This is a genomic window from Acetobacter fabarum (assembly GCF_011516925.1).
In the GTDB taxonomy this organism is placed as follows: Bacteria; Pseudomonadota; Alphaproteobacteria; order Acetobacterales; family Acetobacteraceae; genus Acetobacter; species Acetobacter fabarum.
In genome coordinates this window covers 509570-564736 of record NZ_WOTG01000001.1, presented here as the reverse complement: position 1 = coordinate 564736, position 55167 = coordinate 509570, and the positions used below count along the sequence as shown (strand labels likewise).

The following is a 55167-nucleotide window of genomic DNA, read 5'->3' as shown; positions in this document are numbered from 1 at the left end:
GCAGCCTGAATGCCCGTATTGTGGTCGAGGGCACGCAGGGGCATGTGGCCTACCCGCACCGGGCGGACAATCCCGTGCATCGCCTGCTTGCAGTGCTGGCGGTCCTGCGCGCTGCACCGCTGGACCATGGTTCGGAGTATTTTGAGCCTTCAAGCCTTCAGGTCACCAGTCTGGATGTGGGGAATACGGCCACCAACCTTATTCCTGCACGGGCGGAAGCACGGCTGAACATCCGGTTCAATGACCTGCACACCGGTGCTGCCCTGGCTGGGTGGATCAAAACCGTATGCGCCCAGCATGCACCGCGCGCACAAGTAGAGATCAGTATTAGCGGCGAATCCTTTTTTGCTCCCCCGGGGGCGGAAATGGCCGTGCTGCAAGAGGCCATTACAAGCGTGACCGGGCTTTCTCCCAAACTGGACACGGGCGGAGGCACGTCAGATGCGCGCTTTATTGCCCGTTATTGCCCGGTTGCGGAGTTTGGTCTGGTCGGGGCCAGTATCCACAAGGTGGATGAACATGCCGCTGTTGCTGACATGGAAAAACTGACCCGGATTTATGAAGCCTTTTTAAAAGGGGTAGGGGTGTGATCCCAGATACAGGCAAGCTGGGCGCGGCTAGGCGCATAGTGCAGGGCATGTTGCAGTTGGCCGCTGGCAAGCGGGAAGGGCTGGCCTGCTTTGAAGGCACGCCAGACGCCTTTGGTGCAGCCCTTGCGCCACAGATGGCCTGCATACTGGTAGGGGGGATTCAGATCTTCCTACTGCCTGATAAGGTCATGTCCGCGACCAAACTGCTCCTTTCCTTTTGCGTGCTGTTGCTCCCTGCGGTTATTTCCCAATTTTATGCCCAGCGCTGGGGGCGTGGCGCACTCTGGCTGCGCTACATAACGGCTGCAACATGGTGTGGTTGGGTTGTGGTGCTGATCTCGCTGGCCTGTGCGGTTATTGCGGCGGTTATCACGCCGGATATCGCGCGCCAGCAGGTTTTTATCGGGGCGCTGGCATTGTGTGCCGCAGCGTACGAGCTCTGGCTGCAATGGTTTGTGGCCAAGGTGGGGCTGGGTATTTCCGGTGGCCGGGCTGCGTTGCTGTATGTGTCCATTCTGGTGGCATCAGCCACGCTTTATGGGCTGGCTGCGCTGCTGCCCCCGCATTACATGGTTATTCACGACCTGCTCCAGCCTATGGTGAACGTTAAGGCAAAGTAAGGGGGGATCCCCTTTTTTGCTTTAAGGCTGGATGTAAGCCGCCAGTAAGGTGGCTTATGTGCGGTTTTGTGGGGTCGGGCTGGCAAACGGGTCTGGCTCATAGCCAACACCATTTAAATATAAGCCGTCTGGCGGGGCTGTGGGGCCAGCGGCACTCCGGTCGCGCGCCGCCAGAGCCTGAGCCACCCGTTCGGGCTCCCATGCGCCGGTTCCCACCTTTTTGAGTGTCCCCACCATGTTGCGGACCTGATGGTGCAAAAATGAGCGGGCCTTGGCAAACACCACCACTTCATCCCCCTCACGCGTAATGTCCAGCTGGTCCAGTGTGCGGACAGGGCTGTTGGCCTGACAGGCCACGGCGCGGAAGGATGTAAAATCGTGCAGGCCTAGCAGCATGTTGGCGGCCTGCTGCATGCGTTGCACATCCAGCGGGGATTTAACGTGCCAGACATGGCCTTCGGCCAGTGCAGGGCGTGTGCGCCGGTTGAGAATGCGGTAGCGGTAAGAGCGCCATGTGGCAGAAAACCGGGCGCTCCAGTCCAGGCTGACCGGGGCCGCATCCAGCACAACCACGGCATGGGGTTTAAGGTGGTAGCTCAACCCCTCTCGCACGGAATAGCTGGAAAAACTGGCATCTGCCGGGAAGTCCAAATGCGCGACCTGCGCAAGCGCATGCACACCAGAATCCGTGCGCCCCGCTGTAATGCTGGGTACAGGCCTGCCACCGGCAAGGCGAAAAGCGGCTTCTTCCAGCAAGGCCTGAACAGACAGGCCCGAAGCCTGCCTTTGCCAGCCGACAAGCCCACGCCCGTCATATTCCAGTTGAACAGCCCAGCGCTGGATGGCGGGGGTGGTCATGGGGGGCTGTCAGGCGCAGGGGTGCCAAGGCGGGTGCCCGCAGGCAGGGGTTGCCCGCGCAGGAACGCATCGGCTTCCATCATGCCGCGACCGGGGCGTTGCAGGCGGGTCAGGCGGATGCAGCCTGTGGCACAGGCCACGGTTAGCTGGTCGTCCACAACCGTACCGGGCTGCTGCGCAACCGGGTTGCCGGGCAGCGGTATGCCCCCCCCGATTTTGATAACAGTGCCATCTTCCAGTGTGGTGAACGTGCCGGGCCAAGGTGTGAGGGCACGAATCTGGCGGTCGATGGTTGTGGCGTCCTGCGTCCAGTCAATACGGCCGTCTTCGCGCGTCAGGCGGGGGGCGTAGGTTACGCCTGTATCTGGCTGTACCTGCCGTGCCGGGCGGTTTGCGGCTATGCGGGCCTGTGTATCTGCCGTGTTGGCGCTGGCCGGGGGGAAGTCCTGCAACACCCGCAGCGCCATTTCGCCCCCCAGAGCACTCAGGGCGTCGTGCAGGGTGAAAGCGGTTGTTTTGTCTGTAATGGGTACGGCCTCACGCAGTAGCATGGGACCTGTGTCCAGCCCGGCTTCCATCTGCATGATGGTCACACCACTTTGGGTATCTCCGGCCAGAATGGAACTCTGGATCGGGGATGCTCCCCGCCAGCGGGGGAGCAGGCTGGCATGGATGTTCAGGCAGCCCAGCCGGGGAGCGTCCAGCATGGTCTGGGGCAGGATCAGCCCATACGCTGCAACAATGGCGGCATCGGCCCCTAGTGCTGCAAACTCTTCCCATTCCTGCGGATTATTGCGCAGCGAGAGCGGGTGACGCACTGGTAGACCAAGCTCCTGTGCGGCCTGCTGCACGGGGGATGCACGCAGTGCCTTGCCCCGCCCGGCCGGGCGGGGGGGCTGGGAATAGACGGCAGCAATGTCGTGCCCGGCGGCATGGAGTGCCTTTAGGGCGGGTACGGCAAAATCTGGCGTACCCATAAAAACAAGACGCATCGGGCGGGATTTTTCCACTTAGTTGCGCTTCAGGTCCTTGGCCAGACGGCGCAGGATCATGTTGCGGCGCAGGGCGGACAGGTGGTCCACAAACAGAACACCATCAAGGTGGTCAAGTTCGTGCTGGATGCAGGTGGCCAGCAGCCCGTCCACATCACGCTCCTGTTTGTCGCCATTAATGGTCTGCCAGCGCACACGCACTTTTTCGGGGCGGACCACTTCGGCGTACTGGCTGGGGAGGGAAAGGCAACCTTCCTCCCGCGTGGCCATTTCTTCCGTTTCGGCCACAATTTCCGGGTTGATCAGGATCATGGGCTCGCGGTTTTCTTTTTCGCCCAGATCAATCAGAACAAACCGCTGGCTCAGGCCAACCTGCGGGGCGGCCAGCCCAATGCCGGGGGCTTGGTACATGGCGGCAAACATGCCGGGGAGAATCTTCTGGATTTCCGCCATGTCTTCGGGTTTGACCAGTCTGGCTTTCTGGCGCAGCACGGGGTGGGGCGGCGTCAGGATGGTCATGGGGGCCGCTTTATCCGAGGCAGCGGAAAATGCGGCGTCTGTCAGGGCTGCGTTTGTCATACAGCCCGATTTAGCGTTCCGTTGTGGTGGATGCCAGCACAAAACGGCAAGAAAAGCTTTTCATGCACAAAAAACCTGTAACTTTGCCGCCACAATATGGCGTGCAGACCACAGTGTGTGCCCATCAGGCCATAATGAAGCGGGACACAGGGTTGCGTGTGCCCGCTTCTATCCCATATCGTGAAGAGATCGGATGCCGTGGCGGGTCCGGTTTTATACGTCTCGCTCAGAAAGGAGGAGGCTTGTACGATGTCAGGCAGGCTTTTTGGCTCGCCCATGTTTTTGGGTTTTGATCATCTGGAACAGATGCTGGAGCGCGCCAGCAAGGGTTCGGGTGACGGGTATCCACCTTACAACATAGAGCAGATAGCCCCCAACGGCCTGCGTATTACCCTTGCGGTTGCCGGTTTTCGGATGGAAGATCTCCAGATCACGCAAGAGGACAACCAGCTTGTTATCCGTGGGCGTCAGGCGGAAGAGGGGGAGGAGCGTGTTTACCTGCATCGTGGTATTGCCTCCCGCCAGTTCCAGAAGGCGTTTGTGCTGGCCGAGGGCATAGAAATCGGCGGTGCATGGCTGGATAACGGGCTGTTGCACATTGACCTGTTCCGCCCTCAGCCCGAGGTCAGGGTCAAGCAGATCGAAATTATGCAGGGTGGGCAAAAAGGGCAGGTTGGTGCGAGCACCGGCGTTAAGCCCCGGCCCACGCCGCGTATGCTGCATCCGGTTATGGATGTGGATGGTAGTTGAAACCCGGAAGGAGGACGCAATGAAAAGCAGCATGCAGGGTGGTTACATGCCAGCTGGTCTGCCGCAGGCCGAACGTGTGGCGGATGTGCGGCAACTTTCGGATATGCAGTTCCGCTCCCTTGGGTTGAGCAAGGTCGCCTATACGCGCCCGGCTACTCTGGAGGACGGAGAGGAAGGCTGCGCCATTTACGCAGCCGACGGGTCGCTGCTGGCCGTGGTGGATGACATGGAAACAGCATGGGGCGCCATTGTGCAGAATGACATGGTGCCAGCTTCTCTCCAGTAACCCGTGTTGATGGGATTATAAAAAAAGGACCGGTTTGCGCCGGTCCTTTTTTGTTAGGGGCATGGCCTGCCAGATCAGGCTGGGGGGGGATCCAGCGGGGCTGTGTCCAGCCAGCCGATGTTGCCATCGTCTCGGCGGTAAACAAGGCTGATATGGCGGCTGGCCGAATTGCGGAAAAGCAGGAAGTTCTGGCCCGACAGGTCCAGCCGCATCACGGCCTCACCGACCGAGAGCACGGGAATATCCGCAGGCTGTTCGGCAATAATGGTGGCAAAGGTCTCCTCCTCCGTTGTCAGGGGGGCGGAGGGGGCTGCGTCTGTCTCGTGTTCTTCTATGGGTTGCAGAACGTAGGAGCGTGCGCGTTCGGGCAGTTCCTGCCGGGTGGTGGAACGGGCATGGGAGGTGACGCGCTTGTGGTAACGGCGCAGGCGCTTGGCAATGTGCTCGGCGGCATCATCAAAAGCGGCATTGGCATCCGCGGCCTCGCCTTCTCCGCGCAGGACCAGACCCCGGCCGGCTTTTACGTTGATGTCGCATGTAAAAAAGGAGCGGGCCTTACCAAAGGTGACCTGCGCCTGTAGCCCTGTATCAAAATATCGCTCCGCAAGATTACCCAGATGGGTGTTAACCCGATGTTTCAAGGCGTCGGAAAGATCAATCTGTTTACCGGAAACCTGAATATGCATAGGACATCGTTCCTTGCGACTGGCAGGACGGTCCACCCTCCAAACAGCTCAGTACCCGTTCAGGCGGCACTGCGGAGCAATGGACTGGCCTGTGTTGCATTGCAGGCAGGGTCTGCAATGTTTCATCCTGTATTTGGGCATGGGTAAGGTGTTTATGTCCATGCCTTTGTTACAGATATAATGCAAAGCTTTGCCCGCTGGTTGCATGGCCGATGTGTTGGATAAAAATATAAAGGCGCATGGCAGGCTTGTCGCCAGCCCCACCCTGTGCCTACACAGGATGTGCAGGCCTTACATGTTGTTATCCGGATATTTGCCCACCATGCTTTTACGTTCCGCTCCACCTGAGCATATGCCCAAAATGCCGCGTGGCTGGGGGTGGCAGATCAAGCTGGGGTGCCTTGCGGCCCTTGTGGCGTTGTATGGCGGCTTTATGTGGCATGTGACACACCAGAAAATTCGCCCGGTCATGGAGCGGGTGGATATTCCGGTAACCGTTGTGGCCCCGCCCAGGCTAGCTGCGCCACCGGCACCCCCCATAACCATGCTTCCGCCGCCACCGCTGGCTGTGGCGGCTCCCCCGGTTTTGCCGGGAGCTGCGGCGCAGCAGCCCTGATTACCTGAACTGGAGATAGGGTGTGAGCGAACTATGCGTGGCCAGCGTGCATATCTACCCGGTCAAGGGGTTGCATGGGCTTTCTCCTCCCGCCGCCATGCTCAGCCCGTGGGGGCTGGAGGGTGACCGCCGGTGGATGGTGGTGGCCCCCGATGGCCGGTTTATAACCCAGCGCACCTGCCGCGCCATGGCGCTGGTAACGCCCATTCCCACAGCGGAAGGACTGACGCTTACCCGTGCTGGCATGCCGCCCTGCCCGGTGCGTTTTCCCGGCTCCGAGGCCCCCATGGCGGTGGTAACGGTCTGGAAGGATCAGGTACAGGCGCGTGATGCGGGCGATACGGCCGCAGCATGGCTGGAGCAGGCATTGGGGCAGCCGTGCCGGATGGTGTGGATGCATCGGCCAGAGCTGGCGCGTATCCGCCAGCTTGGCGCACAGCCACGCCCCGTTTCTTTTGCTGATGGCTACCCGCTTCTGCTGGCCAATACTGCCTCGCTGGATGACCTGAATACACGCCTGCCCGCAGGGCAGGGAGTGCCCATGACCCGCTTCAGGGCCAATATTGTGCTGAGTGGCGCACAACCCTGGGCGGAGGACGGGTGGCGGCGTTTATCCATTGGCGGGAGTGTTGTGGTGCGTGTGCTCGCCCCGTGCTCGCGCTGCGTGGTCACATCCATCGACCAGAATACGGCGCAGGTGCCTAACCCCAAGGAACCACTGGCCACACTGGCCAGCTTCCGGCGTGCGCAGGGTGGGGTTATGTTTGCGCAGAATGCAGTGGTGGAAAAAGGCGGGCTGATCAGCGTGGGGGATAAAGCCCAGGTGCTGGAGGAAGGCCCTTCCAACCTGCTGGATATGCAGGCCTGAGCAAAGCCGGGGAGGAGGGGGTAAGGCCTTATACCCCCCGGTTCAGCCATGCCTGCTCTGGATGCTGGACGCCGGGTTAGAGCGAGAAGCTATCGCCCAGATAAACGCGCCGGACGTCCTCATGCGCGACAATTTCTTCCGGCACGCCCTGCATCAGAACCTGCCCGCTATGCATGATGTAGGCGCGGTCGATCACTTCGAGTGTTTCACGCACGTTGTGGTCGGTGATCAGCACCCCGATCCCGCGGTCCTTGAGGTGAGAAACCAGATCACGGATTTCGCCCACGGCAATGGGGTCAATCCCGGCCAGAGGTTCATCCAGCAGAATGTAGTGCGGCTGGCTGGCGAGTGCGCGTGCAATTTCCAGCCGTCTGCGCTCTCCACCGGACAGGGCGAGGGAAGGGGAGTGGCGCAGGCGGGTAATGCCAAATTCGTTGAGCAGCCCATCCAGCATGACCTGCCGCTGGTCGGGGTCGGGTTCAACCACCTCCAGTGCTGCCATAATGTTCTGCTCCACATTCAGGCCCCGAAAAATGCTGGCTTCCTGCGGTAGGTAACCAATGCCAAGGCGCGCACGCCGGTACATGGGGAGCTGGGTAATGTCGGCCCCATCCAGCGTAATGGTGCCGGTATCGGGCTGGACCAGCCCCACAATCATGTAAAAACTGGTGGTTTTACCCGCGCCGTTAGGGCCAAGCAGGCCAACGGCCTCCCCCCTGTGTACTTCGAGCGAGACGTTTTTGACCACCTGACGCTTTTTGTAGCTTTTGCCAATGTTATGGGCGATCAGGCCATGCCCGGGCTTGTGGGGGGCGCTCAGGTCAATGGGTTCTGGGCCAATGCTTACAACTTCTTCACGCACCGTTTCCTCGGACGTCCAGCTTACTTCCCGGTTCATTGTTACTTCCTGTCCGATGAATCGCCATTATTGGGAACAATAAGCCCGCTTACCCGGTTGCCCGGCCGCTCTGTCATGGTGGCGATACCTGTGTGCATGTTAATAATGGCCGCAGCCCCCTGAATCTGGTTTGGCCCGCGTGTAATATGCACGTTGCCAACAATGCGGGCTATGCCCGAATCCGGCACATACACGCCGCGGTCACCGGTTACGATTTCGGTCTGGGTGCGGACCCACACATGGCCGAAGGCATTGACCTTTTCCAGCTTGTTGGAGCTGGAGGCAAGGGGGTCCCCCGAACTGCCGGTTTTGTTCTGGCTTGGGGTTGCCGTTTTGGGGGTATCAACCGGGGTGCTGTACCCCACAAGTACATCGGCCCGAATCTGCCTGTGATCATCCGTGGTTACGGTGGCATCGCCCCGGCCAATGGAAATATGCTGCTGTGAGTAATATTCCATGGAATCCCGCGCGGTCAGCACATCCTGCGGGGTTGTCAGCCGGAGGTTTTTGCCGGTCATGACCAGCACGGCCTTGTCCATGTCATAGACCGCCTTATCCCCCCATGCCTGATCGGTATCGGTAAAGATATGGACGTGGCCTATGGCTTCCAGCCGGTAGATTTCGTTCGAGCCGGAGTCCTGGCCATCGGCGGTCTTGTCGTCACCCGTCGTGGCGGTGGGGGGCGTGGTGCCCGGTGGCGTTGCTGTTGTGGTGGACGGGGCCGGGTCGGGGGTGGGGTGGTCCGGCTGGACGGCAGGCGGGGGGGCAGCCTGTTCGGTCTGTGTGGTGGCTGTGGTGCCGGTCGGCAGCTTTTTGCGGTAATAGGCGATCAGCTTGTCCGCCGTGACCGTGGCGTTGTTCCGCACGGCTTTGGCCTGATCATAGGCAATGACTTTTTTAAGGTTCTGGTCCCAGTCAAACCCGCCCAGAGCTGTTACCGCAATCTGCCCGCCATGAGACAGGTCAATCGCCTGCGCCTGTGCCGCACCATGCCAGAGCATGCCGCCTGCGGGCAGGCTGGCCAGCAGGCACCAGCAGCGCGCAAAGGAGCGTATGGCGGAGGAAGGGGAGGGCGAGACTTGTGTTGTCATGCTTCAGGATGCCTTTTTGCCAGTCTTGGCATCGTTCTGGCGGTCATCATTAAGGATCAGGAGGCCGGGGCCACGGAACTGGGCCAGACCATCATGCTGGCTGAGCAGGAAGCCACGCGCATCCAGCGAGCCAAACGGGCCTTCTGCCCGGACCCATGAATCAGAGGTGATAATGCCTGCCTTGATGTCAATATCGGCAAGGGGGGTGTGCATCATCAGGCCATCATCGCGGTACAGGGTGACTTCTCCGGTCAGGTCAAGAATCTGTGCGTGTTGCATGTAAACGCCTTTTTCCGATCGGACCATAAGCCAGTCCCCCCCCTGTGTCAGAATGTCGGCCATGGGGTTGTTCAGGTCCAGCCTGTTGCCGGGGGCCTGATGCACCGTATCCGCCGTGATCGTGAACGGGCGGTCGTGTTCATCCACGCCACGGTAGGTGGCTCCGACAAGGTTGCCGCTTTCTATCTTGACCTTGCTTAACTCGCGCATGGTGGTCTGGTTGGCGCTTATCAGGTGCTCCACTTCAGGCCAGACGGCAATGGCGGACAAAAGCAGCAGAGCCGTGGCGGGTAGCAGCCATTTGGCCCAGCGCAGCATGGTGCGCCTGCGCGCCAGTGTGGCGGCATCTGGCACCTTGCGCCGGATGGACGACGCCGCAAGGCGTTCGCGCTGCTGCTGTATATCCACGCCCGATCGGGCGTAGTCCTCACGCTCGGGGCGTTTGCCGGGGGTGTCTGTCATCCAACGCCTGCCCGGACCAGATCATGCAGGTGGACAACCCCAATGGGCTGGCCTGCGGGGTTAAGAACAAAAAGGGCAGTAACGGGCCGCTCACGCGCATTCATGACCTGCAACGCCTCGGAGGCAAGCACATCCGGGTTTATGGTGAGCGGGCGTGGGTTCATAATGTTTTGTGCCAGTGTGGTTGTAAGGTCATGGTCCAGCGCGCGACGCAGGTCACCATCCGTGATCAGCCCCGCCAGTTCCCCATTCTGCCCCACAATGCCAACGCAGCCTAGCGCCTTGTGTGTCATTTCCATAATGACATCCCGCATGGGCGTGTCAGGCGCGGTCAGGGGCATGGCGTTGCCTGTGTGCATGACCTCGCGCACCGTGCGCAGGCGTGCGCCCAGCCTGCCACCGGGGTGGAACGCTCCAAATTCTGTTGCGGTAAAGCCCCGCTGCCGCAGCAGGGCCACGGCCAGTGCATCACCAAAGGCAAGCTGCATGAGTGTGCTGGTGGTGGGGGCCAGCCCCATGGGGCAGGCTTCTGGCATGGCGGGCAGGGTCAGGGCCAGTGTGGCTGTTGTGGCCAGTGTGGAGGTAGCCTTGCTGGTTACGGCCAGCAGGGGTTGGCCGGTGCGCAGGGCATGGGCGGCAATGTCGGCCAGTTCCGTGGTTTCCCCCGAATTGGAAAAAGCCAGAATGGCATCTGCGGGCAACACCATGCCCAGATCCCCGTGCGAGGCTTCGGCAGGGTGTACATAAAACGAGGGCGTGCCCGTGGAGGCCAGCGTTGCCTGTATCTTGCGCGCAACATGGCCGGACTTGCCAATGCCCGTAACCGCCACCCGGCCGGTAATGCCCAGTAGAACAGCCACAGCCTGAGCAAATGCCCCCCCTAGGCCGGAGGGGTCTTCCAGCGCAAGAGCCAGTGCATTCAGCCCGGCCTGCTCCATGCGCACGGTCGCTGCGGCGTCCATATCGGGGGTGGGGGGCGTGGTGTGGGCTGGGGGTGTCATGGGTGTCAGGTCGGTCCGGTGGCAAAGGGGTGCCAGATACGCCGTTGCTCAGGCGCGGTGGGAGAAAATATCCGGGTCTTCGTAACCCATCATGTCCAGCCGTGCGCGCGTGGGCAGAAAATCATAGCATGCCTGCGCCAGATCGCGCCTGTTTTCACGCTCCAGCAGGGCGTCCAGCTTGTGCCACAGCGCGTGCAGGTACAGCACGTCCGAGGCGGCATAGGCCAGTTGCTCGGGTTTGAGTTCTGGCGCGCCCCAGTCTGAACTTTGCTGCTGTTTGCTCAGGTCCACGCCCAGCAGGTCCCGGCACAGGGCGGCCAGCCCGTGGCGGTCCGTAAAGGTGCGGACCAGCCGGGCCGCAATTTTGGTGCATACAACGGGGCTGACCGTAATACCCAGCGCATGTTGCAGAATGCGTACATCAAACCGTGCAAAATGCATGATTTTGGTCAGCGTGGGGTCTGCCAGAACGCGCTTGAGGTTGGGGCAGTCATACCCGGTTCCACCAAGGGAGGGCGGCATAAGCTGGACCAGATGGGCCGTGCCATCTCCGCTGGAAAGCTGGACAAGGCAGAGCCGGTCCCGGTACGGGTTCAGGCCCATTGTCTCCGTATCCACGGCAATGGAGCCGGTAAAGCGCAGGCCATCGGGCAGGTCATTTTTATACAGGGTAATGGCGCCCGCACATGGGCCCTGAGCTGCGGACATGGGGCGCTCCCGTTCTGCTGTTGTGTCTAGGCTGCTTTGCATCAGACGGATTACAGCCGCAGGGGGGGAATGTCCATTCCCTGCTACGCCCGGGCACGCGACAGACAAAGATAACCCCCGCGCCGTTGTAGGGATAGGCGGATACCCCGCTCATGCGCTAGGGGAGAGGCAGAGTGACTCCAACCTGGAACCGTATTGTCCATGCAGAACCCCCGCAAAGCCGCACGCCCCGCACGCCGCTCCCGTTCATCCGCCCATGGTGGCGGTGGGCGCGATGGTACGGCCCCGGCGGGCAAATGCTGGCTGTTTGGCACACATGCAGTGGCGGCGGCTCTGGCCAACCCGCGCAGGGTGTACGAGCGCCTGCTGGTGACCGAGGCCGAACACCCGGTGCTCGAAGAAGCCGCACGCACAGGTGGGCGGGGCTTGCAGGTCAACCCCGAACTGGTGCAGCGCGCACGGCTGGACGACCTGCTGGGGCCGGAGGCGGTGCATCAGGGCGTGGCCATGCTGGCGCAGATTCTGCCCTCGCTCTCGCTGGAGGAGGCGCTGGAACGCCCCGGCCCCGTGCTGGTGCTTGATCAGGTTACAGACCCGCGCAATGTTGGCGCCATACTGCGTTCTGCCGCAGCATTTGGGGCGGCCTGCATTGTGGTGCAGGACCGCAATGCTCCGGAGGAAACCGCCGTGCTGGCCAAGGCCGCATCCGGCGCGCTGGAAACCGTGCCTTTTGTGCGTGAGGTCAATCTCTCCCGCGCAATAGAAATGCTGCAAAAGGCGGGCTGCTGGACAGTGGGGCTGGATGCTGGCGGCACAATTCTGAACGGTGCCGGGTTTGACGGGCGGCGCGTAGCCCTTGTGCTGGGGGCGGAAGGGCGTGGCCTGCGCCGCCTGACGCGTGAAAGCTGTGATGAAATTGCCGGGCTGTACATGCCCGGTGAGATGGAAAGCCTGAATGTGTCCGTTGCGGCCGCACTCGGGCTTTACGAACTGGTCCGTCGCGGCATGCCTGCCGCGTAACAGCCAGCAGCAACAAAAAACCCGACATAGTACCCAATATCGGCCCCACCCAGCCAGCGGGCAATGGGGCCGGTGTACAGGCTGCTGGTGGAAAACAGACCAACGGTCAGGGCGGTGGTTATGGCAAATATGCTGGCACCCCGCGTCCATCCGCCTGACGTGGGCCGTGGGGCGTGGTCTGTGCAGTACCAGTCCGCCAGCACAATGCCGATCCACGGGGCAATCCAGTACATGGTGACCATCAGGTAGTCAGTGTAGAGCGTGGTGTACCGCCCTGCACCGGCTACGGCCAGCACGTAGCCCAGTGTGGCTGTCAGTATGGCTGCGGCAACACGGGGCACATGCACCCCGGCGGAAATAAGGCTGTAACTTGCCGTATTGTCATTGAACGAATTGCCGGTAATGGAAGACAGCGCAATGGCAGCCAGTGCAAACGTACCCAGTGGCCCCAAGGTATGCAGGAGCGATGCAATAACCGCTGTGGGTGAAGCATCCGCCACACTACCGGCTGAGATCAGGCCCAGAATCTGGAATGGAATGGCCGAAGCCAGCAACCCGGCCAACGCAAGCAGCACCACTTTTTTGGAGTTGGCGCCGGCAGGCAGATAGCGCGTATAATCCGAAGAATAAGACGCCCATGACAGGTTAAAGCTGACCAGAACCCCCACAGCGAGCAAAAACGTGCTCACGCTGACGGGGTGATGGCTGCCAAGTGGCGCCTGCCCGCGTAAGGCAAACACAATGCCAATAAACGCAAAGGCCACCAGCAGGAACGCGCCAAGATATTTCTGCAATGTCTGCACCACATGATGGCCGTAAATGGAGGCCAGCATCTGCACCCCGGCCAGCACGCCAAGAGCTGCCCAGAACGGGGCGTGTATGCCGCCTGCCAGAAGCAGTGCAATCAGGGCGGTTGCTGCGGGTACGTTGTTCACCGCGTCCCACCCCACGCAGTAAATCCAGTTCAGGAACGCAGGCAGGCGCAGGCCCATCTGCCCCAGCGCACGGCGTGAGGCCTCCATTTGCGTCAGCCCGGTTACAGGGCCAATGGCAGCCGCCAGTGCTACGGGCAGTGCGCCAATCAGGTTGCCCAGTATTACGGCGGCAACCCCTGTTTTAAAATCCAGCCCCATGCTTGCCAGCAGCGCCCCTGTAACCCAGCCGCCCAACCCTAGATTGGGGGCAAAATGGCTCCAGAACACGCGGTCCATTCGCATGGTTTTCAGGTGTTCGGGCACAGGTTCGCGCACGGCGGCGGCGGACATGTCCTCCATTACGGCATGTGCGCGCAGGGGGGTGTGCTGCGTCATGTCTGGGGTTTTTTCTGCATTGGTCTGGGGGGCGGGGTTTGGGGTCAACTCAGGTCGGGTTCGGGCATGCTGCCGGGCGCTCCGGCAGGCTGGTTGTTATAGTAGGCTTCTGCCAGTGTTATGGGCAACAGGTCCATAAGGCGTGAGCCCGCCGCCAGCCAGAGCGGAAAAGTAATGCGCCGCTCATTGCGGGCCAGCCCGCGCAGAATGCGGCGGCATGCGCTGTTAACATCGGTCAGGCCGGGCATGGGGAACGTGTTGCGCGCCACCATGGGCGTGTCCAGAAAACCACAGACAACGGAGCTGAGCAGAATACCCGCCTTTTTGGCGGTGCCCCCGGTTGCCACCATAAACCGGTCCACCGCCGCCTTGGCTGCACTGTAAGAGGGCGTACCGGGGAAGGAGACAAGCCCGGCTACGGAGGAAATGGCGCAGATACGCCCGCGCATGCCATCTGCGGCGCGGGGTTGGCCCTGCATCAGCTCCAGTGCGGGGAGCACGGTATTGAGCACGCCGGTCAGGTCGGTTGCAAAAATCCGGCGGATCTGGGCCTGTGGTTCGGTGGCAGCACTATCCATGCCTGTGGGCCTGCGCGTGCCGCCGGTAATGCCCGCACAGGCCAGAACCATGTCCACCCCACCTGTGCCATGCACCCATTGCGCCATGGCTGCGGTATCTGTGACATCGCATATGTTCAGGTGGACGGCAGCGCCACGGCTTATGCAGTGCCGCGCTGTTTCTTCCAGCCGTGCCGTGTTGCGCCCACCCAGCCAGAGCGTGCGGCCGGGCCGGGCCAGAGTCTGGGCCAGTGCGCGCCCCAGACCAGAGGATGCACCGGTTATGAGAACAGTGTTGTGTTGCATGGCAAGGTCCGCCTTCCTTGTGGCATAGAGCGCGGTGGCGCAGCATGGCCGCTTCTGGCATGAAGGGGCAAGAGCGTAAGTTTGAACAGACAGGGTGTGAAAAGAGCAGTATGGCGCACAATGGAACGGCTCATCCGGGTCATGCAACGCGGCGGGGCGTATGCCTTGTTATTTCTGCCCCTTCGGGTGCTGGCAAATCAACAATCGCCAATGCGCTGCGTGCGTCGGATACAAAACTCAAACATTCTGTGTCCGTGACCACGCGCCAGCCCCGACCGGGGGAAAAAGAGGGCGTGCACTACTATTTTCGGACCATGGAGCAGTTTGAGGCCATGGCGCAGGCGGGTGAACTGCTGGAATGGGCCATTGTGTTCGGCCGGGGCTACGGCACCCCCCGTGCGCCAGTGGAGCAGGCCCTTGCCGCAGGCCATGACATGGTGTTCGACATAGACTGGCAGGGACACCGGCAGATACGCGAGGCCTTGCCGGAGGATGTGATCAGCCTGTTTGTGCTCCCCCCCTCTCTGGAGGAACTGGAACGCCGCCTGCATGGCCGTGGTTCCGACCACCCGGACGAAATTGCCCGGCGTATGGCTGCCGCGCGGGATGAAATTTCGCACTGGCAGGAGTTTGATAGTGTTATCATCAACACAGAACTGGACCGGGCCGTGGCCGAGGCACGCTCCGTGCTGGTAGCGGGCCGCCTGCTGACACGCAGGCAAACCGGACTTGCCGATTTTGTGGCAACCTTTGGTGCCTGAAAGACCAACCTGCCCCGCGCCATATGCCAGACCCGCACCCGTAACAGGCCATTAATGTGAGCATGACAACACAGACCGACAAACCAAAGGAAGATGGCCTGCTGGGGCTGACCCTGCGCCAGCCCCCGGCCAATATTGAGGCCGAGCAGGCGCTGCTGGGCGCGTTGCTGACCAATAACCGGGCGTATGACCGGGTATCCGACTTTCTGGCCGGGGAGCATTTTGCCAACCGCGTGAACGGGCAGTTATATGCCGCCATTGCCCGCAGGATAGAAAACGGGCAACTGGCCGACCCCGTTACCATGCGCGCGGAGCTGGAAAACTCCGGCATGCTCGATAACGTGGGCGGCATGGCCTATCTGGCCAAACTGCTGACATCCATGGTCGGGATTATCAACGCCGGGGATTACGGGCGCGCCATCCATGATGCGTGGATCCGCCGCCAGTTGATTGAGATTGGCGAAAATGTTGTTAACAGCGCCTTTGGGACAACGGGGGACCTGTCCGGCCCTGACCAGATTGAGGCAGGGGAAGAAGCCCTGTTCAAGCTGGCGACCGAAAAAGGCAAGGAGGGCGATTTTGTCGCCTTCAACAAGGCGCTCACAGGCGCGATCAATGTAGCAGCCCTTGCCTTCCAGAGCGAAGGGCACGTTACGGGCCTGACATCCGGCCTGCGGGATCTGGATAAAAAGACCGGTGGGCTGCATCCGTCCGATCTGCTTATTCTGGCAGGGCGTCCGGCCATGGGTAAAACGGCGCTGGCGACCAAGATTGCCTTTTCCGCCGCGCGCTCCCTGATGGACGACGCGGAGGAAAAAGGGGGCAAACCCAATGGGTCTGTTGCCATTTTCTCGCTCGAAATGTCGGCCGAGCAGCTTGCCACACGTATTTTGTCCGAACAGGCCGAGGTATCGGGCGAGCGTATCCGCCGGGGTGATATCGGGCAAAAGGAGTTTGACCGGTTTGTGCGGGTCAGCCACGAGTTGTCCCGCCTGCCACTGCTGATTGATGATACGCCTGCCATTTCGCTTTCCGCCATGCGTACGCGCTGCCGCCGCCTTAAGCGCACGCAGGGGCTGAGCCTGATTGTGGTGGATTACCTCCAGCTTATGCGCCCCTCCGTTGGCACCCGCCCCGAAAGCCGCGTGCTCGAAATTTCCATGATCACTCAGGGCCTCAAGGCCATTGCCAAGGAACTGGAAGTGCCGGTTATTGCGCTGTCCCAGCTCTCCCGTCAGGTGGAAAGCCGTGAGGACAAGCGGCCAATGCTCTCTGACTTGCGTGAATCCGGCTCCATTGAGCAGGACGCCGATGCGGTGATGTTCGTCTATCGTGACGAATATTACCTGCAACAGCGTATGCCCAAGGAAACTGCCTATGATTCCATGGACAAATACGCAGTGGCCATGGATGAGTGGCAGCGCAAGATGGGGCTGGTCCATAACAAGGCCGAACTGATTCTGGAAAAACAGCGTCATGGGCCAACAGGCACTATTAACCTGTTCTTCGAAGGCGAATACACACGCTTTGCCGATCTGGATAATATTCACGAGCAGTAATGCCCAGCCCGTCTGGCTGGCGTGACCTGCGCGTAAAAAAGCCCGGCTCCCATAATGGGGCCGGGCTTTTTGCTGTTGTGGGCGGACGTTTAGGGCGCGCGCACGGTCTGGCGGAATGTGACGGGGATCTCGTTTTCCTGAAACGCCTGCCAGATTGCAAACAGCGCGCTGCTGCGGGCGGTTTTTATTTCCACCCCGTCGCGTGCTTTGGCTGAGCCGGTCAGCACGGCCGAGCCATCGGCAACCGATGTCATGCTTACGGTTGGGGGGCTGTCCGGATCGGTATCGGCACAAGCGCTCAGGGTGGCAATAACCACGCTGCTGGCCTTGTTCAGGTCCGAGGCAAAGGGCAGGTCCAGTTCCACGGTAAACACGCCGGGCTTTTGTGCCCGTGTGGCGTTTTTGACTGCTGATGTAATGAACTGTGAGTTCGGGACAATCATGGTGGATTTGTCGTCCAGCCTTATGTCCGTGGAGCGTACGCTAATGCGCTCCACCTTGCCGGTAACCCCTGCAATGGTCACCACATCCCCAACAGAGACAGGGCGTTCGGCCATAAGAATAATGCCCGATACAAAGTTCTGCACAATGGATTGCAGGCCAAAACCAATCCCCACCGACAGGGCGCTGACAACCCATGTCATGCTTTTGACCGTAACCCCAAGGGCTGCAAACATGGCCAGCCCGATCAGAATCCACGCTGCATACCCCAGTATGCTCAGGATGGAGGCCTGTGCGCCTATGTCCAGATTGGTGGCGGGGAAAAACCTTTGCTGGAACCACGATTTAACAATTTTGATGGCCTGATACCCCACCAGCGGCAAGGCAATGCACAGCAGAATGGCATCGAGCGAGACGGAGGATGTATTGCTGTCTTCCGTGCCGTGGAACAGGGAGTAAAGCTGCTGCCATATCTGGGGCGGGTCAAAATTGGCGCCCGATGTGGCCACGGCATAGGCTACAGCCAGCAGCAGCACGTTGATCAGGCCGGGGATAAGAATACTGGCCTGATTGATCAGGCGCGGTGGCAGCCCCAGTTCCACCAGATGGCGGCCCAGCGGCGCGCGGGAGGCAAATAGTGCGCCCCCAATGGCGGTTGTGAGCATGGACAGCAGCAAGAGCGTGGTCATGCTCAGCGCCATGACGCTCACCCACGAGATCAGGGTATAGGCGAGGGGAATATAGCCCGAAAGTACTGCAATCCAGCAGATGATGGAAATACCCATGGCCATGCTACGTAGGAACTGCGCGAGTGGCGGGGTCTGCTCCGTTACGCCCGGTTCGGCATCTTCCTCCTGATCCTGTGCGGCTGTCAGGCGCAGCTTGCGCGGAATGGCAAACAGGAGCGGGCTGACCGCAAGAGTATAAAGCCCATCCATAAGCTGCACACTCAGCAGGGAAAGCCCGCTCTGCGTATCCACATAACGCAGGATGCCCCGTACGATCATGGCAATGGCCAACCATGCGGGGAACAGGCGCAGGCTGCGGGCCAGATCGTCCGACATGTTGAAAACACGCCATTCTGCCTTGCTGCTTAAAAAGCAGAACCCAAGCTCAAGCACCAACCCGCACAAGGGGGCCTGAGTGGCAACCATGCTGGCAAGCTGGTCCAGATCATCCCCCACGGCGGGGTTGTCAAATGCCAGCGTGTTCCAGAAAACCTGAAAGGAGATAGCGCAGGCCAGCACGCTTATTGCCCCGCACAGAACCGTTGCGGCAATGGGGCGCACGCGGCCTGTGGGCAAAAAGCGGCTACACAGCAGGCGCACGGGTTTGCGTGCGTTCAGCCACCCGACCAGTAGCAGAATGGATGCACACAGGCCCGCCAATGTTATAAAAACCCGTTTGCCGGTCAGGGCTGTTGCCAGCATGGCAAGGGTTTCGGCCCCAAGTGCATTCAGCCTGCGGCCATCCTGTGGTGCGCTTTGTACAAACTGCGACCAGAAGTTGACCCCAAGGGGGGAGGGCATCTGCTGCCACAGCGTGGCCTGCTGGATGGCGCTGTCATGCTGGCGCAGTTCATTTACGAGCTGCTGCGCCTCGACCTGATAAAGCCTGAGCCGGGTCATGCGGGCGGAAATATCTTTTTGCCGCCGGTTCAGGCTTGCGCGCTGTTCGGTAATGGATGCGGCTTCGGGCGGGTCATCCTTGGCGGGGGGCTTGCCCAGAATATCCACAAAGTTCTGGTAGATGTCCTGATACGGCTTGATCCGCGCCATCAACCTGTCTGTGCGTGTGGAAACCGCCGTTGCACGCTGGAGCAGCGCGCTCAGGTCCAGCGCACTGTGCCCTGCCTGCTGTTCCGCTATGCCACTTGTGTAGATCGAGCGGATTTCCGCCCCGATTTCATCAAGCGTTTTGTCAGAAACAATATCCTGCGCGCTCATGATCAGGGGAGTAGGCGCACTGCCTGCCGTTACGGGCTGGTCGGTATTCTGCGCACCAGCCGGAGCGGACAGGCCAGGAAGGGAAAAGAGGAAGAGCGAAAGTAAAAAAACTACGCGGACAGGCATACGAAGCATCAGGCAACCTTGCGCCGTGGAGAAGAAACATTACGGCTTAAAACGATCAGGGCGGATAACAGGTTGCATGCCGCCATGGCGCAAAGCCGGGGAGCTTTATACCATGGCCGGATTAATGTGAGAAAAGTTTATCTTTTTTGAAAATGGTCTGGCGGCAAGGGCCATACTGTAGGGCATACTGCCATTACTGGCCTGCCATTGCGCGGCCTGCGCCCGGTGGCAGGATGTATTTTATACCCTGCTGCCAGTTGCCACGGGGTGCGTGGTGCTTATACCCGCCGGCACCCGGATAGGCCCGCCCGGGGCACCCTGTGTTGTGCCCCGTGGGTTGCCTTGTGCGGGTTAGTTGTCGCTGCTGCTCAGGTGGTCGTGGTAGCCCAAGGGCTCCCACTGTGCGGGTTTGGTCAGTTGGTGCGGAGGGTGGTGGAACATTCCACAGGCGGAAAGTCCAAGCGCGCATGCCAGCAACAGAACCGCACGTTTCATTATGTGTCTTTCTCCACAAATGGATATGAGTGTCTCTATCTCATTCCCGCCTGTCATGGGCAAGGTAATTAGAAGGCCGTTAAAATCGTTATCGTCTTAATTCCATGGTAATCGGGCCTTGGCGGCGGCCGTGGGTAAACTGGTCCACGTAATCGTTGCCGCTATCCATGAGCGATGCCGCAGCCCCCTGCCAGACAAGTTTGCCCTTGTAGAGCATGGCGGCTTCATCCCCGATCCGCTGGGCGGAGGCCATGTCATGCGTAATGGCAATGGCGGTGGAGCCGAGCTTTTTAACGCAATCCACAATCAGCCCGTCAATGACAGCACCCATAATCGGGTCCAGCCCGGTTGTGGGTTCATCAAAAAACAGAATGTTGGGCTGGGCAGCAATGGCGCGCGCCAGCCCGACACGTTTTTGCATGCCGCCAGACAGCTCGGAAGGGAACAGGTCCCCCACGGAAGGGGCCAGCCCCACCTGCTCCAGAATGGCCCCGGCCTTGTCGCGTGCATTGGCACGGGTCAGCTTGTTGAGGGCGAGCAGGCCAAAGGTCACGTTTTCCCATACGGGCAGGCTGTCAAACAGCGCGCCGTTCTGGAACAGCATGCCAATTTCGCTACGGAGCTGGTCGCGCCGCTTGGCGGAGGCTGCAAGTACGTCCTCGCCATCAATTTCAATACTGCCCGAATCCGGGGTCATCAGGCCCAGAATGCAGCGGAGCAGAACGGACTTGCCAGAGCCTGACCCGCCAATAATGACAAACGACGTTCCCTGCGGCACATCGAGCGAAATGCCATCGAGCACCTTTTTATCCCCGAAGGATTTGTGCAGGTCCCGAATACGGATTTTGGGGGGAGCACTGGTCATGCTCTGGTCCATGGCTGCGGCACTCATTGTGAGAAGAACAGGTCTGTAATCAGGTAGTCAAAGGCCAGCAGCAGAATGGAGGCCACCACAACGGCCGATGTGGTGGCAGAGCCTACGCCCTCGGCCCCGCCCTTACTGTTATAGCCATAATAGCAGCCCATGAGCGTGATCAGGAACCCGAACAGCCCGGCCTTAACCAGCCCCACCGTTACGTCCATGACCTTAACCGAGTTAAGCGTTGCCGTAATATAAGCGGTGGGAGAAAACCCGAGCTTGACCACGGCAACCGTAAAACCACCAGCCACCCCCAGTACGTCCGCCACCAGAACCAGCAGGGGCAGGGCGATCATGCCTGCCAGCAGGCGGGGGGCGACCAGATACTTCATGGGGTTGGTGGAGAGCGTGCTCAACGCATCAATCTGGTCGGTCACGCGCATGGTGCCAATCTGGGCGGCCATGGCGGCCCCCACACGGCCCGCCACCATAAGGCCAGCCAGCACGGGCCCAAGTTCGCGGGTTACAGCCAGCACCACAATCCCGGCTATGGCGCTCTGGGCGTGGTACTGTGCAAAACCCGTATAGGATTGCAGTGCAATAACCCCGCCCGAGAACAGGGCAGTCAGGGCCACAACCGGCAGGGAGAAAAACCCGGTTTCCAGAAACGTGCGTACAAACACACGCCCATAGAACGGTGGCCGCAGAATGTGGGACAACCCCGCCAGTGCAAAGAGCGCGAGAGCGCCCGCACTGCGGATAAGCGAGAGTGTGGCGCGGCCTGTGCGGGCCACAAGATCAAGCACCATATCCATGGGTTCGGGCTGTCTGTTCCTGTTGTGTGTGGTCTGGGTCTGCTGTGGTGTGAGCCGTAACCCGTTCGGGCCGGGTTCGTCAAAGCATGGTTTTGTTTTGTCGGCCCGGAGAGGAGGCCACGCACTGGTGTGGTGTGGGGCACTGCCTGTGCCGGGGCTTGAGTTTGTTCTCGTTTTATTCCATTTATAACGCTCCAGCAGGGCAGGAACAGGGGAGTCTTCGTGGCCAAAAAAACGTCCCGCCAGTATGTGTGCAAAGCGTGCGGCGCTGTTCATGCCAAGTGGGCAGGCCAGTGTGATGCCTGTCAGGAATGGAACACGCTGGAAGAAATGGCCGTGGAGCCTCTGGCGGCCTCCTCGGCATCCCCCCGCGCAGGCAAGGGGCGGCGTGTGCAACTGCACGGGCTGGGGGGCAAGGTTGAACTTCCCCCACGCACGGGCACGGGTATTGCGGAGCTGGACCGGGTGCTGGGCGGGGGGCTGGTTCCGGCCTCTGTGGTGCTGGTTGGGGGGGACCCGGGTATTGGCAAATCCACCCTGCTGTTGCAGGCAGCCAGCCGTCTGGCGGGCAAGGGGGAGCGGGTTCTCTATATCTCGGGGGAAGAGGCGGTGGACCAGATCCGCCTGCGCGCCATCCGTCTGGGGGTTGTGGAATCCAGTCTGGACCTGGCGGCCTCCATTAACGTTGCGGATATTGTGGCAACGCTTGAGGCCGAGCCGGACGTTAAGGTGGTGGTGATCGATTCCATCCAGACCATGTGGCTGGAAACGGTGGATAGCGCGCCCGGAACAGTCTCGCAGGTGCGGGCCTGCGCGTTTGAGCTGATCAGGGCCGCCAAACGCCGGGGCTTCAGCCTTATTCTGGTCGGGCATGTGACCAAGGAGGGCGCACTGGCTGGCCCGCGTGTGCTGGAGCACATGGTGGATGCGGTCATGTATTTTGAAGGCGACCGGGGGCACCAGTTCCGTATTCTGCGCGCTGCCAAAAACCGCTACGGCGCGACAGATGAGATTGGCGTATTCGCCATGACAGACCGTGGGTTGGAGGAAGTCAGCAACCCTTCTGCCCTGTTTTTGGCCGAGCGGCGGGGCAATATTGCCGGTTCCGCCGTGTTTGCAGGGCTGGAAGGGTCGCGCCCCGTGCTGCTGGAGGTGCAGGCTCTGCTCTCCCCCAAAGGGGGGGATGGTGCCCCCCGCCGGGCCGTGGTGGGGTGGGATAGCGGGCGTCTGGCCATGCTGCTGGCGGTGCTGGAAACACGCTGCGGGCTCAAGCTATCGGGCATGGATGTTTACCTTAATGTGGCCGGTGGGCTTAGGGTGGTTGAACCTGCGGCCGATCTGGCTGTGGCAGCGGCTCTGGTTTCTGCCGCAAGTGGTGTGCCCACAAGCCCCGGTGCCGTGTATTTTGGAGAGGTCGGGTTGTCGGGGGAGGTCAGGCAGGTGTCGCAGGCGGATGCACGGCTAAAAGAGGCCGCCAAGCTGGGCTTTACACAGGCCGTTCTGCCACGCCGCATAGCCCGGGGGAGCGCGCGCTCCCGCCCGCCTGAAGGCATGAGCCTGCTTGAGTTGGGCCATATTTCCGATCTGGTTGGCCCGGATGTGGAGGCGGAATAATATCCGTATGGCATTGCAAGTCGTGTTGGAGCGCGCTATAAGCCGCCCACGCGCTATGCGGATGTAGTTCAATGGTAGAACGGCAGCTTCCCAAGCTGCATACGGGGGTTCGATTCCCCTCATCCGCTCCATGCGTCCTTTCCCCTAAATAATTCTGGCAAAAAATATTTTCGGTCCACGCCAAACCTGCTTCTCGGCATGGTGGGGTGTAGGGGCTGTGTGCCTGCATTTTACCCGCAATAAGCGGGTGCGGCAGGCCATGCTTTATGTATCCATTAAAATATATTGGGCGGGCGCGGTTAACAGGGGCTGAATTGTTTACTGTGTATATTATTTCGGTATCGGTATATTAAGGTTATTTTTCAGGATGAACCGTAAAAGAAACGATATAAAATTACCCCATTACTTGTATCTGTAGTGGAGTGGTTTAAAGAATACATAAGTAAGGCTGTTACGTATTTTTTCTTATATCATCTTGAACATATTATAGGATAATGCGATGATTATATGTCATTGCTTGGCCCGGACTGTGGGTGCGCGGGTTCTATAGCTTATTTTCAAGGGGAGTGCTTCTGGGCGTGACTGGTCTGCTGCAAACACCCAAAAATCATGTTGGCCTGTTCTGTTACGCTCCCGCTCAGGCTGTGCAGCCATACCCTGCTGGCCGGGGGCGTGCATGTTCTGCCCGTGCGGCGGGGGCAGGGCTTTCCGGCGCGCTCAGGTTTGGTTTCTGTTCCCTGTTGCTCAGCATGCTGGGCGAGATCGTGCCCGCACAGGCAGAACAGACGCTTATCTCGATTAGTGGCGTCACTATCCAGAGCGGGCTGGATATTGGGGGGGCTGCGTTCCATCTGCCGCACACCAATTTTGGCGGTGGGTCCTACGCGCCCCGGACCTCGGGTGGTTACACACGCCATGCAAACACGACTTATGGCGAACTGTATGGCAAGCCCATGCTTAAGGGGGAATGGAAGACCGGCTGGGGGTTTGACGTCATTGGCAATGCCTCTGCCATTGGTGCAACCACCCTGGGGGATGGGGATGCCGAGCAGGTTTCGCAAACATCGGGTACCCCACGCTCGATCTATCTGGAAGAAGCCTATGCCGGGGTGCGTGTGCCGGTGCGTCTGGCGGGTGGGCATCAGGTTTTTACCGTTCAGGGCGGACGTCAGGCTTTTGCGGTGGATGACGGGTTTTTGATCGGCAAGGGCACCTATAGCTCGGGCGAGCGCGGGGCATGGTGGTATGCGCCCCGTTTTGCTTTTTCCGGCCCCGGGGTGATCAAGCTGGAAGGTGACCCCATCCGCGCCGATGTGTTCATGCTTGAAAGCAATTCGGATAACGATATCGACCGGGGCTTTGACCGGCCCAAAACCAGTTTTGTCGGGTTTGACGTGACATGGTTTGCCAACAAGGCTGGCGGGCATGGGGCATCGGTTTATGCCGACCGCGCCGCTTATGTAACGCTTACCTATTTTCATGTGCGGGATGCCGATACATCCGCCCATTATGATTATTCAACCCGTGCGGACCGGAATGGCATGAATGTGGCTGCCCTGAGCTGGGGTGGCACGGTGCTGCCGGTCAAGGCCATGGGTATTTCCAAGAACTTTACGTTCTATGGCAATTTTGTTTCGGAGCAGAACAGCCACCCGGGCAACGGGTATAAGGGGGTCTCGGCTTACGGAATGTATTTTGAGCCGGGCTATACGTTTTCCATGCTGCCATGGACCCCGCATGTTTTTTACCGTTACACCCGCTTTGGTGGCGGCAAAAATGCCAAGGGGGGCGTCAAGCACAACTACGATACGTTCTTTTTGTATGATGGTAAGCGCTACACTTATGGCGGCTACTGGCCGGGCGAAATTGTGGGCATGTATCTGGCCCCTCTGTCCGATCTGGAGGACCACCAGATTGACCTGACCGTGATCCCCCCCGTGCATCTGATTCGCCCGGGTGATCAGGTCAAGCTTGGTCTGCATTTTTATGACCTGTCGCTTATCCATGTTTCGGGCATGGGGCTCAAAAACACCGGCCGCCACGTGTCGGACGAGCTGGATGCCTCGGTTGAATACACGCTGGACGAAAACACCTCCGCCGCACTGGCTGGCGGGGCCGCCTTTGCCGGACCGGCCGGGCGGGCCCTGTCTAAAGCCGGGGTGCCGGGGAGCCAGCCCATGCCCAAAATTGGCCATCACGCCGGGGTGGTTGAGGCATATTTTTACAAGCACTTTTAAGGGGCATTTCCCAGTTTATTCCTCTTGAGTTATGAACGCACCAAGCCAACAAGAATAAAGGACCCCTCAATGGCTGAGCAGAACACCAAGCCCACCGTTAAACCTGCCACCGGGCTACGGAGCCGCCACATCGCCATGATCGCGCTGGGCGGGACCATTGGCGCGGGTCTGTTTGTGGGGAGCGGGGCTGCAATTCAGGCGACAGGTCCGGCGGTTCTGCTGGCTTTTGTCATGGTCGGGCTACTGGTTATTCTGGTCATGCGCATGCTGGGCGAGATGGTGGTGGCAGACCCCGGCCGTGGTTCGTTTGTAGAATATATCCGCGCCGCACACGGGGACAGGCTGGGTTTTACCTCGGGCTGGCTTTACTGGTTTTTCTGGGTTGTGGTGCTGGGGAGCGAGGCCATAGCCGGAGCAATCCTGATTCAGGACTGGATTCACCTGCCAATATGGGTGTTGTCCATTGGGCTGATCGTGCTGCTTAAACTGGTCAATTTTGCGGCTCCACGCGTGTTTGGGGAATGCGAGTTCTGGCTTTCCGCGGTCAAGGTGTTCAGCATTCTGGCTTTTGTGGCTGTTGGCGCGCTGTATGTGGTGCATGTTTTTGGCCCTGGCGTACCGGCATGGCATAACCTTGTGGGGCATGGTGGCCTTATGCCGCATGGTATTGTGGCGGTGCTGTCCATTATTCCCACCATTCTGTTCACCATGATGGGGTCGGAAATTGCAACGGTTGCGGCCGGCGAATCCCCCGAGCCGGACAAGAACGTGGCACGGGTTACCCGCAGCCTTGGTACACGCGTAACCCTATTCTATCTGGCCTCTGTTGCCATGATCCTGCTTGTTGTGCCCTGGAACAGCATTGTGGCCGGGCGCTCCCCCTTTGTAACCGCCATGGATACAATGGGCATTCCCGGTGCGGGCATGATGATGCGCATTGTGGTGCTGAGCGCCATTCTCTCCTGCCTTAACTCCGCCATGTATATTACCTCGCGCGTGTTGACCGAACTGGCCGCACAGGGCGATGCTCCGGCGTTCCTGACCCGCCGTTCCGCCAGTTCCGCGCCAAGGCTGGCCATTACGGTCAGCAGCATTGCAGGCACTCTGGTGGCGTTTTCCTCCATTCTGGCGCCGCAGACCATTTTTGCGTTTCTGCTGAGCTGTAGCGGTGGGGTTATCCTGCTGATTTACAGCCTGATTGTAACTGCTTACATCACCACCCGTTTTGCAGCCCGCCGGAATGGGACAGAAAAAGGGAATTACACGCTGTTCCTGTTCCCGCTGTGCAATTACGCAACTCTTGCCGGTGTGGTGCTGGTATTTGTTGCCATGCTGATCAACCCCGAGGAGCGTATGACCGCTCTGGCAACGCTGGGTACATCGGTGGTCTGCTACGCTCTGGCATCCTACTTTGCCATGCAGAACAAACAGACCGCCTGATTTTTGGCCCTACCCCGTAAACCAGAAAGGCCCGCCAGTTATGGCGGGCCTTTCTGGTTTTGGCTCCTTCGGGCTGCGCCCAAAGGCCATGACTGCGGCACAGGTTTTTACGGAATGCTCATCCGGTCCAGATGGAAGGCCAGCGGGTGTTTGCGCAGCAGAAGCAGGCAGCCCGCCACAACAATGGTGCCGCCAGCCAGCGCAATGCCCAAAGAGACACTTCTGCCAGAAACCAGCGTGCCAATGGCCGCCCCCACAAACAGGCTTAAAATAGCCGCAACACGGCGCAGGGTGCCAGAACTGCTCCCCCCGGCGGCGGAACTGTTATGGGCAAGCCCGTGCAGCACCATGGTGGCTGCGGGTAAAACCATGTCGGGCAGTTTGGCGTGCCGTGTGGCCGATGTCTGCAACCCCATGGCGCAGGAAAGCAGGGCCAGAGTGACGTAAATATCGCCCGGAATATTGGCCGACCAGATCCACGCGGCAAGGCCGACCATAGCCCCCACGCCCAGCAGAATATCCCCCACAATGGCCCGAATGCTGCGTTGGCGGCGTACAAGCCGCCCCCCGAGCATGGCCCCCAGAAAATAAAAGCCAATGGCCTCCAGCCCTGAGAGCACAATGGCCTGAGACGTTGCGATGTTGACGGCCATCAGAATAATGGTGGCGGTCATGTAGCCTGCAAAAATCTTGAGATGCAGCAGAGAAATGGCGTCCAGCATGCCCATGGCCATGGTAACAAGCAAAATGGCAACGACCAGTTTGGCATCATGCCCCGCGCGGGTTGTCATTGTATCTCCTGATGACATGAAAAAGGGAAAACGGTGGCACAGCGGTATAAGCCGCCGGTATGGGGCGTGTTGTAACACTTCGGGCGGTCACGGAAAAATGATCTTAGTTGGATGGTGCCATGCTCCGCAGCGCAGCATGGCCCGCATGGGTTGAACAAAAAAAGGCCCGGCACAGCAGCCGGGCCTAAAGCAGAATAAGGCTGATCCTGTTAGTTCAGGGTCATCAGGCTGGCGTTGCCCCCTGCTGCCGTGGTGTTGATGCTGCGCGACTGCTCCTCCAGCACGGCTTCGATCGAGGGCAGCCCGTTCTGGGTGATATAGGCCGACACAATAGGTCCGTTGCTGGTAGCCAGTTGGGCACGTGTGGCGTTGAATGCCGCGTTGTCCGCATCGCTTAGCAAAATGCTGCATGTGAGGGATTTGGCGGAGGAAACCGGCCGTACAAACTGCCCAATAGATGCTGGCAGGGTTGCAATGGCAGCCAGAACCGTGGCGTCCGCCAGAATGGCTGCGGTGTTCCCGCCCGCCAGAGTGAGGGAAATCTGGTCATAAAGCCTTGCTGTGGTCTGGGCCATGCACAGTACCGTGCCACGTGCGCCCAGCCTGTACAGGTTCAGTTCTCCCACAGGGCCGGGCAGGGTGATCTGGGCGTTGGTCAGCGGCTGGCTGGCAAGGGCATGGGCGCGCTGGGCGGCTTCGCTTTCGCCTTGCGTGCGGAGCCAGTCTACCCATTCGGTCATGGCCTGTGGGGTCGTGCCGCGTGCAATCTGTGGCAGGGGGGGCACCTGTGCCAGCAGGCGGCGCAGAATAAGCGGCCCCCCCGCTTTTGGCCCCGTGCCAGACAGGCCACGCCCGCCAAAAGGCTGCACGCCTACAACCGCACCAATGGTGTTGCGGTTGACGTAAAGATTACCTGCTTCCACCTGTTCCAGAACGCTCTGCACGGTGGAATCCAGCCGGGTATGCAGGCCAAAGGTCAGGCCGTAACCGGTGGCGTTAATGTCTGCCAGCACAGAGGCAAGCTGGGCGCGTGGGTAGCGCAGCACGTGCAGGACGGGGCCAAACACTTCCTGCCCGACGTCCCGAATGGACATGACCTCGATCAGTGTTGGCGGCACAAAGCTGCCATTGGCACAGTGGTCTGGTACGGGCAGGGCGTGAACCGGGGCGTTTTTGCTGCGGAAGGCTTCAATATGCGTGGTAATGCCGGCAGCAGCCTCGGGGGAAATGACCGGCCCCACATCGGTTGCCAGAATGCTGGGGTTGCCCAGCCGCAGTTCCTGCATGGCGCCGCGCAGCATGGCCAGAACGTGGTCCGCGCAGTCGTCCTGCACGCACAGGATACGCAGGGCGGAGCAGCGCTGGCCTGCACTGTCAAACGCCGAGGCCAGAACATCGGCCACAACCTGCTCTGCCAGTGCCGACGAATCCACGATCATGGCGTTCTGCCCGCCGGTTTCGGCCACAAATGGCACGGGCTGGCCGGTGGCTGTGCGCCGGTCCAGCAACTGGCGGTTGATCAACTGGGCCACAGCGGTGGAGCCGGTGAACATAACCCCCATAATCCGGGCATCGCCGACAAGGGCTGCCCCCACATCGCCCTCACCAGGCAGGAGTTGCAGGGCAGGGGCGGGTATGCCTGCTTCGTGCAGAAGGGCCACGGCCACGGCTGCAATCAGGGGTGTTTCTTCCGCCGGTTTGGCAATTACGGCGTTACCAGCGGCAAGGGCTGCGGCAATCTGGCCAATAAAAATGGCAAGCGGGAAGTTCCATGGGCTAATGCAGGCCACAACGCCAAGAGGAATATGGGTCGTGTTATTAAAATCACGCTGGATGGTGGTGGCGTAGTAACGCAGGAAGTCCACCGCCTCGCGGATTTCGGCCACAGCGTTGGGGAGTGATTTGCCGGCTTCTCGGCAGATCAGGGCCATAAGGGCTGGGTGGCGGTCTTCCAGCAGGTTGGCGGCTTTAAGCAGGCATTCTGCCCGTGCAGCGGGGGGCTGGGCTGCCCAGTCCGCAAAGCCTTTTTGTGCGGCGTCCACCGCCTGTTTTACGGTTTCCGGCGTGGCGTAGGTAACGTGGCCAACCAAATCCCGCCGGTCGGCTGGGTTGGTTACCGGGTGCTGGGTGCCTCCGGGTGTTGCGCCGGACACAATGGGGGCGGCCTGCCACTGCTGGGGGGCTGCTGCAATGCCTGCTGCCAGTGCCTCAAGTGCGCGGTCATCGGCCAGATCAATCCCTGCAGAGTTCTGGCGTTCTGGCGCAAACAGGTCGAGCGGTTTGCGGATTTCGGAATGAGGGGCCCCAAACGGCGTGTAGCGCTGGGCGGATGTGATGGGGTTTTCAATCAGGGAGGAAACGGCAATGGCGCTATCCCCGATCTGGTTGACAAAGGAGGAGTTTGCCCCGTTTTCCAGCAGGCGGCGGACCAGATAGGCCAGCAGTGTCTCATGCGTGCCAACCGGCGCGTAAATACGTGCGGGGCGGTTGAGTTTGTCTGCCCCGACAACCTGACGGTAGAGAGGTTCGCCCATGCCGTGCAGGCATTGGAACTCGTAAGACCCGATCTCGTATTTTTGCCCTGCCAGTGTGTAAATGGTGGCAAGGGTGCGGGCGTTGTGGGTGGCAAACTGGGGGAAAATCACATCCCGCGCGTTCAGCAGTTTGCGCGCACAGGCAATGTAGCTGATGTCTGTATGGCATTTGCGGGTGTACACGGGGTAGTCCGCCATGCCCTCGACCTGCGCTTTTTTAATTTCGCTGTCCCAGTAGGCACCTTTAACAAGGCGCACCATAATCCGCCGGTTGGTGCGCTTTGCCAGATCAATAATGTAATCCAGCACAAAGGGGGCGCGCTTGCCGTAGGCCTGCACCACAAAGCCAATGCCGTTCCAGCCTTCCAGCCCCGGTGTAGCGCACAGGGCTTCCAGCAGGTCGAGCGAAATATCAAGCCGCTCGCTTTCTTCGGCATCAATGTTGATGCCAATGTCGTATTGGCGGGCGAGCAGGGTCAGTTCCTGCACAACGGGCAGAAGCTCCCCCATGACCCGCGCATGCTGGGCGCGGGCATAGCGGGGGTGCAGGGCGGAAAGTTTGATGGAAATGCCGGGACGTTCGTAAACATTGCTCCCTTTGGCGCTGCGGCCGATAACGTTAATGGCGTTAATGTAGTCCTGCCGGTAACGCTGGGCATCTGCTGCGGTGTAGGCGGCCTCCCCGAGCATGTCGTAGGAATAGGCGAAGCCGGTTTCTTCAAGCTTTGCGCTGTTCTTGCGGGCCTGCTCAATGGTCTGGCCCAGCACAAACTGCTCGCCCATCATGCGCATGGCGGCATCCACGGCCTTGCGAATAACGGGGCGTGTGCTCCGCTCCACAAAACCCATGAGCGCGCCAGAGAGCGTTTTGTCATTATGCTCGGCCACCACACGGCCCGTCAGGGCCAGCCCCCATGCGGCGGCGTTGGCAAAGAGCGGTTTGCCGCGCCCTACGTGGGAGAGCCAGTCGCTCTCACCAATCTTGTCCTGAATAAGCGCATCGCGCGTTGCCATGTCGGGAATACGCAGCAGGGCTTCGGCCAGACACATCAGCGCCACGCCCTCGGCGGAGGAAAGGGCAAACTCCTGCACCAATGTTTCCACCAGTCCGGGGTTGCGCTGGCTACGCAGGGTTTCGGCCAGTCTGGTGGCCAGTGCTGCTACGGCGTTGTCCTCTGGCGCGCTTAGCGTTGCGGCGGGGGCCAGAGCCTCCACGCATGTCTGCTCGGGGCGGCGGATTGCCTGGGTAATCGCTTTGCGCAGCGGCGTGCGGGAGGAAAAATCGGGGGCAAATGTGTTGGTAGAGGACATGGCGTTGTTCATCCGAATCAACCGCCAAACCGAGCCCCTGCGGGTGCGCAGGTTGGTTTTGGCTTCACAATGATTTTTTTCGCTCTGACACGATAATATATGATTTGCAACATCATATATTATTCAATCAGGCATGATACGTCGGAAAAACAAACAAGTGTTTGTAAAATATGGATTTTTATAAGCTAAAAATGCTCAGCCCAAGCTGTGCCCGGCCTGCCTGCGGCGGAAGACATCTACCGAGATTCTGGAGGCTTCCAGAATATGGATGCGCGTCAGCCGTGCGCACAAATCCGCGTCCCGGTCACGGCAGGCGTCCAGAATAGCCTTGTGCTCGTCATGGGTAATGGTTGTGCGGCCTTCTATAATCAGATGGCCGCGTATGTAGCGGTCCAGTCTGGTGTTCAGGTCCTCTATCATTTCCAGCAGGCGCGGGCGGGGGGCCGCGGCATAAATGGAGTTGTGGAAAGCACGGTTAAGAGCGCCAGAGCGGATCATGCCCTGCGGGCCTTCCACACCGGCGACAAAGGCCTCGTAAGCGTCTTCCACACGGGCAAAATCCACGCGGCTCATGTTGCGCACGCCCTCGGCTGCGGCCTGCTCTTCCAGCACTGCGCGAATCTGGGAGTATTCCAGAATGTCGGCTTCATCCAGACCAATAACCAGAGCGCCCTTGTTGGGCGTAAACGCGACCAGCCCTTCGGCCTCAAGGTGTTTGAGCGCTTCACGCACGGGGATAATGCTAACCCCGAACCCAGCCGCCAGCTCAGACTGGGGCAGGGCGCGGCCTGCTTGTAGCTGGTCTTCCAGTATGGCCTTGCGCAAAGCCGTGCAGATGCTCTCTGACGCGGTGCCATGCGGTGCAATTTCAACACTCTTGAAAAGGCTGGCAGGCAGCATGTCGGTATAAGCTCCCGCTTAAATTTGTTACGGACTCGTTAAGGTTGTTATAGAATGGATGCCCGAACTGTTCAATCGGCCAGCCCGCCTGCAACGTGTATCGGGCCGGTGGATTGGGGGTTGAATGTTATATCACCTGATCGTGATGGCCCGATGGCTGGGCAGAAAAACACCCCCGCCGGGTTGGCTCGTTCTGCCCCGCAAAGGGAAGATTGCCCTGCCAGAGCAGGGTTTGGCAATGGGGGCGGCCTGCGCTGGGTATCAGCCCGACAATGCCAGCAACATTACAGAATACAAAGATAATATCGTAATGTTTCAAGACCCTTATTTTACATGCTGTGGGTTATCGTACCATTTATGGCCTGTTTGCAGTGGCGTGTCGGGTCCGGTGCCGTGGCGGCATAACGGGGTGCCATTTTTGTTATGACAGGCGTGGTGCTCCCCCACATGGGCAGGGCTGTGGGCTGCCATGTTTTTTGCGCGCGTGGGGGCTGCTTGATCTTTGCGGGGGTTACGGGGCAGTTTGGCGCATATTCCGTTTGGGAGATTCTGAATGAAACTGTTTGCCGTGCGTGCCCTGTCGGCGCTAGCCCTTACCACGTCCGTGCTGGCATCCGTGCCCGCACTTGCTCATGCCGAGGAACAGACCCTCAATATGCCGGTCATCCGCGGGGGGGATACGTCTCTCCTCTCAACCGTGGACCCGTCGGGTTATGTGGCTTCCATTGACCCGAAGGAAAACGCAGGTCTGTTGAACTACTGCGTCCAGAACGAATACGTGCCGGATTATGACGATGCCTTCCGCACGCTGCTTGAATACAACAAAAAGACCAACGCCGTGTCCGATGGTGCGGATGGCAACATGTTCTATGCGATTGGCTCCGCTGGCCAGATCCGCCTGAACGACCATACCTACACCGTGGCAATGGCAACCCTGCCGCTGCGCCAGAAGACCTGCAAGGCCGTTCTGGAACGCGCCAAAGCTTCTCTGTAATAACAGGGTCAGGCCCTTGTTCCGCGCCGACCGGAATTAAGGTGTGGAATAAAAACGGCATAACAAAAAAGGCTGGTCACTCCTGTGGCCAGCCTTTTTTTATGCCTGTGTGGTCACTTTTTATGTGTCCGGAGGTGGGTACATGTCTTTCCTCTGAGGGCATGATATGATCAAAGACCATCTGGTTCGGGTGCAAAATAAGAACGTAAATGAAAGGACCAGTCCGAGTGGAAGAGAATATTCCCTGCACGGCGGAGACAGCTGTCTCTGATCGCTACCTTGATCAAGTGCAGCGTGCGCAACGCGACCCGGAGGCTTTCTGGCTGTCGCAGGCGCGCAGACTGGTCTGGCATAAAGCGCCCTCCCATGCCTCCCGCTCCGACTTTAACGGCGATGTTCGCATAGACTGGTACGGCGATGGCCAGCTTAACGTGGCCGAAAACTGCCTTGACCGCCACGTTCTGACCCAGCCCGACAAAGCCGCCCTGATCTGGGAAGGACAGGAAGATGGGCAGAAACTGGTCCTGACCTACCGTGAGCTGCATGCGCAGGTCTGCCGCCTTGCCAATACGCTGCGCAGGCTGGGCGTTGGCAAGGGCGACCGCGTTGCCATTCACCTGCCCATGGTGGCCGAGGGCGTGGTGTCCATGCTGGCCTGTGCACGCATTGGTGCAATCCATGTAGTGCTGTTTGGCGGTTTTTCGGCCGAAGGGCTGGCTGAACGGCTTATGGATAGCGGCGCTGCTGTGGTGATTACTGCAGATGTGGCGCGGCGTGGGGCCAAGTCCATTCCCAGCAAGGTGACCATGGACGAGGCCCTGCTGGCCTGCGGTGCAGCCTGCACCGTGCGCCATGTGCTGGTGGTGCCTGTTACGGGTACGGAAGTGCCCATGCAGCCCGGCCGCGATCTGTCCTACACTGCGGAAGTGGCGATGGAGATCCCGGATTGCCCGCCAGAGGTCATGGACGCCTGTGATCCGCTCTTTCTTATGTACACCTCGGGCAGCACGGGGCGGCCCAAGGGGGTTGTGCACGGCACGGGGGGGTATCTGGTCTGGGCGTCCTATACGCATGAGGTGGTTTTTGCCGCCCAGCCGAACGATGTGTTCTGGTGCACGGCAGATACAAGCTGGATTACCGGGCACACCTATGTTGTTTACGGCCCGCTGTGTAACGGCGCGACGATCCTGATTTATGAGGGCCTGCCCTCATGGCCGCAGCCGGGCCGGTGGTGGGATGTGATCGACCGCAATAACGTAAGCGTCTTTTACACATCTCCCACCGTGGTACGTGCCGCCATGCGGGAAGATGCGGACGTGGTGCGCAGCCGCTCCCTGTCCAGCCTGCGCGTGTTGGGCACGGTGGGTGAGCCGATCAGCCCCGAAGCATGGCAATGGTTCCATGATGAGGTCGGCAAGGCATGCTGCCCCGTGGTGGACACATGGTGGCAGACCGAAACCGGGGGGGTCATGCTCACCGCCAGTGCCGGGCAGGTGCCGGGCCGACCGGGGGCCGCAGGGCTGCCGTTGCCGGGGGTAAACGCCGTTCTGGTGGATGCACAGACCCAGACAGAGGTTGAAGGTGCCGGGGATGGCCTTTTGTGCATGGCCCGCTCATGGCCCGGTCAGGCCATGACCTTGTGGCGGGACCACGAGCGTTTCCGCCAGACTTATTTTACCACCTGCCCGGGTCGCTATTTTTCGGGTGATGGCGCACGGCGTGAGGCAGACGGATACTTCTGGATCACGGGCCGTGTGGATGATGTGGTCAATGTCTCTGGCCACCGGATTGGCACGGCAGAAATTGAAGACGCCGTGGCAACCGATGCCGAAGTGGTGGAAAGTGCCGCCGTTGGCGTTCCCCATGACCTGAAAGGGCAGGGGCTGGTTGTGTTTGTTGTTCCCCGCACCGAAGGTAGCCTGAACCCCGCCGCCGTACGCCGCGCCATTGCCGATGGGGTCGGGCGCTATGCGGTGCCGGAGCAGATTTACGTTGTGCGGGACCTGCCCAAAACCCGCTCTGGCAAAATTGTCCGCCGCCTGCTGCGCAAAATTGCTTCGCATGATCTGAATAATCTGGGCGATCTTTCCACCCTGTCCGATCCGGATATTGTGGAAGAAATTATTGCCCAGGTTGCCGGGCAGGCGGGCTAGGCCGTTCGGCCCGTGGCGTGTGAGGGTGCCCCCTTACGCGCCACGGGGTTGCTGGTGGTCGTCCTTGATCAATGCAAAACGCGGCACGCCCTGAACAGTCTGGAGCCACATGTCCAGCGGGCGCACCCAGTAGGTCCCCTGTGAATCGCACCGGTAAGTGACCAGCCATTCCTCCGTCTCGCTGTGGCGGCCTACGCATAGAAGCGTGTACAATCCCCCCTTATAATGGCGGTAGAGGCCGGGCTTTGGGTGCCGGGGCTGTTCTGGCGTGGTATTTTGGCTTGTCTGCTCGGACATGCTTGGGCTCTACTCCACAAAGGGACTATTCTGGTCTGGTAAAACAAGGAATGTGCGCTTGAGGCATCGTGTAGGGTTGTATTGTGTGTTGGCAGGGTTGTCTGCCCTGCCGTGCGGTGTTTTTGGCGCAGCACAGGTGCTGGGTGCGCCCCAAACCCGGCAAGGGTCGTTTACCCACGGCAGAACAGACCCCGTGGCCCTGACCGACCAGCGTGGCAGCGCACTGGACAGTGCCGCGCGTGAACTGAACGCGGATGACCTTGCCGCCGCCGCCCGCCATAATGACAAACCACTTGTGCTTGTGGGCTCTGCCCCCCTGTCTGCCAATGGTGCGAATATGGCACTGTTTGTGCAGGTGCAGGCAGCCAGCCTGTGCGGGTCTGCTGGCTGTTCGACAGATGTGTATGTCAAACGCAACGGGGCATGGACCAAGGTGCTGGATTCCGTAAGTGGCCCTATTGAGCTACTGCCCACAACGCATGGGGGCCTGCGCGATATTCTGGTCGATGGCTCGGACCGCTGGGTGTGGAAGAACAACACCTACGTGGATACGCTGGCGGCACCGGACGTGCCGGGGCTGAAGGCTTCGGTAGAGGAGCATCAGGCGCATATGGGCCAGCAGCCAGCAGGCCGCCTGTAACCCCATGGCACAAGATGAAGGCAGCATCCGGCTGACCGTAATCAAGACCGGGGCCACAATCGGGCTTACGGCCCTTCTGGTTTTTCTGCTGCGCTGGGTGCTGAGTGTTCTGCCCCGGTTTGATACCATGACCGGTGGACACACCGGGGGGGATGTTCTGCGTTTTCTGGCCTCCAACGGTCAGGCGCAGGTCCAGCAGACAGTTGCGGTTGTCATGATCGTGCTGTGCTTTGTGCTTGCTGTGTTGCTGGTGCATGGCATTGAGCGCCTGCTCCGCCGCAGGCGGGCCAGCCGCTAGGTCGGTGGCGGCGCGGGCTGGTGTTACGGCCAGCCCTGCCTGTGCACGCTCAGGTTATGGTGGTGGGGAGGGGGGATACGCCTTTGTCGGCTGCCTCCTGTGACCAGAAGAATGTCAGCTCGTGCTTGTTATGCGCCAGATGGGCGAGTGCCCCGCCGGGTATGGACTCAAAGGCGGCCACGGTTTCGTGGTCTGTTTCACCCTGAAACTTGACTGTCAGCACAATGTTCTTGGTCTGCCCCGAATCAATCCATGCTCGGGTCAGGCGTAGCAGGCGCTGGGGGTAGGCAATAATGTCGGAAAAAACCCAGTCCGTGGCGGGGAGCTGCTTTGGGTCCAGCCCAAATGCGCTGGCCTGCTGAAAGCTTACGCCCGGCATGGCCTCAACCGATGGAGCAAGCGGCGCGCGGTCAAACGCGGTTACCTGTGCGCCAAGGCTTGCCAGGGCCCATGTCCACCCACCTGGAGTGGCACCCAGATCATAACACCGCTCACCAGCAGCGGGCCAGCGGCCCAACCGGGTGCAGGCCTCCCAGAGCTTTAGGTAGGCGCGGGAGGGTGGGTCTGTCCGGTTTTCCACAAACTCCGGTGCGCCATTGACAAATGGACTGGTTTTTGTGGCCGAGAACAGCAGGGACGAAGTGTCCAGCAAGGTCCATGCCCCAAGCGGGCTGGTCGGTGCGGGGGTGGGGAAAACCAAGGGTGCTGCTTTGACCGGGGGCAGTTTTTGCACAATCAGCCCGGAGCGGCGGAAGTTGTCCACCGCATACAGGCTCCAGTTGCGCTGGATGGCGCGCAACGTGTCTGACGCATTGCGGATGGAGGTAATGCTGGCGCGTTGCGGGGCTGTCCATATATCCAGCGCCCAGGGGGAGTAGAGTGCTTTGTGGGTGGAAAGGGCAAGCATGCCATGCCACGCCATAACTTCTACTCCACGGAGCAGCAGGTCTTCTTGCAAAACGTGTTTAAGCCCGTCTGCTGCCAGCCATGCACCCTGTGTGGAGGTGCTCATGACCGGCGGACCCAGCCTGCGGCCAGCACCAGCCACGAAAGAATGAGCATGCCGCCGCCAATGGGCGCAATGTGGCTGCCATGGTGGCCGGTAAAGGCCGTGTTATACACACCGCCACAGAACATGAGCGTACCTGCCAGCACCCCCCAGCCCCCGGCAATGAGAATACGGTTGGTACGTTCGGCCAGCCCAAGCCCCAGAGCCAGCAGGGCTATGCCCTGCCACATCTGCATATCCATGGCGCTGCGTGCCATAATCCGCCCGCCCTCGGCAAAATGTGCATCGGGCAGGTGTGCGGTCAGGGCCCCCATAACGGTGCCTGTGGCAATAAGGAGCGCACCACAGATCCGCCATAGACGTGTCATAAAAGATCCGGTCAACATAAAGGGTTGTATAGGCGTGTCTGTGGCAAACGGAAATAGCGCTGCATGGCCAACCCTCAATTTTAGTCTTTGCAACGCCGGGTAAGGTGGTGCGTTTTGTGCGGATAAGAAACAAAGCCAGTGTTCGGGAGCCTGAGGTATGAGCATACGGATTGATAAAATTGTAACCCGTGGCGGGGATGGCGGGCAGACATCACTCGGCGATGGGTCACGCGTTACCAAGGATGACGTCCGTATAGAGGTGCTGGGAACACTGGATGAGATTAATGCGCTGGTTGGTCTGGTGCAGGCTCACACACCAGCGGGGGACAGCATTGCCCAGCAGTTAACGGCAGTGCAGAATCTGCTGTTTGATATGGGGGCGGATGTCTGCCTACCCGAAGATGGTCCCATGGCCGAGCGCGCCCATCGGGTGGAAGAAGCCGCCCTGCTGGTGCTTGAGCGCAGGATAGAGGAATTGCGGGCTCGCCAGTCCCCCCTTAACGGGTTTGTGCTGCCCGGTGGTTCCGTGCCCGCGGCAATGGCGCACATGACCCGCACACAGGTACGCAGGGCCGAGCGGCGCATGGTGGCTCTGTCGCGTGCAGAACGGGTTAACCCTGTTTTGCTGAAAATACTGAACAGATTATCCGATTACTTTTTTGTACTGGCCCGTCACTTCAATCATGACGGACAGACGGATGTTGTGTGGCAACCCGTGCCCAAAGGTGAAAAATAGCGCCACGCCGTACAACCCCTTGGAAAAAGAGGGGGCATATGGTAAGGACAACCCCAGCAGACATTGCCCTGTGTGGTAATGTGCAAAATACCCTGCTGCCGGTGCTGCGGCCATATCTCTGTTTTTATCAAACCATCGGGTCAAGGCCACAGTTGCATTGCATCTGTTCTGCCCGGGCGCATAAAAACACAATTGGTTTCCTGGCAGCTTTTAAACAGTCCATAAAATATCTGAAACGTGACATCTGAATTCATGAATACATCATCTTTTCTCTCCGCCCCCGTAGTGGACAGGGATCATGAGGAAGGGCTTGAAGAAGCGTCCATGCGCAATGCGCTTGAACGTATTGGGCATTCCGCCCGCCCCCGCTCATCTGCCGCTCCGCAACCCCGCCCCGCGGCCGAAAGCGCCAATAACAAGCGCCGCCGCTTTGTGCGTGATGGTGAGGTGCAGGTGGAAAAACACTCCCTCGCACGCACAACGCCGCGTACTGTTGCCGCTCCACGGATTGCAGGAACCTCCCGCGCCGTACATTTTAACGAAGAAGACAACAGCGAACTTTCCCGCCTGCGTCGCCAGCTGGCGGAAGAAAAACTGCGTGCAGAAGAAAGTGATCGCCAGTTGGCCGACATGCAGGCGGCCCAGCGCGGGTTGACCACACGCATCGGCCATGCGGACGCCCTGATTGCCGAGCAGAAAAACAAACTGGCCGAACGGGAAGCCGAACTGGCCCTTGCCGGGCGCGAAATTCGTGCCGGTCGCCGCCAGATGGAAGAACAGGAGGCCGAAATAGCTGCCCTGCGCCGCCAGCTGGACGCCAAACCCCGTGGCCGCCCCCGCAAGGAACCTGAAGTGGTTGAAGCAGAGGTCAGGGTGGAAGAGCCCCAGCCCGTTAAATGGTGGAAGGATTAATCCCTGACCTTGCGCCAAGGGGTTCCCCACCATGAAAAATAATACCGCCACACCTGCTCTGGCTCTGCTGGTTCTGGACGTGGCTCTGGGCGTGGCCTGTGTTGTGCTGCCCCCTGTTGTTATGGGCTTTGTCGGCCTGCTGCGCGATGTGTTTGGCGTGCTTGTGCTGCCATTCAGCTTTCTGTTCGGGCTGGCAGGCTGGTCGTCTGACATGTCCTCCCTTTCCAGTGTGCATGATGGCCTGTTGCCGCAGGCTACAAGCCACCCGCTTTATGCCGTTATGGCGGCTGCGGCACTGGGGGTTGGGGGTGTGTGTTCGGTTCTGGCCTGCAACACACCGCAAGGGGCCAGAGTTGAGCGGGCTGCGGCCCCTATACTCACGGGCCTTGCAATGATCATGGTGGGGTTTGACCCCGGCCTGATTGTTCTGCCCGCTTTTATTTTACAAATACTGTGCTTTTGGTATCCAACACTGTCTTTTTCTTCACGGGGGCAATAAAGCCTTTAGTCCGTGTGGGGCAGTGTTTGTGCCTGCATGGGTTGCAGGCCCGTGCCGGGATGGACCGAAGGCGTGGGCTTTAGCATGCCCCCGGTCCTGTAACGGATTATGCCTGAGCGGGGGGTAAAACCTTACCGGGGTTCATAAGGTCCTGCGGGTCCAGTGCCGCTTTAATCCGGCGCATGGTTTGCAGTTCCGCACCCCCACGCCAGGATGGCATCATGTAGGTTTTAAGCTGGCCGACCCCATGCTCGGCCGAGAAAGACCCGCCCAGCTTACGCACGATTTCGGCCACCGTATCCATCATGGCGTGGTCCTGCGCCAAAAATGCTGCGGGGTCCGCACCTTCGGGCTGCACCAGATTAAAGTGGATGTTGCCGTCGCCAATATGGCCAAAGGGCGCAACCCGAATACCCGGAATAAGGGTTTCGCAGGCTTTGGTGGCCGCTTCAATAAACTCCGGTATGGCTGCCAGTGGAACGGAGACATCGTTCTTGACCGATGCCCCTGCGCGTTTTTGTGCCTCGGCATGTTCTTCACGGATCATCCACAGGCTTTGGCGCTGGCTTTCGCTTTCAGCCAGAACGGCGTCTGTTACCAGCCCGTCTTCCAGTGCGCTACCCAGCACATCTTCCATCAGGCTGCGCAGGCTGTCATCGGCGCGGGGGCTGGCCAGTTCCACCAGCACATAGGCCGGGGCCGGGGCTTCCAGCGGCAGGGCGGCACCCTCAATCAGCGCATTGACCAGCGCCATGGACGTGCCGGACATGAACTCGAACGCATGAATGGCGGAGGGGTCCTGCTTGCGGAAGGCCGCAAACAGGTTGAGTGCACCCTGTGGGTTTTCCACTGCGCAAAGTGCCGTCTCGCGCGAGCGCGGGGCAGGCTGAAGCTGGATGACCGCCTGCGTAATAATGCCCAGAGTGCCTTCCGAACCAACCAGCAGCTGGCGCAGCGCATACCCTGTGTTGTCCTTGCGGAGCTTGCGCATCAGGTTGAGCACATTGCCATCGGGCAGCACGGCCTGTAGCCCCAGAGCCAGCTCGCGGGCATTGCCGTAGCGCACCGTGTTGTTGCCACCTGCATTGGTGGCCAGAATCCCGCCAATATCAGCCGACCCTTCGGACGAGATGGAAAGCGGGAGCAATAGCCCCTGAGCACTTGCCGCATCCTGTGCTGCTTTAAGGGTAACCCCTGCATCCACCGTCATGGTCAGGTCCGCATGGTCAATCGTGTGGATCTGGTTCATGCGGGTGGTGGAAATAACAACGGCCCGCCCGCTCGAATCCGGGGTTGCGCCCCCCACCATGCTGGTATTGCCTCCCTGTGGCACCATGGGCACATTGTGTGCGTGGCACAGGGCCACGGCTTTTGCACACTCCTCCGTGTTGGCCGGGCGTAGCACTGCGGCACAATGGCCGTGGTAGAGGGCGCGCCAGTCCACACAGAACGCCTCTGTATCCGCCGGGTTGGTCAGAACACCCGAAGGGCCAAGGATCTGCACCAGCGCATCATGTAAGGACGGGGGGAGGGGCGTTTGTGGCATGGCTCTGGTTTTCCCTGCAAAAGCACAAAAAGACAAAATTGAACGCGCGGTCGGGCGACCCGTTAGTAAAGATAATGGCTGTTGTCGGCCATGGTATGGGCCGGTGGTGGCGCAGGCCACAGGACATGCACGGCCTGAGACCCCGCAACCCCCACCAGCATGCCAACCAGCAGGCTAATGGCAATGGTGAGTGGCTTCTGGGTGCGTTTGGTGGCCTGAAGCGTTGCCAGATGGGTCTGGAGTTCCGCGCGGGATTTCTGGGTCAGGTAGAGTTCGGATTTAAGTGTTTCGTTCTGGGAATAGGCAACGCGCAGGTTGCGGTCCAGCCGGGTAATGCTGTCGGCCATTTCGCGCAGCTGCACGCGGTACTGGTCCGGCATGTCGGTTGTTTTGGCCTTGCTGGCAGAGGCCCGCGTGCCAGTCTGGCGGGTTGTGCTTTTGGCCTTGGATGGATTGACCGCAATGGTCTGGAACAGGTTTTTGAGCGCTCCCCCGGTTGTGCTGTTCTTGCGGGCACGGTTGCGCAGGGCCTGTAGGGCCGTGTCCGACTGGCCGGGGTTGTCTTCAAGCACAAGTGCCAGAATGTCCGACAGGATTTTGAGTTCCTTGGGATCAATCTCGGTCATGGTGCCATGTCTTCTGTTCCGTCCTGCGGACGGGGGGCTGCCGCGCGGTTCAGGCGGTCCTGTATGGCACGGCCCAGACCGTGCTGGGGTATGGGCTGCACGGCAATGCGGCGCAACCCAAGGGTCTGCCCTTCGCGGTCCAGTGTGCGCAGGCCGGTAAACAGCCTTGCCGCGGCTTCTTCCAGGTTCCCGGCAGCACTCAGGTTCCATGCCAGCGGGGCAAGGGTGGGGCGGGTGGCGCCAAATGCCAGCAGGGCCTCGTCCGGCTCGGCCTGCAAAGCGTTCAGCCGCACAGGCAGGTGCGGCGCGTAATGCGAGACCATGCGGCCGGGGGAATGTGGGGCCACATCACTTGTGGTTTGCGGCAGGCTTATGTGCGGGCAGATGGCAACAAGCTCTTCCAGCGTTATGCCACCGGGGCGCAGCAGGGTGGGGGTGTTCGGGTCTGTCAGGTCCACCACGGTACTTTCCACCCCCACGGTGCAGGGGCCACTGTCCAGCACGGCGTCTATCCGGCCGTCCAGTTCCTCCAGCACATGGGCTGCGTCCACGGGGCTGATGCGGCCGGAGCGGTTGGCCGAAGGAGCAGCTATGGGGCGGTCTGCCTGTTCCAGCAGTGCAAGGGCTGTGGCATTGGCGGGTACGCGCACGGCAAGGCTGGCAAGGCCATCTGCCGCCAGATCGCTAATGCTTGCCCCCGGTGCGCGGGGGAGAATGAGTGTAAGTGGCCCCGGCCAGAACGCCTGCGCCAGCCTGTGGGCCATGGCATTGGGCACCACCTGCGTAAACGCCGCCTGTGCATTGGCAAAATGGCTGATCAGCGGGTTAAAGCGCGGGCGGTTCTTGGCTTCAAAAATCCGGGCGACCGCCTGCGGCTGGCTGGCATCTGCCCCAAGGCCGTAAACGGTTTCCGTGCCAAAGGCCACAAGGCCGCCAGCCCGCAGAATGCTGGCAGCAGTGGCAATGCCGCTTTGGGTGGCATCCAGACGTCTGGTCATGGTGTTCTCATGGCAACAGGGCGCAATCCGTAGGCCGATCAGTGAGGCTGCAATGTTTTGGCAACAGGAGACCCCTGCGTAAAGGGGCTACGGTTGGCCTGCCCTGTTTATAGCGCTCCGGTACAGACAAAGGGAGGGTTTTTCCAGCCTGTTTTGCCATAAACAAGGGGGGAACCATCCAGTAGCGTAATCTGGCCACCCGCGGCTTCCACAATGGCCTGTGGGGCGGCTGTGTCCCACTCCATGGTGGGGCCGAGGCGGGGGTACAGATCAACCAGCCCTTCTGCCACGCGGGCAAACTTTACGGCTGACCCGATATTGCCCAGATGCGCAATTTTTTTGCCATTCAGGTATTCGGCCAGACGGGTGTCATCCGCATGATGGCGGGATGCCAGAACGCTCAGTCCCTCAGCAGGAGCCGTGCGGACATGAATGGCCTGTAGCCCGTTTTTGTCCAGCCGGTGCGCGCCCAGACCCACGCCCCCCGTGTAAAGCTGGTGATAGGCTGGCAGGGCCATCGCCCCCAGTGCGGCATGGCCATTGCGCACAAGGCCGATATTGACGGTAAAATCGTCCCGCCCGGCGGCAAACTCCCGCGTGCCGTCCAGCGGGTCCACCAGCCAGTAGGCTGGGGTGGCATAGGCTTGCAGGCCTGCGGCAACTTCTTCTTCCGCAATAACGGGAATATCGGGTGTGGCCGCGCGCAGCCCGCGCAGAATATGGGCCTCTGCCGCGTGGTCCGCCTCCGTTACGGGGGAGGAGTCGGTTTTGGTCACGGTCTCAAAACCCCGCGTGCGAATGGTGCGGATGATTTCGGCGGCTTCGTTGGCCAGTCTGGCGGCAAGGGCCAGCAGGTCTGTATCTGCAAGGGTGCTCATGAACCTAGCATACGCCAGCTTGGGGCCGCCGTCATGCCCTGTGGTGGGGTGTTGGTGTTTATCGTGCAATCGGGGCGTGGGGGCGGCTCTGGCTATTGCCAAGACAGGGTGGGGGACTTAGGCAGAATAGATGTGGTTTTCAGGGAGATTGGTCAAATCATGCTACAGATTTCATTTTCCACCCAGGTAGAGTCCACGGCAGGCGCGCTGGCCATTCTGGTGCCCGAAGGGGATGCGCACCCAACTGTTTTTCAGAACTTTGATGCTGCAACGCAGGGCGCTCTCAGCCGTGCGGCCAAGGCAGAGGGGTTTAAGGGCAAGGGCGGCACAAGCTGTGTTGTGCTGGCACCATCTGACAGTTTTGAACGTATTGTGCTGGTCGGCATTGGCAAAGCTGGTGATGTGGACGCATGGGTGGCGGAAAAGGCAGGCGGGCTTGCGGCCTCCCTGCTGGCGCGTGCGCCAAAAGCGGCTGTGGCTGTAGGCGATCTTTCTGGCGCGCTGGCGGCCCATGTGGCTTTGGGTGCCGTGCTGGGTGCCTACCATTTTGGCCTCTACCAGACCAAAAAAGAAGACGACAAAAAACACCAGCTGGCCGAACTGTCCGTGCTGGGCGCGCATGTGGGTGCGGCGGAGGAACTCTGGCCGTCCCTGCAGGCCGTTGCCCGCGGCGTTGTGCTAACGCGTGATCTGGTGAGCGAACCGGCCAATGTGCTTAACCCGGTCGAGTTTGCCGAGCGCGCCACAACCCTGCGTGCGCATGGGCTGGAGGTAGAGGTGCTTGACGTTGCCGCCATGACCGAGCTGGGCTTTGGGGCCCTGCTGGGTGTGGCGCAGGGGAGTGCTAACGAGCCGCGTACAGTGGTCATGCGCTGGAATGGCGGCAAGGAAGGGGACGCCCCCGTAGCCTTTATTGGCAAGGGCGTGACCTTTGACTCGGGTGGTATTTCCATCAAGCCCGCAGCCGGCATGGAAGACATGAAGTGGGATATGGCCGGTGCCGCAACGGTAACCGGGCTTATGGCCTCGCTTGCGCTGCGCAAGGCCCCGGTTAATGCCGTGGGTGTTGTGGGGCTGGTGGAAAACATGGTGTCCGGCACGGCCCAGCGTCCGGGGGATGTGGTGCGCAGCGCCTCTGGCCAGACAATTGAGGTGCTCAATACCGATGCCGAGGGCCGTCTGGTTCTGGCCGATGTGCTGTGGTACGCGCGGGACCGGTTTGCTCCGCGCCTTATGGTGGACCTTGCAACCCTGACCGGGGCGATCATTGTGGGGCTTGGCCACGAATACGCGGGTCTGTTCTCCAATGATGATGATCTGGCCGTGGGGCTGGCTGATGCCGGTGCCTTTACGGGCGAAAAGCTGTGGCGCATGCCTTTGGGCAAGGAATACGATGCCCTGCTGAAGTCCGATATTGCGGATATGCAGAACATTAGCGGTGGCCGGGCTGGTGGTTCTATTACCGCAGCACAGTTCCTCAAGCGCTTTGTGGGGGAAACCCCTTGGGCGCATCTGGATATTGCCGGAGTTGCCTGGGCCAGCAAGGCCAAAAACGGTCAGCCCAAAGGGGCAACCGGCTTTGGTGTGCGCCTGCTTGACCGCTTTGTGCGTAACGGGTTTGAGCAGGGCTGAGCATTTCTGCTTCCGCCTGCCCGGTTATACGGGCAGGCGGTTTTTTAGCGGGCGCGCTTCCAGCCCTTATCTTCCTGCCGCCAGTATGCAAGGTCATGTCCCGCTTTGTGGGCCTGTGCCCAGCGTGCACGGGCGGCGGTAACTGCACTTTCGTCATGCCCGTCAAACAGGTCGAATATCCGCTCAAAGCGGGCCGGGTCCGCGCAGTGCCGGTTGTGCGTTAAAAACAGAAAACGCGCCTCGTTCGGGCAGTCATCCCCAGTGCTCAGCCATATGGGTTGCAGGTCGGGGCAGGCTATGCCCGCACTGCCATGGGGCAGCCAGCGCGGGGTGGCAATCTGCCAAAGCGTTTTGTCCAGCTCATCCAGCGCGGGTTTGTCCGTGCACCACACAACCGCTTTCTGTCCACTGTCCAGCGTGCGGGTCAGCAGCATGGGCAAGGCTTCTGTCAGGCTGGTACGGGTCAGGTGGTAAAAGCCGATCTGGGTCATATATCCACTATAACAGTCTTGCCATGGGGCGGAACAGAGCATGGTCCTGCGCTGTTTTATGCTGCCTGATGGTCCGAGGATACAAGGAGAAACCCGCAATGGTCCAAACCATAACCCTGCCAGATGGCACAATCCTGCCCGCACTGGGCGCAGGCACATGGAATATGGGCGATACCCCTGCCCGCAGGGAGGAGGAGATAGCAAGCCTGCGTTATGCGGTGGAGCAGGGCATACAGGTCGTGGATACGGCGGAAATGTACGGCAATGGCCGGTCGGAAAAACTGGTGGGGGAGGCCATAGCCCCTATGCGTGAACAGGTTTTTCTGGTCAGCAAGGTGCTGCCGAGCAATGCTTCCGCCCAAGGGGTTGCGCAAAGCTGCCGCCGTTCGCTCAAACATCTGGGTACAGACAGGCTGGACCTGTACCTCCTGCACTGGCGCGGCAGCGTGCCACTGGCCGAAACCGTGGAGGCCTTCCGCACCCTCCAGCGCGAAGGGCTGATCCGCTACTGGGGTGTTTCCAACTTTGATACTGACGATATGCGTGACCTTGAAGGCTGCTCCCGGCCCGGGGAGTGCGCGGCCAATCAGGTGCTGTACAGTCTGGAACACCGGGGCGTGGAGTATGACCTGCTACAGGCGGACAGGCAGCGCAGGGTTGTGACCATGGCTTATTCCCCCATAGGGCAGGGGGGTGCGCTGCTGGCCCATCCTGCGCTGGCGCGGGTGGCGGCGCGGCATACAACATCGCTTGGTGCGGCAACGCCTGCGCAGGTTGCGCTGGCCTGGGTGCTGCGCCAGCCCAATGTGCTTGCCATTCCCAAGGCAGGCAGCCCTGCGCATATGCGCCTTAACGTAGCTGCGGCAGAACTCAGGCTGGCGCCGCAGGATCTGGCGGAACTGGATGCTGCCTTTGCGCCCCCAGCCAGTAAGGAGCCACTGGCCATGATCTGATGGTCATGGCTGGTTCTGCGCTACACGGCCAGATGGCGGGTTTAATGGAACCCGCCATCCTCTGATAAAGGGCGCAGGCCGACATGGATGATCAGCGTTTGCGGGTGGGCGTTACGCATGATGGCCAAGGCGGCCTCGCTCCCCGGTTTGGCGGCAGCAATGGCACGGATCATGGCGCGGGCGGTATCCACATGCTCCCCGTTGAGCATGGTAATAACATCGCCTTTGCGGAGCCCGCCATGCGCTGCGGGGCTGTTGCGGTCCACCTCGGTAACCTTGGCGCCATTGTGGGTCAGAACATCATCTAGCGTTGCACCCAGCCAGCCACGGTCTATATGCCCGGTCTGGCGCAGGGTTTCCACAATGGGAATCACAATTTCGGACGGAATGGAAAACCCGAGCCCCACAGACCCCCCTGTGGGGGAAACAATGGCGGTGTTGAGTGCCACAACCTGCCCGGCAAGGTTAAAGGTCGGGCCACCGGAGTTGCCGGGGTTTATGGGCGCATCAAGCTGCAAAAAGTCATCAAACGGGCTGCTTCCTATATCGCGCCCACGGGCGGAGACTATGCCAGCGGTTACGGAAGAACCCAGACCAAACGGGTTACCCGCCGCCATAATCCAGTCCCCTACCTGTACCTGTCGGCTATCTCCCCATTCCACATAGGGCAGGGCCTCGGGGCTGGTAATTTTGATAACGGCAATATCTGTCAGCGGGTCCATGCCCACCAGCGTTGCCGTAAACTCCTTACCGCTGACGAGTGAAACGGTAATGGTGTCCGCATCTTCCACCACATGGCCGTTGGTTACGATAAAACCGCTGGGGTCGATCAAAAAACCGGACCCGGCCTCCAGCAGTTCATCCCCATGGTGGCGCATGCGCTCGCGGTAACGCCGCTCCAATGGTGTGCCTTTAACGGAGGAGGGAAGCTTGTGATGGCTGTCTGCGGCAAAATCATCCCGCGTGACGGCAATATTGACCACGGCAGGCACAACCTTGCGCACAAGCGGGGCAAAGCTGACCGGGCCAGAGGTTACAAGGGGTGTGGCAGGCGCAAAGGAAGGCAGCGTGCCAGCGCGGGCTTCTCCGGTGCTCAAGAGCGGTGTGCAACACAGATAGGCCACGGCCACACAGGGCAGGCCTTGCAACAGTCTGTTCATAAGGTGCGGTGCCATGGAGCCAAGCATATGAACTTTAGGCCATGTTTGGCGCAGTTGCGCAACCATGCTGCTGACCCGAACCCTTTTTTCCTGTGCTTTTTCACATCGCGGGGGCGCAGAGGCGGGTGCAATGCCAGCCCTGCGGTTACGGCCCTGCCATATTGGGGCTGGGTTGGGGGCATATGTCGCACAAGTTTGCAGGGCTCTGGGACTGGTGCCTGTAGGCGATGCCCCCATGGGATTGGGGCAGCTTTGCCCTAGCTTGGGCGCGTGCGCGGTTTTGCCGGGGCAAGGGCCGGGTTTTCGGGCCAGTCGTGGCGGGGGTAGCGGCCGCGCATATCCCTGCGCATATCCGCCCATCCCCCTTGCCAGAACCCGCCAATGTCCGCCGTAATGGCCTGTGGCCGCCCGGCGGGGGAAAGAAGAGCCAGCCGCAGGGGTGCCCGCCCGCCTGCCAGTAGAGGCGTTTGTTCCGTGCCATAAAAAACCTGCGCACGGGCCGAGGCCACGGGTACGGGCTGGGTGTAATCCACCTCTGCCCGTCCACCGGGGAAGGGGAGGTGGGTTGGCAGTTCCCGCTCCAGCCACTGGTACTGGGTGTATGTCAGCAGGTTGCGCAGCAGGGTGTGCACATCCAGTTCCTTCATGGCCGCAACGGAGTTGCGGCCTTCCATATAAGGGGCCAGCCAGTCCGCCACAGTCTGCGCCAGAGCCGGGGAGGAAAAATCGGGCCAGACTGGTTCTTCCTCCTGCGTGCTGCCAGCGGATTCTGGCGTGGTGTGCACGCTCCGGGCCAGAGCAACACGGGCCTGCAACTGCTTTACGGCCTCTGTCCAGTTCAGGGCGTTTTCCAGGTTGTCGCGCACATGGACCAGCAGAAGGGCTGCGGCTTCCTCCGGCTTAACTTTTTCGGTTCTGTCCTTGAGCACAAGGCAGCCAATGCGTGTGCGCCTGCGGGCCAGAATATTGCCAGATACGGGGTCGAGCGTGGTTTCAACCTGCTCCTGCGTACGGGCCAGCAGGGTGGGGGGCAGGTCGTTCAGGTCCAGCGGTGCTGCCAGCCGTATTTCGGCGGCGGTGCGCAGGTGTAGCCCGGCCACGGCCAGCAGGCGGTGGGGGCTTAGTCCATCATCACGCCGGAGGCGCGCATTGCTGCCATTGGCCAGCCGGTAGCTGCCCGGTTCGCCCCGGCATAGGGCTATCCGGTCAGGGAAGCCTGCGGCCAGCAGGGCGGCAGGGTTGCCCTGTGCAGGCAGGTGCTGGGGAACATTCAGCCGGGAGCGGAACCGCTTTGCCGCCAGCCGTATGCGGCTCAGGGCGGCGCGGTCTGCATCGGGGTGGTCTTCGCCTGCAATCAGGTCCAGCCTTAGCCCGATATCGGCAGGGGGTGTTATGGGGGGCTTGCCGTGGGCTGCGTGGCGTGGGCGCAGGGGGTCACGCTCTTCAAGCAGGGCGGCAAGGTCGGCTGCCATGGCGGCCTCCTCCCCTGTGCGTGCAGCTAAAAGCATGGCGGCAAGGCGGGGGTGTGTGCCAAGCTGGGCCATGCGTTTGCCAAGTGGGGTAATATGCCCCGCCTGATCCAGCGCTCCCAGCTGTTCCAGCAGCTCCCGCGCGGCGGCAACCGCGCTGCCGGGGGGCTGGTCGGGCAGGGGTAACGGCTCACTTGTTCCAACCGTATCAGCCCACAGGGCTGTGGCCAGAACATAATCTGCCAGATCAGCTTCCAGAATTTCGGGGCGGTCATGCTGGGGCATGGCGCGCTGTGTGCTGGCGCTCCACAGGCAATAGGCCGTGCCCGGTGCCTCACGCCCTGCGCGGCCGGCCCGCTGGCGTGCTGCCGCGCGGGAAATACGCAGTGTATCCAGGCGGGAAAGCCCGGCCCCGGCATCAAACCGTGGCGCGCGGCGGTAACCGCAATCCACCACCACACGCACACCCGGTACGGTCAGCGATGTTTCCGCAATGGATGTGGCCAGAATAACGCGGCGCTCCCCGTTATCGGCCGGACGTAGCACACGGGCCTGTTCTGCGGGGTGCAACTCCCCATGCAGGGGCAGGACAGTCGCACTGATGCCGTCCAGCAACTGGGCGGTGCGCCGGATTTCTCCCGTGCCGGGCAAAAAGGCCAGAATATCCCCCGTGGTTTCCGCCAGTGCCTGCCGTATGCCCGCAGCCGTGGCGGGGGCTATGTCACGCAGGGTGGGAATGTCCTTTTTGGCATGGTGGACTTCCAGCGCGAACATGCGGCCTTCGCTGGTCAGCACGGGGGCGTTCATCAGGCTGGCCAGCCGTTCGGTTTCGGCGGTGGCGGACATGGCGACAAGCCGCAGGTCTGGCCGCAGGGTGCGTTGCAGGTCCAGGCAGAACGCAAGGGCGAGATCCGCCTCCAGGGAACGTTCATGCACCTCGTCCAGAATAACGCAGGCGACATCCTCCAGCATGGGGTCCCCCAGCAGGCGGCGCAGGAACAGTCCTTCGGTCAGTACCTCAATACGGGTGCGGGCAGAAACGGCGCTGTCTATGCGGGTGCGGTAGCCCACAAACCCGCCAGCCTCTTCCCCCATCAGGCTGGCAATGCGCTGGGCGGCGGCGCGGGCAGCCAGCCTGCGGGGTTCGAGCATGATAATCCGCCCGCTCTCGCCCCGCCACGCGCTGGCTGCCAGCACAGGGGGAATGGACGTGGTTTTGCCTGCCCCCGGAGGTGCCACCACAATGGCGCTGGCAGGGCGCTCGGCTGTGGGCTCTGCCGCCAGAACCGCGCGCAGCTGGGGGAGAATCTCCTTAACCGGCAGTCCGTTTGCAATGTCATCAGGGTCGGGAAAAAGGGTCTGGGGCATCGTGCCGCCTTTTATGCTGTTCTGGCGGGCTGGCTGCACGGTTGCTCACATCCCCCATGACCTTTGTGGTGCATGGGGGCAGGCCAGATGCCGGTGGAGCCGGAGTTAGCGTGTTTTTTTGTTGGCGGGCAGGGTTAAAAAACCCGCTTTGGGGGAAAGGGTTTTGGCCGGAGCCGGGGTGTCATCTGTCCCGGCGGGGAAGATGGCGCTGGGTTCACTCTCCTGCGGTGCCGCCTGTGCCTGTGCGGGTGCTGGCGTGCTGGACTGGGCTGCGCTGGAGGCGGTGTCCGTGCTGGCAGAGTCTACACTAACATTTGCAGGGGTTGTTCCTGCAGATGGCAGTTCGGTCAGCCTTTTGGTGTCAGACATTGTGTCCGCCGCAGGGGTGGATACCGCGGCAGCGGAAGGTACCGGGGCTGTTGCATCCGGTGCGCCTGTCAGGGGCTGGGTCTGGATGGCGTTGTTCATGGGGGTGCCCCCCGCATCCACCAGCCATTTGTTCAGGGAATGGCGGATCTGGTACTCAAATTCGACATTGATGGTCTGCATCATGTCTTTTGTAATTTCGTACAGATTGGCCGGGCTTTCCACATCCTGCGAAGGATCGGGGTGGAGGGTCTGGGTTGCCTGTGCGGAGGCCGTCGCCACGCGCCTGCCTTCGGGGTTGAGGATGTCCAGATGAATATCCATCTGCCCGTCCAGCGTGCCGCCGGGCTGGTGCAAGATAAACGCACGGTCAATAACAAAATGGGCGGTGCTGGCCGCTGCTGCATTGCCTGTTGCGATCAGCCGGTCTGCCGCCATCTGCCGTAGCGTGTGGTCGGGCGGGGAGGGGGATTTGTAACCAATATCCCCCGGTTCCGGGTTGGCTACGGAATTGTCCACCACATCCAGCGTGGCCACGTTCAGGTGAATCTGGCCCAGATAATCATAGCTCAGCGGCGCAAACCGGGTTGGCTGGGGCTGGTCCGCGCACCCGGCAAGTGCTGCTGGCAGCACAAAAGCGGCAACCAGATGGGAAAGGCGCATACGGGGGAACGGCATCATGCACAACCTCTTGAACAGCCGACTGAAATAATCCAACGCAGGCCCCCAGCGTGGGGCTGCGTCAACCATGCGTTACAAACAAGGCGCTCAGCTTGTGGCGGAGGCGATGTCCCTGCGTGGGAAATGAAAATCCTTGTTACAGAACTCACAGGTCATAACGATGGTGTCATTGTTCACGCACATGTGGTCCAGATCATCTTCGGGGAAGTGCTGGAGCACCTCCACCAGCCTTGCGCGCGAGCAGCGGCAGCCAAACGCCAGAGCGCGGGACTGGCTGACAAGCAGATCTTCCTCATGGAACAGGCGGTGTAAAAGCTGGGGGCCGGGCAGGGTATCATCGAGCAGTTCACCCACGCTGAGCGTGGTTGCCAGAATGGTCGCTGTCTCCCATGCGGTGTCGTCGTGGGTTGTGCCGTCAGGCGTGGTCAGTTCGGCTTCGGCCGTGCCACCTTCCCCTGCAATGCGTTCGAGCACGAGTGCGCCAGAGCGCCAGCCCGCATCGGTCATTTTGCATGCCAGCATGATCCAGCAGGCATGCTGCTCGCTGGTGGCAAAGTAATGGGTGGCCATGGCGGACAGGTCATCGCCCGCAATTTCCACAATACCTTGGTGGCGCTCCATGTCCGCCCCTTGGTCAACAGTCAGGGCAAGGTAGCCATTCCCCAGCAGTTCCCTGTCCGTGGGGGTAGGGTTCTGGGCCAGCAGGGCGTTCAGTGCGTCTTCATCCGAACGGGCATAAAAGCGCAGGGCGCCATCATGCGTGCAGTCTGCCACCAGCATGGAAACCGGGCCATCGCCCTTGATCTGGAGGGAGAATGACCCCTGAAACTTAAGGGCGGAGGCCAGTGCTGCCACCAGAGCCAGCGCCTTGCCCGCAAGGGCGGTAACCTGATCGGGGTTGTCATGGCGGGTCAGCATGGCATCGGCCAGCACGCCAAGGCGGATCAGCCGCCCACGGACCGGACGGCCTGCCAGATAGAAGGGCGTTACACCGCCCGGAACCACCAGACCGGGCACATCGGGGCGGTCACGGTCGAGAAAAGCCGGTTTTTCCATAAAAACGTTCTATCCTGCCAACATAAACATCAAGGTCCTGCCTCTCCCTGCCGCAGGGTGGGGCCTGCGGCAGGGAGCATAGGGGTGGCTCAGACCTGAGCGGAAATATCCAGTTCGAGTTTTTCAAGCTGCTGTTCAAGCGTGCGGGTCGCATCGGGGGCCAGGCCCAGCGTGTCAACCAACGCGCGCAGGAAGCCCTTGCGGCATGCGTCGTGCTCCATATCCAGATCTCCCGCGCGCCCACACCCGGCCAGACAGTCCAGATACGACGCGCGCAAAGGGGCCAGCTTGTCCGCAGTAAAGGGAAGGGTAGCCAGAATGGTGTCCAGCGCCGGTTCAACCCAGCCGGGAACGGAGGGTGTTTCTTCCGTTGTTGTGGGTGTTACGGGTTTTTCCGCATCGCACATCTGCTTATTCCTTGCCAAAGGAGGTCCAGTTAGCCCCCCCCATTGTCCATGCCAGAATGCCCTTCTGGGCATGCAGTCGGTTTTCGGCCTCGTCAAACACAACGGAATGCGGGCCTTCAAACACGTCCTGCGTCACTTCCTCCCCAATATGGGCAGGCAGGCAGTGCATGAACAGGGCATCGGGGGCGGCCTGCGCCATCAATTTTGCATCCACGCGGTAGGGTTCAAGCCGTGCCATGCGGGAAGCGGCCTCCTCGTGCGAGTCGGACATGCTGACCCACGTGTCCGTTACAATGCAGTCGGCCTTTTCCACCGCAGCGCGGGGGTCTTCCATCCATTCCACATCGCCGCCTTCCTGCAGGGCCCAGTCCAGCACAGCCTGCGGGGGCTTCATTTTGGCCGGAGTTGCCGCCCGAAGCTTGAAGCCAAAGCGCACGGCCCCTTCGATCAGGGAGACCAGAACGTTGTTGCCGTCACCTGTCCAGGCAAACGTGCGGCCACGCACGGGGCCGCGATGTTCCTCAAACGTCATGATGTCGGCCAGAATCTGCACGGGGTGGGAGTCCGGGGTCAGCCCGTTAATGACCGGGCTTGTGCTCCAGCGTGCCAGTTCGTGCAGGTTGGTGGTGTTGCCCGTCCGCAGCACAATGGCATCCACAAAGCGGGAGAGCACACGGGCTGTATCGGCCAGTGTTTCCCCCCGCCCGATCTGCATGTCCTGCGGGCTGAGCACAACGGCATCCCCCCCAAGCTGGCGCATGCCCACTTCAAAGGAGACGCGGGTACGGGTGGAAGGCTTGGAGAGAATAAGCCCAAGCTGGCGCCCCGCCAGAGGCTGGCGGGGGTGGAGCGGGAAGCGGCGGTTCTGTTGCATCCGCTTCATGCTGCTGGCAACGTCCAGAATCTGGCGCAGGGTTGCCCCGTCCAGATCCTTGAGGTCGAGAAAGTGGCGGAGCCCCGTCTGCACCGGCGTAATGGAGGAGGTGGAAAGAGCCGCACTCATGGGGTTGTCTCCAGAACTGTCTTGTTTTTGTTATCAGGGTGGGTGCGCAGCGTTGTTACGGCCTGCACCAGCATGGCTACGGCCTTGCGGCAGTCTTCTTCCGTTACGGTCAGGGGCGGCACAAGGCGCAGGACGTTGTCCCCCGCTGTGACGCACAGGAGCCCAGCATTCTGGGCGGCGGTCTGTACGTCGCCCACTGCGGGTACGCAGCGCAGGCCAATCAGCAGCCCAAGCCCACGGCGCTGTTCAAACACGTCGGGCGCATCGGCCACCAGACTGTCCAGCAGTTCGTCCAGCAGGGCGGCACGGGCACAGACCTGA

54 protein-coding genes and 1 tRNA gene (2 of these 55 only partly in view) are annotated in these 55167 nt (G+C 60.6%); 22 read left to right on the top strand and 33 right to left on the bottom strand.

Annotated features, from left to right (window positions below):
* Both dapE and GOB83_RS02645 read left to right on the top strand, forming a co-directional pair.
* A protein-coding gene (gene dapE, locus GOB83_RS02650) for a succinyl-diaminopimelate desuccinylase (RefSeq protein ID WP_086645216.1) crosses the window boundary here: on the top strand, positions 1-590 show its 3' portion. It extends 586 nt beyond the left edge of the window; the window shows 590 of its 1176 coding nt (coding positions 587-1176); its start codon lies beyond the left edge, outside the window; the stop codon is at positions 588-590.
* Positions 587-1210: a hypothetical protein gene (locus tag GOB83_RS02645; RefSeq protein WP_086645217.1), complete on the top strand. Its 624-nt coding sequence runs from the start codon at positions 587-589 to the stop codon at positions 1208-1210. The genes dapE and GOB83_RS02645 overlap by 4 nt, the downstream gene beginning before the upstream one ends.
* Before the next feature lie 54 nt (positions 1211-1264).
* On the opposite strand, the gene truA is transcribed toward GOB83_RS02645, so the two are convergent.
* Genes truA through def form a run of 3 tightly spaced genes read right to left on the bottom strand, consistent with a single transcriptional unit; the run spans position 1265 to position 3639 of the window.
* Complete coding sequence (gene truA / locus GOB83_RS02640) at positions 1265-2068, bottom strand: tRNA pseudouridine(38-40) synthase TruA (protein WP_165925143.1); 804 nt, start codon at positions 2066-2068, stop codon at positions 1265-1267.
* Positions 2065-3060 (bottom strand): methionyl-tRNA formyltransferase, encoded by a 996-nt coding sequence (fmt, locus tag GOB83_RS02635; protein ID WP_165925142.1) that lies wholly within the window; start codon positions 3058-3060, stop codon positions 2065-2067. Before fmt ends, truA begins: the two co-directional genes overlap by 4 nt.
* 18 nt (positions 3061-3078) lie before the next feature.
* Complete coding sequence (gene def, locus GOB83_RS02630; RefSeq protein WP_086645219.1) at positions 3079-3639, bottom strand: peptide deformylase; 561 nt, start codon at positions 3637-3639, stop codon at positions 3079-3081.
* A 249-nt stretch (positions 3640-3888) separates the two neighbouring features.
* Between def and GOB83_RS02625 the strand changes: the two genes are divergently transcribed.
* Positions 3889-4389: an Hsp20 family protein gene (locus GOB83_RS02625; protein ID WP_095349089.1), complete on the top strand. Its 501-nt coding sequence runs from the start codon at positions 3889-3891 to the stop codon at positions 4387-4389.
* A 19-nt stretch (positions 4390-4408) separates the two neighbouring features.
* Positions 4409-4675 carry a hypothetical protein gene (locus GOB83_RS02620; RefSeq protein WP_086645376.1) on the top strand — a complete coding sequence of 89 codons (267 nt, stop codon included), beginning with the start codon at positions 4409-4411 and terminating at the stop codon, positions 4673-4675.
* A 74-nt stretch (positions 4676-4749) separates the two neighbouring features.
* On the opposite strand, the gene hpf is transcribed toward GOB83_RS02620, so the two are convergent.
* Positions 4750-5361, bottom strand: coding sequence for a ribosome hibernation-promoting factor, HPF/YfiA family (gene hpf / locus GOB83_RS02615; RefSeq protein WP_086645221.1), 612 nt, complete (start codon positions 5359-5361; stop codon positions 4750-4752).
* A 322-nt stretch (positions 5362-5683) separates the two neighbouring features.
* On the opposite strand from hpf, the gene GOB83_RS02610 reads away from it, so the two are divergent.
* Complete coding sequence (locus tag GOB83_RS02610) at positions 5684-5977, top strand: hypothetical protein (protein ID WP_095349087.1); 294 nt, start codon at positions 5684-5686, stop codon at positions 5975-5977.
* A gap of 22 nt (positions 5978-5999) precedes the next feature.
* Entirely contained in the window at positions 6000-6845 is an 846-nt protein-coding gene (locus tag GOB83_RS15170; RefSeq protein ID WP_165925141.1) for an MOSC domain-containing protein, read from the top strand.
* A 76-nt stretch (positions 6846-6921) separates the two neighbouring features.
* On the opposite strand, the gene lptB is transcribed toward GOB83_RS15170, so the two are convergent.
* The 5 genes from lptB to GOB83_RS02580 all read right to left on the bottom strand — a co-directional run bounded on the left by lptB (position 6922) and on the right by GOB83_RS02580 (position 11284).
* Positions 6922-7743, bottom strand: coding sequence for an LPS export ABC transporter ATP-binding protein (gene lptB, locus GOB83_RS02600; RefSeq protein WP_095349085.1), 822 nt, complete (start codon positions 7741-7743; stop codon positions 6922-6924).
* Between the two features lie 2 nt (positions 7744-7745).
* A complete protein-coding gene (locus GOB83_RS02595) occupies positions 7746-8744 on the bottom strand; it encodes an LptA/OstA family protein (protein ID WP_242005710.1) in 999 nt (332 codons plus the stop codon).
* Between the two features lie 93 nt (positions 8745-8837).
* Positions 8838-9575 carry an LPS export ABC transporter periplasmic protein LptC gene (lptC, locus tag GOB83_RS02590; protein WP_086645225.1) on the bottom strand — a complete coding sequence of 246 codons (738 nt, stop codon included), beginning with the start codon at positions 9573-9575 and terminating at the stop codon, positions 8838-8840.
* Entirely contained in the window at positions 9572-10576 is a 1005-nt protein-coding gene (locus GOB83_RS02585) for a KpsF/GutQ family sugar-phosphate isomerase (RefSeq protein WP_086645226.1), read from the bottom strand. Before GOB83_RS02585 ends, lptC begins: the two co-directional genes overlap by 4 nt.
* A gap of 48 nt (positions 10577-10624) precedes the next feature.
* A complete protein-coding gene (locus tag GOB83_RS02580) occupies positions 10625-11284 on the bottom strand; it encodes a ribonuclease D (protein WP_242005388.1) in 660 nt (219 codons plus the stop codon).
* Positions 11285-11485: 201 nt separating this feature from the next.
* On the opposite strand from GOB83_RS02580, the gene rlmB reads away from it, so the two are divergent.
* The gene (gene rlmB, locus GOB83_RS02575) at positions 11486-12304 is read left to right on the top strand and encodes a 23S rRNA (guanosine(2251)-2'-O)-methyltransferase RlmB (RefSeq protein WP_165925138.1); all 819 of its coding nucleotides are present in this window, start codon (positions 11486-11488) and stop codon (positions 12302-12304) included.
* Here the strand turns inward: rlmB and GOB83_RS02570 are convergent.
* Together GOB83_RS02570 and GOB83_RS02565 are read right to left on the bottom strand one after the other, a co-directional pair.
* Positions 12268-13614, bottom strand: a complete 1347-nt coding sequence (locus tag GOB83_RS02570) for a purine-cytosine permease family protein (protein ID WP_165925137.1) — start codon at positions 13612-13614, stop codon at positions 12268-12270. The genes rlmB and GOB83_RS02570 overlap by 37 nt on opposite strands.
* Positions 13615-13658: 44 nt before the next feature.
* A complete protein-coding gene (locus tag GOB83_RS02565; RefSeq protein ID WP_165925136.1) occupies positions 13659-14477 on the bottom strand; it encodes an SDR family NAD(P)-dependent oxidoreductase in 819 nt (272 codons plus the stop codon).
* A gap of 110 nt (positions 14478-14587) precedes the next feature.
* On the opposite strand from GOB83_RS02565, the gene gmk reads away from it, so the two are divergent.
* Both gmk and GOB83_RS02555 read left to right on the top strand, forming a co-directional pair.
* Entirely contained in the window at positions 14588-15238 is a 651-nt protein-coding gene (gene gmk / locus GOB83_RS02560; RefSeq protein ID WP_165925207.1) for a guanylate kinase, read from the top strand.
* A 62-nt stretch (positions 15239-15300) separates the two neighbouring features.
* On the top strand, positions 15301-16797 hold the full coding sequence (locus GOB83_RS02555) for a replicative DNA helicase (protein WP_165925135.1): 1497 nt from the start codon (positions 15301-15303) through the stop codon (positions 16795-16797).
* Between the two features lie 89 nt (positions 16798-16886).
* Here GOB83_RS02555 and GOB83_RS02550 read toward each other — a convergent pair whose 3' ends face one another.
* The 4 genes from GOB83_RS02550 to GOB83_RS02535 all read right to left on the bottom strand — a co-directional run bounded on the left by GOB83_RS02550 (position 16887) and on the right by GOB83_RS02535 (position 21479).
* Complete coding sequence (locus GOB83_RS02550) at positions 16887-19310, bottom strand: DUF3772 domain-containing protein (protein WP_373321585.1); 2424 nt, start codon at positions 19308-19310, stop codon at positions 16887-16889.
* A gap of 351 nt (positions 19311-19661) precedes the next feature.
* The gene (locus GOB83_RS02545) at positions 19662-19805 is read right to left on the bottom strand and encodes a hypothetical protein (protein WP_165925134.1); all 144 of its coding nucleotides are present in this window, start codon (positions 19803-19805) and stop codon (positions 19662-19664) included.
* 88 nt (positions 19806-19893) lie between these two features.
* Positions 19894-20682 carry an ABC transporter ATP-binding protein gene (locus GOB83_RS02540; RefSeq protein WP_179290102.1) on the bottom strand — a complete coding sequence of 263 codons (789 nt, stop codon included), beginning with the start codon at positions 20680-20682 and terminating at the stop codon, positions 19894-19896.
* An 11-nt stretch (positions 20683-20693) separates the two neighbouring features.
* Positions 20694-21479 (bottom strand): MlaE family ABC transporter permease, encoded by a 786-nt coding sequence (locus tag GOB83_RS02535; protein ID WP_086645233.1) that lies wholly within the window; start codon positions 21477-21479, stop codon positions 20694-20696.
* Positions 21480-21701: 222 nt separating this feature from the next.
* Between GOB83_RS02535 and radA the strand changes: the two genes are divergently transcribed.
* From radA to GOB83_RS02515, 4 genes are all read left to right on the top strand, one after another.
* Positions 21702-23093, top strand: a complete 1392-nt coding sequence (radA, locus tag GOB83_RS02530) for a DNA repair protein RadA (RefSeq protein ID WP_086645234.1) — start codon at positions 21702-21704, stop codon at positions 23091-23093.
* 57 nt (positions 23094-23150) lie between these two features.
* Positions 23151-23224: transfer RNA gene (locus GOB83_RS02525), tRNA-Gly, on the top strand.
* A 618-nt stretch (positions 23225-23842) separates the two neighbouring features.
* Positions 23843-25330: a hypothetical protein gene (locus tag GOB83_RS02520; protein WP_165925206.1), complete on the top strand. Its 1488-nt coding sequence runs from the start codon at positions 23843-23845 to the stop codon at positions 25328-25330.
* 69 nt (positions 25331-25399) lie between these two features.
* Positions 25400-26770, top strand: coding sequence for an amino acid permease (locus GOB83_RS02515; RefSeq protein ID WP_086645235.1), 1371 nt, complete (start codon positions 25400-25402; stop codon positions 26768-26770).
* Between the two features lie 107 nt (positions 26771-26877).
* Here GOB83_RS02515 and GOB83_RS02510 read toward each other — a convergent pair whose 3' ends face one another.
* The 3 genes from GOB83_RS02510 to GOB83_RS02500 all read right to left on the bottom strand — a co-directional run bounded on the left by GOB83_RS02510 (position 26878) and on the right by GOB83_RS02500 (position 32306).
* On the bottom strand, positions 26878-27561 hold the full coding sequence (locus tag GOB83_RS02510; protein WP_165925133.1) for a YoaK family protein: 684 nt from the start codon (positions 27559-27561) through the stop codon (positions 26878-26880).
* Between the two features lie 209 nt (positions 27562-27770).
* The gene (putA, locus tag GOB83_RS02505; RefSeq protein ID WP_242005687.1) at positions 27771-31406 is read right to left on the bottom strand and encodes a bifunctional proline dehydrogenase/L-glutamate gamma-semialdehyde dehydrogenase PutA; all 3636 of its coding nucleotides are present in this window, start codon (positions 31404-31406) and stop codon (positions 27771-27773) included.
* A gap of 195 nt (positions 31407-31601) precedes the next feature.
* Positions 31602-32306 (bottom strand): GntR family transcriptional regulator, encoded by a 705-nt coding sequence (locus tag GOB83_RS02500; RefSeq protein ID WP_086645238.1) that lies wholly within the window; start codon positions 32304-32306, stop codon positions 31602-31604.
* Positions 32307-32859: 553 nt separating this feature from the next.
* Here GOB83_RS02500 and GOB83_RS02495 point away from each other — a divergent pair.
* A complete protein-coding gene (locus tag GOB83_RS02495) occupies positions 32860-33300 on the top strand; it encodes a DUF2501 domain-containing protein (protein ID WP_165925131.1) in 441 nt (146 codons plus the stop codon).
* Between the two features lie 209 nt (positions 33301-33509).
* The gene (gene acs / locus GOB83_RS02490) at positions 33510-35453 is read left to right on the top strand and encodes an acetate--CoA ligase (protein WP_095349074.1); all 1944 of its coding nucleotides are present in this window, start codon (positions 33510-33512) and stop codon (positions 35451-35453) included.
* Positions 35454-35486: 33 nt separating this feature from the next.
* Here the strand turns inward: acs and GOB83_RS02485 are convergent, their stop codons facing one another.
* On the bottom strand, positions 35487-35750 hold the full coding sequence (locus GOB83_RS02485; RefSeq protein ID WP_165925130.1) for a DUF1653 domain-containing protein: 264 nt from the start codon (positions 35748-35750) through the stop codon (positions 35487-35489).
* 136 nt (positions 35751-35886) lie between these two features.
* On the opposite strand from GOB83_RS02485, the gene GOB83_RS02480 reads away from it, so the two are divergent.
* Together GOB83_RS02480 and GOB83_RS02475 are read left to right on the top strand one after the other, a co-directional pair.
* Positions 35887-36390, top strand: coding sequence for a hypothetical protein (locus tag GOB83_RS02480; protein ID WP_086645381.1), 504 nt, complete (start codon positions 35887-35889; stop codon positions 36388-36390).
* Between the two features lie 4 nt (positions 36391-36394).
* Positions 36395-36688 carry a hypothetical protein gene (locus GOB83_RS02475; protein WP_165925129.1) on the top strand — a complete coding sequence of 98 codons (294 nt, stop codon included), beginning with the start codon at positions 36395-36397 and terminating at the stop codon, positions 36686-36688.
* A gap of 49 nt (positions 36689-36737) precedes the next feature.
* On the opposite strand, the gene GOB83_RS02470 is transcribed toward GOB83_RS02475, so the two are convergent.
* Both GOB83_RS02470 and GOB83_RS02465 read right to left on the bottom strand, forming a co-directional pair.
* Complete coding sequence (locus GOB83_RS02470) at positions 36738-37700, bottom strand: SAM-dependent methyltransferase (RefSeq protein WP_165925128.1); 963 nt, start codon at positions 37698-37700, stop codon at positions 36738-36740.
* The gene (locus tag GOB83_RS02465; protein ID WP_242005686.1) at positions 37697-38065 is read right to left on the bottom strand and encodes a DUF423 domain-containing protein; all 369 of its coding nucleotides are present in this window, start codon (positions 38063-38065) and stop codon (positions 37697-37699) included. The genes GOB83_RS02470 and GOB83_RS02465 overlap by 4 nt, the downstream gene beginning before the upstream one ends.
* Before the next feature lie 157 nt (positions 38066-38222).
* Between GOB83_RS02465 and GOB83_RS02460 the strand changes: the two genes are divergently transcribed.
* From GOB83_RS02460 to GOB83_RS02450, 3 genes are all read left to right on the top strand, one after another.
* Positions 38223-38801 (top strand): cob(I)yrinic acid a,c-diamide adenosyltransferase, encoded by a 579-nt coding sequence (locus GOB83_RS02460; protein ID WP_086645245.1) that lies wholly within the window; start codon positions 38223-38225, stop codon positions 38799-38801.
* A 252-nt stretch (positions 38802-39053) separates the two neighbouring features.
* Positions 39054-39713: a coiled-coil domain-containing protein gene (locus GOB83_RS02455; protein ID WP_086645382.1), complete on the top strand. Its 660-nt coding sequence runs from the start codon at positions 39054-39056 to the stop codon at positions 39711-39713.
* Positions 39714-39744: 31 nt separating this feature from the next.
* Positions 39745-40212, top strand: coding sequence for a hypothetical protein (locus GOB83_RS02450; protein ID WP_086645247.1), 468 nt, complete (start codon positions 39745-39747; stop codon positions 40210-40212).
* Between the two features lie 106 nt (positions 40213-40318).
* On the opposite strand, the gene GOB83_RS02445 is transcribed toward GOB83_RS02450, so the two are convergent.
* The 4 genes from GOB83_RS02445 to cysQ all read right to left on the bottom strand — a co-directional run bounded on the left by GOB83_RS02445 (position 40319) and on the right by cysQ (position 44260).
* Positions 40319-41758 carry an FAD-binding oxidoreductase gene (locus GOB83_RS02445; protein WP_165925126.1) on the bottom strand — a complete coding sequence of 480 codons (1440 nt, stop codon included), beginning with the start codon at positions 41756-41758 and terminating at the stop codon, positions 40319-40321.
* Positions 41759-41820: 62 nt separating this feature from the next.
* Entirely contained in the window at positions 41821-42384 is a 564-nt protein-coding gene (locus tag GOB83_RS02440; protein WP_165925125.1) for a hypothetical protein, read from the bottom strand.
* Positions 42381-43382 (bottom strand): L-threonylcarbamoyladenylate synthase, encoded by a 1002-nt coding sequence (locus tag GOB83_RS02435; protein WP_165925124.1) that lies wholly within the window; start codon positions 43380-43382, stop codon positions 42381-42383. The genes GOB83_RS02440 and GOB83_RS02435 overlap by 4 nt, the downstream gene beginning before the upstream one ends.
* Positions 43383-43489: 107 nt before the next feature.
* Positions 43490-44260 carry a 3'(2'),5'-bisphosphate nucleotidase CysQ gene (gene cysQ, locus GOB83_RS02430; RefSeq protein WP_165925123.1) on the bottom strand — a complete coding sequence of 257 codons (771 nt, stop codon included), beginning with the start codon at positions 44258-44260 and terminating at the stop codon, positions 43490-43492.
* 159 nt (positions 44261-44419) lie between these two features.
* Here cysQ and GOB83_RS02425 point away from each other — a divergent pair, with 159 nt between their 5' ends.
* Positions 44420-45892 (top strand): leucyl aminopeptidase, encoded by a 1473-nt coding sequence (locus tag GOB83_RS02425; protein ID WP_165925122.1) that lies wholly within the window; start codon positions 44420-44422, stop codon positions 45890-45892.
* Positions 45893-45936: 44 nt separating this feature from the next.
* Here the strand turns inward: GOB83_RS02425 and GOB83_RS02420 are convergent, their stop codons facing one another.
* Complete coding sequence (locus tag GOB83_RS02420) at positions 45937-46383, bottom strand: DNA polymerase III subunit chi (protein WP_165925121.1); 447 nt, start codon at positions 46381-46383, stop codon at positions 45937-45939.
* Positions 46384-46481: 98 nt separating this feature from the next.
* Between GOB83_RS02420 and GOB83_RS02415 the strand changes: the two genes are divergently transcribed.
* Positions 46482-47336 (top strand): aldo/keto reductase, encoded by an 855-nt coding sequence (locus GOB83_RS02415; RefSeq protein ID WP_165925120.1) that lies wholly within the window; start codon positions 46482-46484, stop codon positions 47334-47336.
* A 41-nt stretch (positions 47337-47377) separates the two neighbouring features.
* Here GOB83_RS02415 and GOB83_RS02410 read toward each other — a convergent pair whose 3' ends face one another.
* From GOB83_RS02410 to GOB83_RS02380, 7 genes are all read right to left on the bottom strand, one after another.
* Positions 47378-48496 (bottom strand): S1C family serine protease, encoded by a 1119-nt coding sequence (locus GOB83_RS02410; protein WP_165925119.1) that lies wholly within the window; start codon positions 48494-48496, stop codon positions 47378-47380.
* 257 nt (positions 48497-48753) lie between these two features.
* On the bottom strand, positions 48754-51333 hold the full coding sequence (gene hrpB, locus GOB83_RS02405; RefSeq protein ID WP_165925118.1) for an ATP-dependent helicase HrpB: 2580 nt from the start codon (positions 51331-51333) through the stop codon (positions 48754-48756).
* A gap of 105 nt (positions 51334-51438) precedes the next feature.
* The gene (locus tag GOB83_RS02400) at positions 51439-52380 is read right to left on the bottom strand and encodes a hypothetical protein (protein ID WP_165925117.1); all 942 of its coding nucleotides are present in this window, start codon (positions 52378-52380) and stop codon (positions 51439-51441) included.
* Positions 52381-52467: 87 nt separating this feature from the next.
* Positions 52468-53436: an Hsp33 family molecular chaperone HslO gene (gene hslO / locus GOB83_RS02395; RefSeq protein WP_165925116.1), complete on the bottom strand. Its 969-nt coding sequence runs from the start codon at positions 53434-53436 to the stop codon at positions 52468-52470.
* A gap of 89 nt (positions 53437-53525) precedes the next feature.
* Entirely contained in the window at positions 53526-53843 is a 318-nt protein-coding gene (locus tag GOB83_RS02390; protein WP_165925115.1) for a hypothetical protein, read from the bottom strand.
* A 4-nt stretch (positions 53844-53847) separates the two neighbouring features.
* Positions 53848-54846: an ornithine carbamoyltransferase gene (argF, locus tag GOB83_RS02385; protein WP_165925114.1), complete on the bottom strand. Its 999-nt coding sequence runs from the start codon at positions 54844-54846 to the stop codon at positions 53848-53850.
* Positions 54843-55167: the 3' end of an aspartate aminotransferase family protein gene (locus GOB83_RS02380; protein ID WP_165925113.1), read on the bottom strand. 890 nt of this gene lie beyond the right edge of the window; the window shows 325 of its 1215 coding nt (coding positions 891-1215); its start codon lies beyond the right edge, outside the window — the gene reads right to left on this strand; its stop codon occupies positions 54843-54845. Before GOB83_RS02380 ends, argF begins: the two co-directional genes overlap by 4 nt.

What these genes read in the sequence shown, in the direction of transcription:
- GOB83_RS02520 (WP_165925206.1), top strand. Translation starts at nt 23,843, where the DNA reads ATGCTGGGCGAGATCGTGCCCGCACAGGCAGAACAGACGCTTATCTCG.
- GOB83_RS02510 (WP_165925133.1), bottom strand. Translation starts at nt 27,561, where the DNA reads ATGACAACCCGCGCGGGGCATGATGCCAAACTGGTCGTTGCCATTTTG.
- GOB83_RS02440 (WP_165925125.1), bottom strand. Translation starts at nt 42,384, where the DNA reads ATGACCGAGATTGATCCCAAGGAACTCAAAATCCTGTCGGACATTCTG.
- GOB83_RS02470 (WP_165925128.1), bottom strand. Translation starts at nt 37,700, where the DNA reads ATGAGCACCTCCACACAGGGTGCATGGCTGGCAGCAGACGGGCTTAAA.
- GOB83_RS02390 (WP_165925115.1), bottom strand. Translation starts at nt 53,843, where the DNA reads ATGTGCGATGCGGAAAAACCCGTAACACCCACAACAACGGAAGAAACA.
- GOB83_RS02485 (WP_165925130.1), bottom strand. Translation starts at nt 35,750, where the DNA reads ATGTCCGAGCAGACAAGCCAAAATACCACGCCAGAACAGCCCCGGCAC.
- def (WP_086645219.1), bottom strand. Translation starts at nt 3,639, where the DNA reads ATGACAAACGCAGCCCTGACAGACGCCGCATTTTCCGCTGCCTCGGAT.
- GOB83_RS02620 (WP_086645376.1), top strand. Translation starts at nt 4,409, where the DNA reads ATGAAAAGCAGCATGCAGGGTGGTTACATGCCAGCTGGTCTGCCGCAG.
- GOB83_RS02475 (WP_165925129.1), top strand. Translation starts at nt 36,395, where the DNA reads ATGGCACAAGATGAAGGCAGCATCCGGCTGACCGTAATCAAGACCGGG.
- argF (WP_165925114.1), bottom strand. Translation starts at nt 54,846, where the DNA reads ATGAGTGCGGCTCTTTCCACCTCCTCCATTACGCCGGTGCAGACGGGG.
- putA (WP_242005687.1), bottom strand. Translation starts at nt 31,406, where the DNA reads ATGTCCTCTACCAACACATTTGCCCCCGATTTTTCCTCCCGCACGCCG.
- GOB83_RS02565 (WP_165925136.1), bottom strand. Translation starts at nt 14,477, where the DNA reads ATGCAACACAACACTGTTCTCATAACCGGTGCATCCTCTGGTCTGGGG.
- lptC (WP_086645225.1), bottom strand. Translation starts at nt 9,575, where the DNA reads ATGACAGACACCCCCGGCAAACGCCCCGAGCGTGAGGACTACGCCCGA.
- GOB83_RS02545 (WP_165925134.1), bottom strand. Translation starts at nt 19,805, where the DNA reads ATGAAACGTGCGGTTCTGTTGCTGGCATGCGCGCTTGGACTTTCCGCC.
- GOB83_RS02400 (WP_165925117.1), bottom strand. Translation starts at nt 52,380, where the DNA reads ATGATGCCGTTCCCCCGTATGCGCCTTTCCCATCTGGTTGCCGCTTTT.
- GOB83_RS02415 (WP_165925120.1), top strand. Translation starts at nt 46,482, where the DNA reads ATGGTCCAAACCATAACCCTGCCAGATGGCACAATCCTGCCCGCACTG.
- GOB83_RS02425 (WP_165925122.1), top strand. Translation starts at nt 44,420, where the DNA reads ATGCTACAGATTTCATTTTCCACCCAGGTAGAGTCCACGGCAGGCGCG.
- fmt (WP_165925142.1), bottom strand. Translation starts at nt 3,060, where the DNA reads ATGCGTCTTGTTTTTATGGGTACGCCAGATTTTGCCGTACCCGCCCTA.
- GOB83_RS02550 (WP_373321585.1), bottom strand. Translation starts at nt 19,310, where the DNA reads ATGCCTGTCCGCGTAGTTTTTTTACTTTCGCTCTTCCTCTTTTCCCTT.
- GOB83_RS02465 (WP_242005686.1), bottom strand. Translation starts at nt 38,065, where the DNA reads ATGACACGTCTATGGCGGATCTGTGGTGCGCTCCTTATTGCCACAGGC.
- GOB83_RS02610 (WP_095349087.1), top strand. Translation starts at nt 5,684, where the DNA reads ATGCTTTTACGTTCCGCTCCACCTGAGCATATGCCCAAAATGCCGCGT.
- GOB83_RS02410 (WP_165925119.1), bottom strand. Translation starts at nt 48,496, where the DNA reads ATGAACAGACTGTTGCAAGGCCTGCCCTGTGTGGCCGTGGCCTATCTG.
- GOB83_RS02460 (WP_086645245.1), top strand. Translation starts at nt 38,223, where the DNA reads ATGAGCATACGGATTGATAAAATTGTAACCCGTGGCGGGGATGGCGGG.
- truA (WP_165925143.1), bottom strand. Translation starts at nt 2,068, where the DNA reads ATGACCACCCCCGCCATCCAGCGCTGGGCTGTTCAACTGGAATATGAC.
- GOB83_RS02625 (WP_095349089.1), top strand. Translation starts at nt 3,889, where the DNA reads ATGTCAGGCAGGCTTTTTGGCTCGCCCATGTTTTTGGGTTTTGATCAT.
- GOB83_RS02455 (WP_086645382.1), top strand. Translation starts at nt 39,054, where the DNA reads ATGAATACATCATCTTTTCTCTCCGCCCCCGTAGTGGACAGGGATCAT.
- GOB83_RS02500 (WP_086645238.1), bottom strand. Translation starts at nt 32,306, where the DNA reads ATGCTGCCTGCCAGCCTTTTCAAGAGTGTTGAAATTGCACCGCATGGC.
- cysQ (WP_165925123.1), bottom strand. Translation starts at nt 44,260, where the DNA reads ATGAGCACCCTTGCAGATACAGACCTGCTGGCCCTTGCCGCCAGACTG.
- GOB83_RS02570 (WP_165925137.1), bottom strand. Translation starts at nt 13,614, where the DNA reads ATGACGCAGCACACCCCCCTGCGCGCACATGCCGTAATGGAGGACATG.
- hslO (WP_165925116.1), bottom strand. Translation starts at nt 53,436, where the DNA reads ATGGAAAAACCGGCTTTTCTCGACCGTGACCGCCCCGATGTGCCCGGT.
- GOB83_RS02585 (WP_086645226.1), bottom strand. Translation starts at nt 10,576, where the DNA reads ATGACACCCCCAGCCCACACCACGCCCCCCACCCCCGATATGGACGCC.
- hrpB (WP_165925118.1), bottom strand. Translation starts at nt 51,333, where the DNA reads ATGCCCCAGACCCTTTTTCCCGACCCTGATGACATTGCAAACGGACTG.
- rlmB (WP_165925138.1), top strand. Translation starts at nt 11,486, where the DNA reads ATGCAGAACCCCCGCAAAGCCGCACGCCCCGCACGCCGCTCCCGTTCA.
- GOB83_RS02495 (WP_165925131.1), top strand. Translation starts at nt 32,860, where the DNA reads ATGAAACTGTTTGCCGTGCGTGCCCTGTCGGCGCTAGCCCTTACCACG.
- GOB83_RS02435 (WP_165925124.1), bottom strand. Translation starts at nt 43,382, where the DNA reads ATGACCAGACGTCTGGATGCCACCCAAAGCGGCATTGCCACTGCTGCC.
- gmk (WP_165925207.1), top strand. Translation starts at nt 14,588, where the DNA reads ATGGCGCACAATGGAACGGCTCATCCGGGTCATGCAACGCGGCGGGGC.
- GOB83_RS02595 (WP_242005710.1), bottom strand. Translation starts at nt 8,744, where the DNA reads ATGCTCTGGCATGGTGCGGCACAGGCGCAGGCGATTGACCTGTCTCAT.
- GOB83_RS02445 (WP_165925126.1), bottom strand. Translation starts at nt 41,758, where the DNA reads ATGCCACAAACGCCCCTCCCCCCGTCCTTACATGATGCGCTGGTGCAG.
- GOB83_RS02555 (WP_165925135.1), top strand. Translation starts at nt 15,301, where the DNA reads ATGACAACACAGACCGACAAACCAAAGGAAGATGGCCTGCTGGGGCTG.
- GOB83_RS02540 (WP_179290102.1), bottom strand. Translation starts at nt 20,682, where the DNA reads ATGGACCAGAGCATGACCAGTGCTCCCCCCAAAATCCGTATTCGGGAC.
- acs (WP_095349074.1), top strand. Translation starts at nt 33,510, where the DNA reads ATGAAAGGACCAGTCCGAGTGGAAGAGAATATTCCCTGCACGGCGGAG.
- GOB83_RS02580 (WP_242005388.1), bottom strand. Translation starts at nt 11,284, where the DNA reads ATGTCCGCAGCTCAGGGCCCATGTGCGGGCGCCATTACCCTGTATAAA.
- GOB83_RS02535 (WP_086645233.1), bottom strand. Translation starts at nt 21,479, where the DNA reads ATGGATATGGTGCTTGATCTTGTGGCCCGCACAGGCCGCGCCACACTC.
- GOB83_RS02515 (WP_086645235.1), top strand. Translation starts at nt 25,400, where the DNA reads ATGGCTGAGCAGAACACCAAGCCCACCGTTAAACCTGCCACCGGGCTA.
- GOB83_RS02450 (WP_086645247.1), top strand. Translation starts at nt 39,745, where the DNA reads ATGAAAAATAATACCGCCACACCTGCTCTGGCTCTGCTGGTTCTGGAC.
- hpf (WP_086645221.1), bottom strand. Translation starts at nt 5,361, where the DNA reads ATGCATATTCAGGTTTCCGGTAAACAGATTGATCTTTCCGACGCCTTG.
- GOB83_RS02420 (WP_165925121.1), bottom strand. Translation starts at nt 46,383, where the DNA reads ATGACCCAGATCGGCTTTTACCACCTGACCCGTACCAGCCTGACAGAA.
- lptB (WP_095349085.1), bottom strand. Translation starts at nt 7,743, where the DNA reads ATGAACCGGGAAGTAAGCTGGACGTCCGAGGAAACGGTGCGTGAAGAA.